This is a genomic window from Salinivibrio sp. MA607 (assembly GCF_001996245.1).
GTDB classification, from domain to species: Bacteria; Pseudomonadota; Gammaproteobacteria; order Enterobacterales; family Vibrionaceae; genus Salinivibrio; species Salinivibrio costicola.
Genome location: NZ_MUFJ01000004.1, coordinates 1 through 57671, shown reverse-complemented (window position 1 = coordinate 57671; position 57671 = coordinate 1). Strand labels below are relative to the sequence as shown.

Annotated in this window: 53 protein-coding genes, 2 tRNA genes, 1 pseudogene and 1 other annotated feature (1 of these 57 running past the window's edge); of the genes and pseudogenes, 15 read left to right on the top strand and 41 right to left on the bottom strand. The window is 50.4% G+C overall.

Annotated elements, in window-relative coordinates; translation table 11 throughout:
* From rsxB to BZG81_RS03090, 4 genes are all read right to left on the bottom strand, one after another.
* Positions 1–358, bottom strand: partial view of an electron transport complex subunit RsxB gene (gene rsxB / locus BZG81_RS03105; RefSeq protein WP_021022314.1) — the 5' portion only. It extends 218 nt beyond the left edge of the window; the window shows 358 of its 576 coding nt (coding positions 1–358); its start codon is at positions 356–358; the stop codon falls past the left edge of the window.
* Positions 355–939 (bottom strand): electron transport complex subunit RsxA, encoded by a 585-nt coding sequence (gene rsxA, locus BZG81_RS03100; RefSeq protein ID WP_021022315.1) that lies wholly within the window; start codon positions 937–939, stop codon positions 355–357. Before rsxA ends, rsxB begins: the two co-directional genes overlap by 4 nt.
* Positions 940–1258: 319 nt before the next feature.
* Positions 1259–1334 (bottom strand) — tRNA-Asn (locus BZG81_RS03095).
* 36 nt (positions 1335–1370) lie between these two features.
* Positions 1371–1446: transfer RNA gene (locus BZG81_RS03090), tRNA-Asn, on the bottom strand.
* A gap of 646 nt (positions 1447–2092) precedes the next feature.
* Here BZG81_RS03090 and uvrB point away from each other — a divergent pair.
* From uvrB to BZG81_RS03075, 3 genes are all read left to right on the top strand, one after another.
* Positions 2093–4120, top strand: a complete 2028-nt coding sequence (gene uvrB, locus BZG81_RS03085; RefSeq protein ID WP_021022317.1) for an excinuclease ABC subunit UvrB — start codon at positions 2093–2095, stop codon at positions 4118–4120.
* Between the two features lie 360 nt (positions 4121–4480).
* A complete protein-coding gene (gene luxO / locus BZG81_RS03080; protein WP_241827343.1) occupies positions 4481–5944 on the top strand; it encodes a quorum-sensing sigma-54 dependent transcriptional regulator LuxO in 1464 nt (487 codons plus the stop codon).
* 13 nt (positions 5945–5957) lie between these two features.
* Positions 5958–6317, top strand: a complete 360-nt coding sequence (locus BZG81_RS03075) for an Hpt domain-containing protein (RefSeq protein WP_021022320.1) — start codon at positions 5958–5960, stop codon at positions 6315–6317.
* Here BZG81_RS03075 and BZG81_RS03070 read toward each other — a convergent pair.
* Both BZG81_RS03070 and BZG81_RS03065 read right to left on the bottom strand, forming a co-directional pair.
* A complete protein-coding gene (locus tag BZG81_RS03070) occupies positions 6264–7256 on the bottom strand; it encodes a YvcK family protein (protein ID WP_021022321.1) in 993 nt (330 codons plus the stop codon). The two genes, BZG81_RS03075 and BZG81_RS03070, sit on opposite strands and share 54 nt — an antisense overlap.
* 212 nt (positions 7257–7468) lie before the next feature.
* The gene (locus BZG81_RS03065) at positions 7469–8041 is read right to left on the bottom strand and encodes an LON peptidase substrate-binding domain-containing protein (protein ID WP_021022322.1); all 573 of its coding nucleotides are present in this window, start codon (positions 8039–8041) and stop codon (positions 7469–7471) included.
* 794 nt (positions 8042–8835) lie between these two features.
* Between BZG81_RS03065 and BZG81_RS15570 the strand changes: the two genes are divergently transcribed.
* The 4 genes from BZG81_RS15570 (at position 8836) to oppC (ending at position 13268) form a co-directional block, all read left to right on the top strand.
* Complete coding sequence (locus tag BZG81_RS15570) at positions 8836–9000, top strand: hypothetical protein (protein ID WP_158009963.1); 165 nt, start codon at positions 8836–8838, stop codon at positions 8998–9000.
* Positions 9001–9601: 601 nt separating this feature from the next.
* A complete protein-coding gene (locus BZG81_RS03060) occupies positions 9602–11272 on the top strand; it encodes an ABC transporter substrate-binding protein (protein WP_077676713.1) in 1671 nt (556 codons plus the stop codon).
* 153 nt (positions 11273–11425) lie between these two features.
* Positions 11426–12346: an oligopeptide ABC transporter permease OppB gene (gene oppB / locus BZG81_RS03055; protein ID WP_077576315.1), complete on the top strand. Its 921-nt coding sequence runs from the start codon at positions 11426–11428 to the stop codon at positions 12344–12346.
* Positions 12347–12356: 10 nt separating this feature from the next.
* Positions 12357–13268, top strand: coding sequence for an oligopeptide ABC transporter permease OppC (gene oppC / locus BZG81_RS03050; protein WP_077460389.1), 912 nt, complete (start codon positions 12357–12359; stop codon positions 13266–13268).
* Positions 13269–13375: 107 nt separating this feature from the next.
* On the opposite strand, the gene BZG81_RS03045 is transcribed toward oppC, so the two are convergent.
* The 5 genes and pseudogenes from BZG81_RS03045 to BZG81_RS03025 all read right to left on the bottom strand — a co-directional run.
* A complete protein-coding gene (locus tag BZG81_RS03045) occupies positions 13376–14524 on the bottom strand; it encodes a ribosomal protein uL16 3-hydroxylase (protein WP_077676712.1) in 1149 nt (382 codons plus the stop codon).
* A gap of 109 nt (positions 14525–14633) precedes the next feature.
* On the bottom strand, positions 14634–16001 hold the full coding sequence (purB, locus tag BZG81_RS03040) for an adenylosuccinate lyase (protein ID WP_077460391.1): 1368 nt from the start codon (positions 15999–16001) through the stop codon (positions 14634–14636).
* A gap of 25 nt (positions 16002–16026) precedes the next feature.
* The gene (gene hflD / locus BZG81_RS03035; RefSeq protein ID WP_021022328.1) at positions 16027–16671 is read right to left on the bottom strand and encodes a high frequency lysogenization protein HflD; all 645 of its coding nucleotides are present in this window, start codon (positions 16669–16671) and stop codon (positions 16027–16029) included.
* A 13-nt stretch (positions 16672–16684) separates the two neighbouring features.
* Positions 16685–17794, bottom strand: a complete 1110-nt coding sequence (mnmA, locus tag BZG81_RS03030) for a tRNA 2-thiouridine(34) synthase MnmA (RefSeq protein WP_077460486.1) — start codon at positions 17792–17794, stop codon at positions 16685–16687.
* 423 nt (positions 17795–18217) lie between these two features.
* A pseudogene (locus BZG81_RS03025) lies at positions 18218–18850 on the bottom strand (pseudouridine synthase); the annotation flags it as partial.
* 139 nt (positions 18851–18989) lie between these two features.
* Here BZG81_RS03025 and icd point away from each other — a divergent pair.
* Positions 18990–20240: an NADP-dependent isocitrate dehydrogenase gene (gene icd, locus BZG81_RS03020; protein ID WP_077460393.1), complete on the top strand. Its 1251-nt coding sequence runs from the start codon at positions 18990–18992 to the stop codon at positions 20238–20240.
* 85 nt (positions 20241–20325) lie between these two features.
* Here the strand turns inward: icd and pseI are convergent, their stop codons facing one another.
* The 21 genes from pseI to BZG81_RS02920 form a co-directional block, all read right to left on the bottom strand.
* Positions 20326–21375, bottom strand: coding sequence for a pseudaminic acid synthase (pseI, locus tag BZG81_RS03015; RefSeq protein WP_077608604.1), 1050 nt, complete (start codon positions 21373–21375; stop codon positions 20326–20328).
* On the bottom strand, positions 21359–21937 hold the full coding sequence (pseH, locus tag BZG81_RS03010) for a UDP-4-amino-4,6-dideoxy-N-acetyl-beta-L-altrosamine N-acetyltransferase (RefSeq protein WP_077676711.1): 579 nt from the start codon (positions 21935–21937) through the stop codon (positions 21359–21361). Before pseH ends, pseI begins: the two co-directional genes overlap by 17 nt.
* The gene (pseG, locus tag BZG81_RS03005) at positions 21928–23022 is read right to left on the bottom strand and encodes a UDP-2,4-diacetamido-2,4,6-trideoxy-beta-L-altropyranose hydrolase (protein ID WP_077676710.1); all 1095 of its coding nucleotides are present in this window, start codon (positions 23020–23022) and stop codon (positions 21928–21930) included. Before pseG ends, pseH begins: the two co-directional genes overlap by 10 nt.
* Positions 23019–23723: a pseudaminic acid cytidylyltransferase gene (gene pseF, locus BZG81_RS03000; RefSeq protein ID WP_077676709.1), complete on the bottom strand. Its 705-nt coding sequence runs from the start codon at positions 23721–23723 to the stop codon at positions 23019–23021. The genes pseG and pseF overlap by 4 nt, the downstream gene beginning before the upstream one ends.
* 3 nt (positions 23724–23726) lie before the next feature.
* On the bottom strand, positions 23727–24872 hold the full coding sequence (gene pseC, locus BZG81_RS02995) for a UDP-4-amino-4,6-dideoxy-N-acetyl-beta-L-altrosamine transaminase (RefSeq protein ID WP_077676746.1): 1146 nt from the start codon (positions 24870–24872) through the stop codon (positions 23727–23729).
* A gap of 12 nt (positions 24873–24884) precedes the next feature.
* Positions 24885–25880, bottom strand: coding sequence for a UDP-N-acetylglucosamine 4,6-dehydratase (inverting) (gene pseB, locus BZG81_RS02990; protein WP_025738853.1), 996 nt, complete (start codon positions 25878–25880; stop codon positions 24885–24887).
* 158 nt (positions 25881–26038) lie between these two features.
* Positions 26039–26203 (bottom strand): hypothetical protein, encoded by a 165-nt coding sequence (locus BZG81_RS15565; protein ID WP_021022338.1) that lies wholly within the window; start codon positions 26201–26203, stop codon positions 26039–26041.
* A 62-nt stretch (positions 26204–26265) separates the two neighbouring features.
* Complete coding sequence (locus BZG81_RS02985) at positions 26266–26808, bottom strand: hypothetical protein (protein WP_021022339.1); 543 nt, start codon at positions 26806–26808, stop codon at positions 26266–26268.
* A 205-nt stretch (positions 26809–27013) separates the two neighbouring features.
* Positions 27014–27637, bottom strand: coding sequence for a bifunctional phosphoribosyl-AMP cyclohydrolase/phosphoribosyl-ATP diphosphatase HisIE (hisIE, locus tag BZG81_RS02980; RefSeq protein WP_077676708.1), 624 nt, complete (start codon positions 27635–27637; stop codon positions 27014–27016).
* Complete coding sequence (gene hisF / locus BZG81_RS02975; RefSeq protein WP_077669611.1) at positions 27634–28407, bottom strand: imidazole glycerol phosphate synthase subunit HisF; 774 nt, start codon at positions 28405–28407, stop codon at positions 27634–27636. The genes hisIE and hisF overlap by 4 nt, the downstream gene beginning before the upstream one ends.
* Positions 28389–29126, bottom strand: a complete 738-nt coding sequence (gene hisA, locus BZG81_RS02970; protein ID WP_077661572.1) for a 1-(5-phosphoribosyl)-5-[(5-phosphoribosylamino)methylideneamino]imidazole-4-carboxamide isomerase — start codon at positions 29124–29126, stop codon at positions 28389–28391. Before hisA ends, hisF begins: the two co-directional genes overlap by 19 nt.
* Positions 29127–29132: 6 nt before the next feature.
* Positions 29133–29732 (bottom strand): imidazole glycerol phosphate synthase subunit HisH, encoded by a 600-nt coding sequence (gene hisH, locus BZG81_RS02965; protein WP_077460406.1) that lies wholly within the window; start codon positions 29730–29732, stop codon positions 29133–29135.
* Entirely contained in the window at positions 29732–30799 is a 1068-nt protein-coding gene (gene hisB / locus BZG81_RS02960; RefSeq protein ID WP_077676707.1) for a bifunctional histidinol-phosphatase/imidazoleglycerol-phosphate dehydratase HisB, read from the bottom strand. Before hisB ends, hisH begins: the two co-directional genes overlap by 1 nt.
* A gap of 11 nt (positions 30800–30810) precedes the next feature.
* Positions 30811–31863, bottom strand: a complete 1053-nt coding sequence (hisC, locus tag BZG81_RS02955) for a histidinol-phosphate transaminase (RefSeq protein WP_108743464.1) — start codon at positions 31861–31863, stop codon at positions 30811–30813.
* Positions 31864–31865: 2 nt separating this feature from the next.
* On the bottom strand, positions 31866–33182 hold the full coding sequence (gene hisD, locus BZG81_RS02950) for a histidinol dehydrogenase (RefSeq protein ID WP_077460409.1): 1317 nt from the start codon (positions 33180–33182) through the stop codon (positions 31866–31868).
* 6 nt (positions 33183–33188) lie between these two features.
* Positions 33189–34085 (bottom strand): ATP phosphoribosyltransferase, encoded by an 897-nt coding sequence (gene hisG / locus BZG81_RS02945; RefSeq protein ID WP_077676705.1) that lies wholly within the window; start codon positions 34083–34085, stop codon positions 33189–33191.
* Positions 34086–34119: 34 nt separating this feature from the next.
* Positions 34120–34258: a sequence feature (His leader region), on the bottom strand.
* Between the two features lie 232 nt (positions 34259–34490).
* Positions 34491–34694, bottom strand: coding sequence for a hypothetical protein (locus BZG81_RS02940; RefSeq protein WP_021022348.1), 204 nt, complete (start codon positions 34692–34694; stop codon positions 34491–34493).
* Positions 34695–34793: 99 nt separating this feature from the next.
* Positions 34794–35270, bottom strand: coding sequence for a YchJ family metal-binding protein (locus BZG81_RS02935; protein WP_077676704.1), 477 nt, complete (start codon positions 35268–35270; stop codon positions 34794–34796).
* A gap of 29 nt (positions 35271–35299) precedes the next feature.
* The gene (lpxH, locus tag BZG81_RS02930; protein WP_077676703.1) at positions 35300–36034 is read right to left on the bottom strand and encodes a UDP-2,3-diacylglucosamine diphosphatase; all 735 of its coding nucleotides are present in this window, start codon (positions 36032–36034) and stop codon (positions 35300–35302) included.
* Positions 36035–36115: 81 nt separating this feature from the next.
* A complete protein-coding gene (locus tag BZG81_RS02925) occupies positions 36116–36613 on the bottom strand; it encodes a peptidylprolyl isomerase (RefSeq protein WP_021022351.1) in 498 nt (165 codons plus the stop codon).
* 142 nt (positions 36614–36755) lie between these two features.
* Positions 36756–37280, bottom strand: coding sequence for a MarR family transcriptional regulator (locus BZG81_RS02920; RefSeq protein WP_077676702.1), 525 nt, complete (start codon positions 37278–37280; stop codon positions 36756–36758).
* Positions 37281–37566: 286 nt separating this feature from the next.
* Between BZG81_RS02920 and cysS the strand changes: the two genes are divergently transcribed.
* A complete protein-coding gene (cysS, locus tag BZG81_RS02915) occupies positions 37567–38967 on the top strand; it encodes a cysteine--tRNA ligase (RefSeq protein ID WP_077676701.1) in 1401 nt (466 codons plus the stop codon).
* A gap of 140 nt (positions 38968–39107) precedes the next feature.
* Here the strand turns inward: cysS and BZG81_RS02910 are convergent, their stop codons facing one another.
* Positions 39108–39749, bottom strand: a complete 642-nt coding sequence (locus tag BZG81_RS02910) for a YchE family NAAT transporter (protein WP_021022354.1) — start codon at positions 39747–39749, stop codon at positions 39108–39110.
* 588 nt (positions 39750–40337) lie between these two features.
* Between BZG81_RS02910 and adhE the strand changes: the two genes are divergently transcribed.
* Positions 40338–43085: a bifunctional acetaldehyde-CoA/alcohol dehydrogenase gene (adhE, locus tag BZG81_RS02905; RefSeq protein WP_274533578.1), complete on the top strand. Its 2748-nt coding sequence runs from the start codon at positions 40338–40340 to the stop codon at positions 43083–43085.
* Between the two features lie 748 nt (positions 43086–43833).
* On the opposite strand, the gene BZG81_RS02900 is transcribed toward adhE, so the two are convergent.
* From BZG81_RS02900 to BZG81_RS02865, 8 genes are all read right to left on the bottom strand, one after another.
* Positions 43834–44481, bottom strand: a complete 648-nt coding sequence (locus BZG81_RS02900; RefSeq protein ID WP_131826423.1) for an SDR family NAD(P)-dependent oxidoreductase — start codon at positions 44479–44481, stop codon at positions 43834–43836.
* A 259-nt stretch (positions 44482–44740) separates the two neighbouring features.
* Positions 44741–45253: a VC2046/SO_2500 family protein gene (locus tag BZG81_RS02895; RefSeq protein WP_021022358.1), complete on the bottom strand. Its 513-nt coding sequence runs from the start codon at positions 45251–45253 to the stop codon at positions 44741–44743.
* 80 nt (positions 45254–45333) lie between these two features.
* A complete protein-coding gene (locus BZG81_RS02890) occupies positions 45334–46341 on the bottom strand; it encodes an alpha-L-glutamate ligase-like protein (RefSeq protein ID WP_077676698.1) in 1008 nt (335 codons plus the stop codon).
* Positions 46334–47863, bottom strand: coding sequence for an inactive transglutaminase family protein (locus BZG81_RS02885; RefSeq protein WP_077676697.1), 1530 nt, complete (start codon positions 47861–47863; stop codon positions 46334–46336). The genes BZG81_RS02890 and BZG81_RS02885 overlap by 8 nt, the downstream gene beginning before the upstream one ends.
* Before the next feature lie 56 nt (positions 47864–47919).
* Complete coding sequence (locus BZG81_RS02880) at positions 47920–48738, bottom strand: ATP-dependent zinc protease family protein (RefSeq protein ID WP_077676696.1); 819 nt, start codon at positions 48736–48738, stop codon at positions 47920–47922.
* A 326-nt stretch (positions 48739–49064) separates the two neighbouring features.
* Positions 49065–50036: a tRNA 5-methoxyuridine(34)/uridine 5-oxyacetic acid(34) synthase CmoB gene (cmoB, locus tag BZG81_RS02875; RefSeq protein WP_077661269.1), complete on the bottom strand. Its 972-nt coding sequence runs from the start codon at positions 50034–50036 to the stop codon at positions 49065–49067.
* A 120-nt stretch (positions 50037–50156) separates the two neighbouring features.
* Entirely contained in the window at positions 50157–50885 is a 729-nt protein-coding gene (gene cmoA, locus BZG81_RS02870) for a carboxy-S-adenosyl-L-methionine synthase CmoA (RefSeq protein WP_021022363.1), read from the bottom strand.
* A 134-nt stretch (positions 50886–51019) separates the two neighbouring features.
* Positions 51020–51889, bottom strand: coding sequence for a DUF72 domain-containing protein (locus BZG81_RS02865; protein ID WP_077676745.1), 870 nt, complete (start codon positions 51887–51889; stop codon positions 51020–51022).
* A 277-nt stretch (positions 51890–52166) separates the two neighbouring features.
* Here BZG81_RS02865 and aspS point away from each other — a divergent pair, with 277 nt between their 5' ends.
* The 5 genes from aspS to ruvB all read left to right on the top strand — a co-directional run bounded on the left by aspS (position 52167) and on the right by ruvB (position 57367).
* Entirely contained in the window at positions 52167–53951 is a 1785-nt protein-coding gene (gene aspS / locus BZG81_RS02860) for an aspartate--tRNA ligase (protein ID WP_077676695.1), read from the top strand.
* Between the two features lie 109 nt (positions 53952–54060).
* Positions 54061–54807 (top strand): YebC/PmpR family DNA-binding transcriptional regulator, encoded by a 747-nt coding sequence (locus BZG81_RS02855; protein ID WP_021022885.1) that lies wholly within the window; start codon positions 54061–54063, stop codon positions 54805–54807.
* Positions 54808–55329 (top strand): crossover junction endodeoxyribonuclease RuvC, encoded by a 522-nt coding sequence (gene ruvC / locus BZG81_RS02850; protein WP_021022886.1) that lies wholly within the window; start codon positions 54808–54810, stop codon positions 55327–55329. It begins immediately after the preceding gene.
* Positions 55330–55720: 391 nt separating this feature from the next.
* Positions 55721–56350: a Holliday junction branch migration protein RuvA gene (gene ruvA / locus BZG81_RS02845; protein WP_077676694.1), complete on the top strand. Its 630-nt coding sequence runs from the start codon at positions 55721–55723 to the stop codon at positions 56348–56350.
* Between the two features lie 3 nt (positions 56351–56353).
* Entirely contained in the window at positions 56354–57367 is a 1014-nt protein-coding gene (gene ruvB, locus BZG81_RS02840; RefSeq protein WP_077661274.1) for a Holliday junction branch migration DNA helicase RuvB, read from the top strand.
* Positions 57368–57671 lie beyond the last annotated feature (304 nt).

The following is a 57671-nucleotide window of genomic DNA, read 5'->3' as shown; positions in this document are numbered from 1 at the left end:
ACTTAGTGCAGCCAATGCAGTCTTCTTCGTGGATAAAGGCAACGGTTTTGATGCTTTTTTCTTCATCATGCGCCAATTCTGTCGCCTCAACGCCCATCAGGTTGGCGAGGTTCTCGATGGTTTGTTGCCCGCCAGGGGGACATTTATTGATTTCATCGCCATTAGCAATCGCTTCGGCATAGGGTCGACAACCAGGATAACCACATTGGCCACATTGCGTTTGTGGCAGGATGGCATCAATTTGATCGACAATGGGATCGGCCTCGACTTTAAAGCGGATCGAGGCAAAACCAAGAATTGCGCCGAAAATAGCGGCGAGGGCAGCGATAACAATCACTGCGATCACGATTCCACTCATGATAAGGTCACCAATCCAGTAAAGCCCATAAAGGCGAGCGACATCAGACCTGCGGTGATCATAGCAACAGACGCGCCCCGGAAGGGAGCCGGCACATCAGCCGCGGCAATACGCTCACGCATCGCGGCAAATAGAATCAACACCAGCGAGAAACCACAAGCCGCACCAAAACCATAAATGATGGATTCAATAAAGCTGTGCTGCTGTTTTACGTTGAGCAAAGCAACACCCAACACCGCACAGTTTGAGGTGATCAGTGGCAAGAAAACGCCCAATAACCGGTGTAACGTAGGGCTGGTTTTGTGTACCACCATCTCAGTGAACTGCACGACCACGGCAATGACGAGGATAAAGCTCAGTGTGCGCAAGTAGCCAAGATCTAACGGAATGAGGATATAGGTTTCAACCAGGTACGAGCTCACCGATGCCAGGGTCAGCACAAAGGTTGTGGCTAAGCCCATGCCAATCGCTGTCTCTAGTTTTTTTGATACGCCCATAAATGGACACAGGCCCAAAAACTCCACCAGAACGAAGTTATTGACCAAGACAGTGCCCACTAATAGCAACAAATACTCAACCATGCTATTTAATCATTTAGTGTTTTTGTGATCTGCCTATTATCGACTTTTGAAGCGGCTATAACAACCGCCATCAAGCAGGGTTTTTGCCTGACCCGCTGTAAGCTATCAGTGACGCTTGATTTGCGACCGGCTTAGTAAAGGGTAGTGGTAGAACAGAAGGGGCGATCAATATGAGAAGGCTGTTTCGAGGGAGAAAATAGTCAAGTCTAAGCAGACAGCTCAGTCAACGTTGGTGAAATAGCGTTTGGTTGAATAGCGACATAATCTGCGAAGCAGATCAGACAGTGACTTGGAAAGAGTAGAATTAAAATGAAGGAAGTGGCTCCCCCTGCGGGATTCGAACCTGCGACATACGGATTAACAGTCCGCCGTTCTACCAACTGAACTAAGGGGGAATCGATTTACTGATGTATTCTTTTTGATTTCAAGGTTGGCTCCCCCAACTGGACTCGAACCAGTGACATACGGATTAACAGTCCGCCGTTCTACCAACTGAACTATGGGGGAATTGCCTTGAGAACGGGGCGAATCTTAGCGAGCCCCTGAAAAAGTGTCAACTCATCAACCCTAAGAAAATCCATCTTTTCAACTGACTGCTGAAAAGCTAGCCGTTGGCGTTGATAAAAGCACCACAATGGCGATCGATTAAGCATTGATGCGAACTTGGACTTGACTTTTATTCACCCCAGTAAGGCAAGGGCTTTCAGTGGTTACCCACAGATTCTGTGGATAACCATGTGTGTGAATCTTGATAAACTCGCTACATGGTTGATTTTATGCAAAACATCGATAATCACGAAATTGTTTTGTGTTTTTATGGTTATGATTTTATTGATTTTTTATGGGTAAGTGCGCACGAGTATGACGAAGGCGGAATGTCAATATTATGCACAGATTATTTTTTCGTCAGTCATTGAGTATCGGGGATAAATACAGTGATGATCATTGAATGTTGCGATTTTTTTGCGGGAAGGAGGGGTAAGGGTTCCAAAAGAGGACCGATAGGTTACCTAGGTCCGATTTTCAGATCAAGAACTCTACGCGAAAAAGATCGCATTTTACACGCAACCAGTAAGCAGTCAGAGTCGTTGACTCCGTCAGGTGAGTCAGGACAATAAGATGACTTGGTCAGACGACCCAACAGGACAGCCTCATGAGTAAAACGTTTTCGCTGCATTCTGCTTTTCAACCATCGGGCGATCAGCCTGAAGCCATTCACCGATTATGTGAGGGGCTCGATGCGGGCCTCGCGCATCAAACATTATTGGGGGTAACGGGCTCAGGTAAAACATTCACGATGGCCAATGTGATTGCGGAACTGAATCGACCCACGATGATACTGGCGCCCAATAAAACCCTAGCGGCTCAGTTATATGGTGAAATGCGTGAGTTTTTCCCGGATAACGCGGTGGAGTATTTCGTTTCTTACTACGACTACTATCAACCAGAGGCCTATGTGCCTTCAACCGACACCTTTATCGAAAAAGACGCGTCAATCAATGATCAGGTTGAACAAATGCGGCTTTCGGCAACTAAAGCCTTAATGGAGCGGCGTGATGTCGTCATTGTGGCGTCGGTATCGGCCATTTACGGCTTGGGGGATCCCGACGCGTATCTGAAAATGATGTTACATATCCGGCGCGGTGATATTCTGGATCAGCGCACTATTTTACAGCGTCTCGCGGAACTCCAATATACCCGTAATGATCTGGCATTTGAGCGCGGCACATTCCGAGTTCGCGGTGAAGTGATTGATATTTTCCCCGCCGAATCAGACAAAGACGCGATCCGAGTTGAGCTTTTCGATGACGAAGTTGAAACCATTAGCGTTTTTGACCCATTGACCGGTCAAGTCAGCGTCAAAGATATGCCACGCTGTACCATTTACCCCAAAACGCATTATGTCACCCCGCGAGAGCGTATCTTGGAAGCGGTTGAGCAGATAAAAGTGGAACTCGCTGATCGCAAAAAAACGCTGCTTGAAAATAACAAGTTGTTGGAAGAGCAGCGGATAACTCAGCGCACGCAGTTTGATATCGAGATGATGAACGAGCTGGGGTATTGTTCCGGAATTGAAAACTACTCACGTTACCTGAGTGGCCGGACTCAAGGCGAGCCGCCGCCGACGCTATTTGATTATTTGCCGGCTGATGGCTTGCTGATTATCGACGAATCTCACGTGACTGTGTCTCAGATTGGTGCCATGTATAAAGGCGATCGATCACGTAAAGAAACACTGGTCGATTATGGGTTTCGCTTACCGTCGGCGCTGGATAACCGGCCACTTAAGTTTGATGAGTTTGAAGCACTCGCCCCACAGACAGTTTATGTCTCGGCGACACCGGGCAATTATGAGCAAGAGAAATCAGGGTCAGACATCATCGATCAAGTGGTACGACCGACGGGGCTTATTGACCCTGAAATTGAAGTGCGCCCGGTCGCCACTCAGGTCGATGATTTACTCTCAGAAGTACGTGCCCGGCGCGAACTGAATGAACGGGTGCTTGTGACCACATTAACCAAGCGTATGGCCGAAGACCTAACCGAATATATGCAAGAGCACGATGTGCGCGTGCGCTATCTGCACTCTGATATTGATACGGTTGAACGCATGGAGATCATTCGCGATTTACGGCTTGGCGAGTTTGATGTCTTGGTGGGGATCAACCTGCTACGAGAGGGGTTAGATATGCCAGAAGTCTCTTTGGTTGCCATTTTGGATGCCGATAAAGAAGGTTTCTTGCGCTCTGAACGCTCGCTGATTCAAACCATAGGCCGTGCTGCGCGTAACCTACGCGGTAAAGCCATTTTATATGGTGATCGGATCACCAAATCGATGAAGCGTGCGATTGATGAAACCGAGCGGCGTCGCGTCAAGCAAGTGGCTTACAATGAGGAACATGGCATCACACCGCAGAAATTGAACAAAAAAGTGATGGACGTGATGGAAATCGGCACCGGTAAGCGAAGCAAGGCGAATAAATCGTCCGCGAAGTCGTTACGTGCTGTTGCCGAGCCAGATGCAGATTATGCACTGAAATCCCCGCAAGCGATTGATGCGGAAATTAAAAAGCTTGAAAGCCAAATGTTAGAAGCGGCACAAAACCTTGAGTTTGAAACGGCAGCACAATTGCGCGATCAGCTCCAGGGGCTGCGCGAGCAGTTTATCGCCAACAGTTAGATAAAAAGTTAGATAAAAAAGCTAGATAAAAAAAAGCCAACCTAAGAGTCAGGTTGGCTACAGTGTTTCAGTGAGTAATAACTCACAAACAACGTCAGTTGGCTAGGTGACCCCTTRGGGTCACACAATAGAATGCATTTGGCGTGCCAAAAATTAAAAAGGCGATTACATCGACAAAACGTGTGGTTTTAAGCCATAAGCAAAGATACAATGTGGGAAATTTTGCATAATGCAACGCATTTCGCATACGCTCGTGCAATTGAGCCAATGAATATTACAGGCTCTATGAAGGCTATGGGCTCAATGAAAACTGTATGCTTTATGAAGACCCCAGGCAGCGATGTGATTCTTGGAGGATAAATGCCAGCACTGTCACCCAATAAACGAATATTGATGGTGGAAGATACAGCGTCGGTCGCGGCGTTATACAAATCGTATTTAAATCCCTTGGATGTCGATGTCACCATTGTGGGCAAAGGGCAGGATGCGCTGACTTTCTTTGAACAAGAAGGCGACCAACTTGCGTTGATCATCCTGGATCTTCGCCTGCCCGATATGTCAGGGATTGATGTGCTGGCAAAAGTCCGTGCTGTCGCGCCAGACTTGCCGGTGATCATCATGACCGCTCATGGCTCGATTGACGCGGCAGTCGACGCGATGCGCCATGGCGCCAATGATTTCTTAATTAAGCCTTGTGAAGCGGATCAATTGCGCGTCACGGTGAATAAGTCGCTCAAGCCTAAATCCAGCCATCAATCCAACACCAGCAAGCCCGAAAGCGAATATCATGGCTTCATCGGCAGTAGCTKACCGATGCAAGCGGTTTACCGCGTGATTGAATCCGCCGCCCCAAGCAAAGCGACTGTTTTTATTACAGGTGAAAGTGGCACCGGGAAAGAAGTCTGTGCCGAGGCCATTCATGCAGCCAGCACCCGCAGTAATAAGCCTATTGTTGCATTAAATTGTGCCGCTATTCCCAAAGATCTGATTGAAAGTGAGCTGTTTGGCCATGTCAAAGGCGCGTTTACCGGGGCGGCGGCTGAGCGTGAAGGGGCGGCAGAAATGGCGCATGGCGGCACTCTCTTTTTAGATGAAATTTGCGAAATGGATATGGATTTGCAATCCAAATTGCTACGTTTCATTCAAACGGGTAGCTTTCAAAAAGTCGGTTCGTCGCATGTCAAAAACGTGGATGTTCGATTTGTTTGTGCAACCAACCAAGATCCTTGGCTTCAGGTTCAGCAAGGAAAGTTTCGTGAAGACCTCTATTATCGTCTGCACGTGATTCCACTTGAACTGCCGCCTTTAAGCGCACGCGGTGACGATGTACTCGCGATTGCCAATGCCTTGCTCGCTGTATTTTCTGCAGAAGAGGGTAAAGATTTTTGTCGCTTCAGTGATGAGGTAGCCGATCTCCTGCTGCGTTATGACTGGCCGGGTAACGTTCGTCAATTGCAAAATGTGATTCGCAACATCGTTGTGTTGCATAATGGTGAAGAAGTCAGCAAAGAAATGCTTCCTTCTCCTGTGAATCGCGTTTCTGGTGCCGAAATTGCATCACCGCAGCATAACGCAGGGTCTGAAGTCACGACGAGTGCCTTTTCGCCGAATCACCTGGTGACGCGAGAGTCATCAGATTCAACGCCTTCGTCGTTGAGTAAAGCGGATATCGAGCCTTTATGGAAAATTGAAAAGCGCGCCATTGAAGCGGCGATTGATGTGTGCAATGGCAATATCCCGCAAGCGGCCGGGTTACTCGAAGTGAGTCCTTCAACCTTGTACCGAAAACTGCAAGCCTGGCAAAAAACTGCGGCGAATGAATGATAGGAACGGATGTATGGCCACCACAGTAAATACTGAAACATTGCGTCGATTGGCATTAGAAGTGGGAGAGGATACGGTGACCGTTTTACTCACTGTATTCAGTGATGAATTATCTCAGTATCACTCTCAACTGGCTGGCTCGCCATCAATTGAGCAAATCCGTGAAATCAGCCATGCGATTAAAAGCAGTGCCGCCAGTTTTGGTGCCGATGATTTAGCCGAAATGGCGCGCGAGTGCGAATCGCGTGTTAAGCAAGGCCAGCGCGAGTGGATGTCACATCACCTGGATGAGCTTACCGAAATGCTGCAAGGGACGGCGTCAACATACCGGGAGATGGCAGTCGAGCAGGACTTCATCAATAGCTTGACGTAGCTTATCCCGGTCGTGACGCCAATGATGATTTGAAGAGGCCAGCTCGGCCTCTTTTTGTTGATAGTCTGGGTCAAGCTGTGTCGCGCTTTTCTCTCCGAGTATAACATCAACCTTTTTGCCTCCCATCGCACGTTCGCACCACGCCAACATAGTATCGAGAGACATCTCGCCCGCCGGACCGATTTCTTTGCCTAAATTACGGATAAAAACAATTTTTGCCTGCGTATGCTTGAGCGCTCGTCCCAATTCGGGAACCAGTAAAGGTGGCATGACACTGGTTAAAAAACTGCCGGGGCCGAGCAGTATCATGTCTGCCTGTGCAATTGCATCCATGGCTTCACGTGTGGCCGGTACGGTTGGCGAGAGAAATAAACGTGTGGGGGGCGCAGAGAGCTCATCAATGTGTGTTTCCCCCGCGACGGTTTCGCCGTCGGCCGTTAATGCGGCTAATTCTGCTGGGTGTTCAGACATCGGCAGAAGATGCGGACGTACATCTAATAGATCGCGAATTAGCTGAATCGCTTCTAAGGGGCGAACGGATAAATTATCGAGCGCCGTCAGGATTAAATTGCCTAAATTATGCCCATTCAGTTCGCCTTTGCCTTTAAATCGGTATTCGAACAGCATAGAGCCCACTGATGGTTCGGTAATTAATTGATTCAAGCAATTACGAATATCACCCCAGGCTATTCCTCCCTGGCAGGCGCGAATACGGCCCGTTGATCCGCCGTTATCTGTCGTAGTGACAATGCCGGTCACGCGATTTCCATGCTCACTTAATGCAGATAATACTCGCCCTAAGCCATGCCCGCCGCCAAGGGCGACAATACGTGTTGAAGACGTCACGTTTGCTTGGTGAGACGATCTTTGCGCTGATCGATCTTGATCAGACACGGTTTGGTGGGAAATCGCTGGATCAGAAAGCGTTGGATGGCGCATTGCCGAGAGACCTAAACAGACATAAAAATTACGTTAATGTTACCTTAATCGTCCGAATTAAGAAGAAACGCTTGGTGCAAAAATGTGAGCAGGAGAAGAAAAGTACGATAAAAAGTGAAAAAACGGGATAACGCAGCGCATTATCCCTCACCCTAAAAAGACAGAAAAATGGGCGTAATTGGCAAGGTAGCACAGAAAGCATCGTCCTCTATCTAGTGAGGATCCTGCATCATACTCAGTAGGTAATCGCGTGTAGCGACACAAGAGTTATTGGCCATTAATGCTTGTTTTTCATCGGTTGGCAGCGGTAACAGCTCTAACCAGCGTTGACATAACCAAGTTAAATTGGAGAACTCTGCCTCACGATGCATGCTTTGTAGCTCTGGGTGGCGCTCAAACATGGATTGTAAGCGCTCAACCAGTGGTTCGCTTTGCTTATCGACGTGGCAGTCAGGCCAGCGCGGGAGTGGACTCACGGTCGCGAATAACATCTCATCATGCTGGTGGTTGAAGGCTCGAATCGCAAAACGCGCAATGCCGCGGGCAGTGACAACCAAACACCCATCCTCTTGACTGCGGGTGTAATCTTCAATCTCGATAAAGGTACCAATATTGACATGCTGACGCTGAGCCTGGCTTTCTGCCATACATACTCCCAAAGGCAGACCGTGTTTTAAGGCAAAGACCAGTGTTTGCAACGCTTCCCCGGTTGGGATCCGGAGTGGAATGCGTCCACCCGGTAATATATGGCGATCGTTGAACAGAATGGGTGTTGATTGTCCCATGGTACACCTCCTGGTGAGCAATGGTTTGGTCTAATAATCTAGATACTGCAAAAGGGGTGCCTACTTTTTAAAACTCAACTGTATCGGGGGGGTGGCACGTTTCTAGCGGCTTAAGCCATAACCGACGGTTGAATAAATCGCAATTTGCAATGCAAATCCGCTTCATGGCCTGCATTGTGCAATCGCGTATTGTGCAATTAAAAAAATAGCCTCCAACATGGGAGGCTATTAGATTGACGCATCGTCACTTCAACACCGCGTTAGCGATTAACCTGAGGTTTTTTTCCTTTGTATGGATTGTAACCATGGCGAACGCGTGCGCACAGGGGGCGCGAGGTTGAACTTTGTGGTCTCATAGTCTTGCTTGTCACTCTTTTGTCGGAAGAAAAATAAGGTGGTGATAGGGAACGTCTCACCACTTGTATAAGGATGGGGGAGATAGCAATGAATAACAAGATAGTCTGGTTAAAAAGTGGTCGATATTGGTATTTCTTCTAAAAAGCGAATTATTATCAGTTAATCTTCTTAAATTTGGTTGATAAAACGCCGATAACCGCGTGGCTGTTGAGATGACCATCATCAGGCTCGTGTCGATGCAATCGCTAACATGATCATCTTTTGCTTTTTTGGAGACAGGGGTGTAGCTTAAAAATTGCACAAGCGGTTTGTACCAAAGTAATAAAAACGCAATCGAGGTTGTGATTGCCTAGTTTGTGATTACCTAGTTTGTGATTACCTAGTTTATGATTACTTTGTGTGACTGTGCCAAACACTGATCCGTTCAGGAGGACACAATGAAACACAAGCGCTATAGCAATAAGAAAATGAAAGAGATGTTGAACAATGTGATGCCGGAGATGGAGAAGGCCCGCGAGGAACACCATGCCCTCAACGATCAGGCGCATGATCACTCGCCTGATGAAAGTCCGACATTTACCCCGGATGAGGCCAAAAAGTAACAGGCATCACTTATAGCCAGCGTTTTCACGCTGGCTATACAGAGAGAATGACACCGCAAATACCCTCCCGCAGCGGTCACCTGAAATACCATCGATTTTGTGACCTTGATACCTGTCTGACATCACACGTGCGCTTTTATGTTGAGTTTTTTTGACAAATAGCGTTTATTATCGTCGTTACAATTGATTAACATTGATGTGGTTTGCCAGTTAAAGTCACTGAGGTGAAAGTGTTCGGTAGAGGCTTGTGTGCTTTCTAAACGGTAAGCCAGTGAAGTCTTAGCCTCAAAGTCCTCATATTCAGTATAAACAGCAGTTTGTACCGTTTTTTGTTACTGGTGATGAATAAAGCGCTAAATTTGCCTTGTCTTACCAGCTGAACGTTTTTTTATGTGACTTAAGTGTAGTGAAAGATAAGTTTTTAATCTCATTTTATGGCAAAATACTTCAGGTTTATGGCAAAACACAGTATTGATTGGTAATGTTTTGCCTTTAGTCGCGCAGCACGGCGTAGTACAACTTCTAGAGTTGTGCAAATGGATGCTCCCGCTGGCTGCGACGATTGTCATGGATGCAATAGCGATTGTTATGGAGTTACACGATGAAGCTAAACACGATTACCCGAACCCTTTTTATGGGCGCTGGCCTTTCTCTGGCTCTCGCAGGATGCAGTGAGCCCGAGCAAAAACAAACCTCCCAAACAGCCCCTGAGCAAAAAACTGAAACCGCCGCCGGCGAACCCCAACTTGCTGATGTACAAGAGCTCGTTCGTGGTAATGGGGCGGAAGTGGCTTCTCTCGATCCACATAAAACCCAAGGCGTGCCAGAGTCACATGTTATTCGTGACTTACTCGAAGGTCTGGTTAACCAAGACGCCGACGGTAATGTGATTCCTGGTGTGGCTGAGCGCTGGGAAAACAAAGATAACAAAGTCTTTACCTTCTACCTGCGCGATGAAGCCAAGTGGTCAAACGGCGATCCCGTCACTGCACAAGACTTTGAATACAGCTTTAAACGTGTCGCTGACCCAATGACGGCGTCGCCTTACTCATGGTATCTGGGTTATACCCACATGGAGAATGCCAAAGCCATCATCAAAGGTGAAAAAGATAAAGACACCTTAGGGGTTAAAGCACTCGACGATCACACGTTACAGATCACGCTTGACTCAGCGGTTCCGTACTTGGTGAAAATGATGGGTCACACCACCATGAAGCCAGTCCATAAAGAGACCGTAGAAAAGCATGGTGATCAGTGGACCAAACCAGAAAACTTCGTTGGTAATGGCGCGTTTGTGGTCGATAACTGGGTAATCAACGAGCGTATCGAATTAACGCGTAATGAGCAGTACTGGGATAACGACAATACCACACTCGACAAAGTCACTTTCTTGCCGATTGAAAACCAAGTCGCAGAAATGAACCGCTACTTGGCCGGTGAAATTGATATGACTTACGAGATCCCCAATGAGCATTTCCGTCGTTTGAAAAGCGAGCATCCAGACGACCTCTCTATCGTGGGTAACCTGTGTAGCTATTACTACATCTTTAACACCAAGCGTGAACCTTTTGATGACGTCCGCATCCGTAAAGCATTGTCTTATGCCATTGATCGCAATGTAATCACTGACGCTTTACTGGGTCAGGGCCAAAAACCGGCTTATTTCTTAACACCAGAGATCACCGCCGGATTTGAGCCTGAATTGCCAGAATACGCCAAAATGACCCAAGAAGAGCGTGATGCAGAAGCTAAGCGTTTGCTTAAAGAGGCAGGATTTGGTGAAAATAATCCGCTTGATTTCTCACTGCTGTATAACACCAGTGAAAACCACAAAAAACTGGCCGTTGCGATTGGTCAAATGTGGAAAGACAAGCTCGGCGTGTCTGTCGATCTGAACAACCAAGAGTGGAAAACCTACCTAAGCACCAAAGACGAGGGTAACTTTGACGTGGCCCGTGCCGGCTGGTGTGGTGATTACAACGAGGCGTCGACCTTCCTCAGCTTAATGCGAAGCACCAATACCTCAGGCGGTGTGCACTACGATAGCCAAGCTTATGACGCTATCATGCAAAAAGCGATGACCACTACAGACGAGGCGGAACGTAGCAAACTATACCTTGATGCAGAGGCACAAATGGCGAAAGACATGCCGATTGCGCCAATCTATCAGTATGTAAAAGCGCGTCTGCTTAGCCCCCAAGTCGGTGGCTTCCCAGCCAATAACGCGGAAGAGAAGATCTTCTCCAAAGATCTTTACATCAAAGCGGAGTAATCCCTGATTCACGGCTAAGTGAGGGAGTCGTTTATTACGACTCCCTTGATGGTTTCGCTGTTTGTGGAAATGCCCAAGGCAGCGCTTGCTGTGATGCTTAACTAACATGGAACAGCTCGTATTTATGCAAGAGCTAATGTTGACGGTAGAGCTATGTTGAAATTTATCGCGAAGCGAATATTGGAAGCGATCCCAACGCTGTTGGTCTTAATCACTGTTTCCTTCTTCTTGATGCGGTTTGCGCCTGGCAACCCTTTTTCAAGTGAACGTCCATTGCCCCCGGCGGTAATGGAAAATATTAATGCCAAATACGGCTTAGATAAGCCCGTGTTTGAGCAATACACCACCTATTTAGGCAATATCTTACAAGGGGATTTTGGTCCCTCGTTTAAATATATTGACTATAGCGTTAATGAATTGATTGCTGACTCTCTCCCTGTTTCGGCGCAAATCGGCGCGATAGCATTTGTGTTCACCCTGCTGTTTGGGGTCACGATCGGTACCATTGCCGCGCTGAAACAAAATACCTGGATTGACTACACCATTATGTCGACCGCGATGCTCGGGGTGGTCATGCCATCGTTCGTGCTCGCGCCTGTGCTTATTTATATTTTCGCCATTAATTTGGGCTGGTTACCGGCCGGTGGCTGGCAAGGGGGAGGTTGGCACTTTATGGTGCTCCCCGTGATTGGCATGTCGTTACTCTACGTTGCCACGTTTGCGCGTGTGACCCGTGGCAGCATGATTGAAACCCTGAACAGTAATTTTATTCGTACTGCACGCGCCAAAGGGTTGAGCTACCCGACCATTATTGTCAAGCATGCGCTTAAGCCAGCGATGTTGCCGGTGGTGTCTTATATGGGGCCAGCCTTTGTTGGGATTATTACCGGCTCGGTGGTGATCGAGACCATCTTTGGGCTACCTGGCATCGGTAAGCTATTTGTTAACGCTGCGTTTAACCGTGACTATTCACTGGTACTGGGTTGTACGATTTTAATCGGGACGCTGACCATTCTTTTCAACGCCATTGTCGATATCCTACTTGCGTATATCGATCCTAAGATCCGTTACTAGGGGTGACATGATGCTGACGAAAAAAGAAAACATTGACGCCCTAGAAAACTTCGCAGAAGAAGTGGATGTAAAAGGGCGAAGCCTTTGGCAGGACGCAGCGATACGCTTTAAACGTAACCGAGCCGCGATGGCCAGCTTGGTGATCCTTGTCATTATTGGTTTGAGTGTTCTATTGGGTCCGTCCCTGAGTGCTTATGCTTATGATGCGACCGACTGGTACGCCATCCATGCGGCCCCGACATTGGGTCTTGATGGCCACTGGTTTGGCACTGACGCCCTTGGGCGAGATCTGTTTACGCGTACCATGATGGGCGGGCGTATATCGATCATGGTTGGTGTCATGGGGGCCTTTGTCGCCGTCCTGATTGGTACACTATATGGTGCAACTTCTGGCTTTATTGGCGGCCGTACCGATGCGGTGATGATGCGCTTGGTTGAGATCTTACAATCGATTCCATTCATGTTCTTCGTGATTGTGTTGGTGACCTTCTTTGGTCGGAATATCGTACTGATCTTTGTGGCGATTGGTTGTATTGCCTGGCTGGATATGGCCCGTATCGTTCGTGGTCAAACGCTCAGCTTACGCAGTAAAGAATTTGTTGAGGCGGCGCATGTTTCAGGGGTGAGCACACGTCATATTATTACCCGCCACATCGTGCCGAACGTATTAGGGATTGTCGCTGTGTATTCGACCTTGTTGGTGCCGAACATGATTTTGTTCGAATCCTTCCTCAGTTTCTTGGGTCTGGGCGTGCAAGAGCCAATGACCAGCTGGGGTGCCTTGCTACAAGAAGGGGCACAAACGATGGAAATAGCAATCTGGCAGCTGCTGTTCCCAGCGACCTTTATGGTGCTGACGCTATTCTGTTTTAACTATGTCGGTGATGGTTTGCGTGATGCGCTGGATCCAAAAGATAGATAATCGACAGCTTTTGGCGTCGTAAAAAACGTAATATGAAAAAAAGCGCAGGTTTGTTTCCTGCGCTTTTTTATCAACCATCGAGCGCGATCTTTTGCAAAAAATCGCGGTTATTCTGGTGCCTCGTCTAAAGGATACCAGTAGCCGCGGTTTACCCACAGCGTGAGCATCGGCCAAAATAGGCTATTTTCAGCGGCTTCACCGAGCATTTCCCAATCGATAAAACGCTGATTGCACAGCTTAGGCGTCAGTGACTCACAGCCTTCCGGTAAGTCAAAGCTTTCACCGAGCATAAAAATTATTTCTGACTGATCAGCGTGATAAAAAGCACGTAAGCCACTGAGTTTTTCTAAACACAGACCATCTTGCATGGCGGCTTTGAGGCTATCAGGCTGCCACTGCGGATCGGGGCTGAGCAAATCGAGCTCGTGTCGAGCCTGAGAGAGAAACTCGCCAACCCAGCGCTTTTTACGGGTTTCGTCCTGCATTAATGCCATCATCATCTCATCCATTTGGGCGAGATGTTGTGGGTCGAGTGCCGCTGGCGCATCGGGTTGCGCTGGCATCGCGGGCCAATGGAAGTGGTTATCGCCCGCTTCATCAACAATCACTTGATCCGCGTAGCTACTGAGTAGCTCGCGCGCTTTTGGCGATCGATAACCAATCGAGTAACTGAGCGAAGGTTCTAGGGTATCACCCTCGTGCGGGAAACCSGGTGGAATATAAAGAATATCGCCAGGGGCTAGTTCGACATCGATAATGGCATCAAAGCCAGTAATTTGCTTGAGACCGGTCTCGAGATTGGCATCTTGATAATCGCCTTTCGGCCCAACGCGCCAGCGACGACGCCCTTGCCCTTGAACAATAAAGACATCGTATTGATCGATATGGGGTCCCACGCCACCTTGCGGCTGGGAATAGCACACCATAAGATCGTCGAATAACCACTGAGGCAGTGTCGAAAAGGCACTGGCTAACTCGCGGGCGCCTGGGTGCCAGTGGTTGGCTGCCTGAACAATCAGTTGCGCGTGAGTATCAGGAAAGTTGCTAAAATCCTCAAACGGTCCGTGGGCAACCTGCCATTGACCATTCGCGTGTGTCACCATGCGAGAATCAATATCGGCTTCCATCGCCAAGCCTGCGACTTCCTCTGGGTCGATGGGATCCTCGAAGTCTATAAAGCCTTGACGGATAACGGTAGGCGCTTGGTGCCAATAGGTGGACATAAAGTCGGCAATGGAAAATTGAAACTGATACATAGCATCACAGGTTAAGGAATTTGCGGCAGTATAACGCGCTGAGCGGGGCGGTGCGAGGGGGATAAAAAACGGCCCCCAATGGAGGCCGTGAGGTATGAGAACGTTTTGCTTAAAGTTTGTCAGTGAGCTTGACCGCATCACCAATGTAGTTAGCTGGTGTCATTTGCTTCAAGCGCGCTTTTTCATGCTCAGGTAAGTCGAGGCCATCAACAAAAGCACGCATGCCTTCGCCATCCACCCGTTTACCGCGTGTCAGCTCTTTCAACTTCTCGTACGGCTTTTCAATGCCGTAGCGACGCATTACGGTTTGAATCGGTTCGGCAAGCACTTCCCAGTTCTTATCCAGCTCGGCTTCTAGCGCGGCTTGGTTGACTTCTAGCTTGCTGATCCCTTTAAGGGTCGAGGCATAAGCAATTAGGGTGTAACCCACGCCGACACCCAGGTTACGTAATACTGTCGAATCGGTCAGATCACGCTGCCAGCGAGAAATCGGCAACTTTTGCCCCAGGTGAGAGAAAATTGCATTCGCTAGGCCGAGGTTACCTTCCGAGTTTTCGAAATCAATCGGATTGACTTTATGTGGCATGGTCGACGAGCCAATTTCACCTTCAACCGTTTTTTGCTTGAAGTGACCCAGCGCGATATAGCCCCAGATATCACGATCAAAATCGATCAAAATGGTGTTAAAACGCGCCACGGCATCAAAGAGCTCAGCAATGTAGTCATGCGGCTCAATTTGAGTGGTGTACGGGTTCCAGTCGATACCGAGCGAAGTGACAAAAGCTTCACTGTAGGCGTGCCAATCAATCTCTGGGTAGGCCGACAAATGGGCGTTGTAGTTACCCACTGCACCATTGATTTTGCCGAGGATTTCAGTGCTTTCGACTTGCTTAATCTGACGCGCCATACGGTAGGCAACGTTCGCCATTTCTTTACCCATGGTCGACGGCGACGCCGGTTGGCCGTGGGTGCGAGAGAGCATCGGCACATCGCGGAACTGTTGTGACAAGTCTTTAACTGCATCGGCAAGCTGTTGCATTTCCGGTAAGATCACCGTATCACGCGCTTCTTTAAGCATCAGTGCGTGAGATAGGTTATTGATATCTTCCGAGGTACAGGCAAAGTGAATAAACTCGCTAACCGCATGAATCTCTGAGTGTTGAGCAATTTTTTCTTTTAAAAAGTACTCAACCGCTTTGACGTCGTGATTAGTGGTGCGCTCAATCTCTTTGATTCGGGCGGCGTCTTGCTCATCAAATTCAGCGGCAATCCGATCGAGGAGGGCGTTGGCGTCATCGCTAAATGCAGGCACTTCTTTGATGCTGTCAGTGGCTGCCAAGCTTTGCAGCCAGCGGATTTCAACGATGGTGCGATACTTTAGCAATCCAAATTCACTGAAAATCGATCGTAACGCAATCGTTTTCGTTCCATATCGGCCATCGACCGGGGAAACAGCAGTCAGCGCTGACAGTTCCATTTTATGTCTCCTGAGTTCAATCTGATTAGCTACGGGCTAGAATAGTTTTGGCCTGCTCAACCATTTGTTTACGACCAAAAATGAGATGTCGGCGTTTACCGCCTACTTGGCGCCATAGTACGGTACTACGGATACCAGATAACAAGAGGGCACGCACACGATGTTGCACGCCGGTTTGTTGTAGGTGTTGCGGGTCGCCAGAAACCTGAATACGCGGGCCCAGTGGGCTGATGACGTCGAGATAAATACTGGCAAGATTACTGATCATTTGCTCATCAAGCAGATCAAAGTGGCTCGATTGGCGCTCGATGGTTTCGATCCGATCGCCCAATTGCGCCATGGCATCACGACGGCTGGCAAGCTTGCGCTCTAAGGCGAGCAAATTGATCAGATAACGCATTAGCTCGCTACCGTTGCTGCTATTATCCAGCTGGCTGATCAGCGCTTCCAAGCCTAAATGGAGCCCTGACTCACCGCCGCCAGTGACATTACCGACCTCACCGCGAAACACATCGAGCGTCGAGGACGGGTTCGTCATCACGATGCTGCTTAAGCTGGTACTGAGCGCGTCTTGGTCACAATAGCCCTGACGGGACACATCTTGCACCAGTTTCGCTGCCTGACAAATGCTCGCAAAAGCGAGGGTGCGATCATAAATCGTCTCTGCCACTGATCACGGCTCCTTAAATACGTTGCTCGATAATACCACCACCTAAACACACGTCGCCGTCATAAAAAACAGCGGATTGGCCAGGGGTGACCGCAATTTGCGGCTCGTCGAATGTCACTTTTATGGTGTCATTATCAACAGGCGTGATAGTACATGATATATCGTGTTGACGATATCGGGTTTTGACTGTGCAACGGCGTGTCTCGGTCACATTCTCGCGATCGACCCAGTGTAATTGGGCTGCTATTAAGCCTGCAGAGAATAAGCGTGGATGATCATGGCCTTGACCTACAATCAGTACATTGCGCTCAACGTCTTTATCGACCACATACCAGGGCGCTTCGCTACCGTTACCGCCTTTTAATCCGCCAATCCCTAAACCTTTACGTTGGCCCAGGGTATGATACATCAGGCCTTGGTGGTCACCGATGTTCTCGCCATCGGTCGTTTCGATGGGCCCCGGTTGCGCGGGTAAGTACTGCGATAAAAAGTCAGTAAATTTGCGCTCACCAATAAAGCAGATCCCAGTGGAGTCTTTTTTCTTTGCGGTCACCAAGCCTTGTTCTTCGGCAATTTGGCGCACTTGTGGCTTTTCGAGATCGCCGACTGGGAATAAGCTACGTGCAATCTGATCGTGGCTGAGTGTATATAAGAAGTAGCTTTGGTCTTTATTGCTATCAAGGCCACGCAGCATCTGTGCTTTTTCACCATTGTCGGGGAAAGATCGACGCACATAATGGCCCATAGCAATATAATCGGCGTCTAGCACTTCGTCGGCAAACTCGAGAAATGCCTTAAATTTGATTTCTTTATTGCACAGAATATCTGGATTCGGCGTACGGCCTGCTTTGTACTCGGTCAAAAAATGCTCGAACACATTGTCCCAATACTCAGCGGCAAAATTAATGGTATGTAGCTCAATGCCCAACTTATCGCAGACATCTTGCGCATCGGCCAAGTCTTCTGCAGCAGAGCAGTATTCTTCGTTGTCATCTTCTTCCCAGTTTTTCATAAACAGGCCTTCGACCTGATAACCCTGTTGTTTCAACAAGTAGGCAGAAACGGACGAATCAACACCGCCGGACATTCCGACAATCACTTTTTTGCTGCTGTTATCTGACATGGTGATCACAAATGCTGCTATCAATAAACGGACGCTGAGTTTAACAGAATCAAATCGCCGGATACAGATGTGATAAGGCTCACACGTTAACCGTTATCTAAAGTAGATAGATGGTTGCGTTGACGGCGACCGATGCAGCTTATGTTGATGCGATTAAATATCAATGGCGGACATAGTCTGTGATTGGGTGCCGCGCAAAGACCCTCCGCGCCATGGATGGCGCGGCGGAGCCTCCAGGGATGGATTCACGGCGTGTTTATGCGTGGTATCCAATCTCAGAGCGATGACGACAGTTGCTGTGGAAGCTTGGCTTTATCGAGCCTTCTTCAACGGTGCGCGCTTGGACGAGCGAGTGCGCCCACACGGTGCTTTCCCTTTTGGCCCTTTGGGTTTAGGGATGAACTGCTCGAAGCCTTTCAGGGGCGCGACCTCACGCCATTGGCCCGGTTGCAAATCATCCAGCTGCCAGGCGCCGAGTTGGGCGCGAATCAAGCGCAGCGTCGGGTGGCCAATATGGGCAGTCATCCGGCGTACTTGTCGATTTCGCCCCTCGTTCAGCACCACCTTTAGCCAGGTAGTGGGAATGTTGGCGCGATAGCGTACCGGAGGATGGCGTTCCCACACGGCGGGTGACGCCATTTTTGATACCTCAGCGGGTAGCGTTAGACCATCTTTTAGCTCCACACCGTCGCAAAGCGCTTGAATCGCCTCATCGCTGGGATCACCTTCCACTTGGACCCAATAGGTTTTGGGAGATTTAGATGAAGGCTGGGTTAATCTGGCTTGTAAGGCACCGTTATTGGTGAGCACCAGCAAGCCTTCGCTGTCCTTGTCGAGTCGACCGGCCGGGTACACGTCTTTTACGGAGACGATGTCGGCTAATGTGCTGTCACCGGGCTCACCGCTAAACTGGGTCAACATGTTATAAGGTTTGTTAACAAGTATCACTTTAGTGGTCATCGCCGCCGCGCGTGAATCCTGTGCGTGTTGAGATGATTTGGCAGTGGTGTTTGAAACAGCCTTTGACGCTGGCTGAGAGCGGGATTTATATGGCATACGGGCTGTCAAATAGATTAAACGGCAAATGAGACTTTGGTATTATACACGTAATAATCTGTTTGGCGTGTTGTATGAATTCGAGTATCCTCGTTGCGCATCTTACACAAAGATAACAAATGGACGCTAGGAGATTAAAATGGAAAGTAAAGTAGTTGTACCGGCGGAAGGTGAAAAAATTACACTCGACGGCACAAAACTGGTAGTCCCTAACCACCCTGTGATCCCTTACATTGAAGGGGATGGCATCGGGATGGATGTTAGCCCTGCAATGATCAAAGTTGTTGATGCCGCAGTTGCTAAAGCCTACGACGGTGAGCGTAAGATTTCATGGATGGAAATCTACACCGGTGAAAAATCCACCAAGGTATACGGTGATGATCAATGGCTACCGGCTGAAACACTCGACTTTATTCGTGAATACAAAGTGGCGATTAAAGGCCCACTGACAACGCCTGTTGGCGGTGGTATTCGTTCTCTGAATGTGGCCCTTCGCCAAGAGCTCGATCTCTACATTTGTGCGCGTCCGGTACGTTACTTCACTGGCGTTCCTAGCCCTCTGAAAAAGCCAGAAGATACCGATATGGTGATCTTCCGTGAAAACTCAGAAGACATCTACGCGGGTGTCGAGTTTAAAGCGGGCACCGCAGAAGCCGATAAAGTGATTAAATTCCTGCGCGAAGAAATGGGTGCCAACAAAATCCGTTTCCCAGAGCAGTGTGGTATCGGTATCAAGCCGATTTCTGAAGAAGGTACCAAGCGTCTGGTTCGTGCGGCTATCGAGTACACCATCGATAACGATCGCGACTCACTGACCATCGTCCACAAAGGTAACATCATGAAGTTTACCGAAGGGGCGTTTAAAGATTGGGCATACGAAGTAGCCAATAAAGAGTTTGGTGCCGAGTTGCTTGATGGCGGTCCGTGGATGACGATGAAAAATCCAAAAACCGGTAAAGAAATCATTATTAAAGATTCCATCGCAGATGCTTTCTTGCAGCAAATCCTGTTGCGCCCTGCAGAGTATGATGTGATTGCCACCATGAACTTGAATGGTGATTACGTATCTGATGCTTTGGCAGCCCAGGTTGGTGGTATTGGTATCGCCCCAGGTGCCAACATTGGTGACGGTGTGGCACTGTTTGAAGCCACCCACGGCACGGCGCCAAAATACGCGGGCCAAGACAAGGTAAACCCAGGTTCGCTTATCCTGTCAGCAGAAATGATGCTGCGTCATATGGGCTGGTTTGAAGCCGCTGATTTGGTGATCAAATCAATGGAAAAAACCATCGCCAACAAAACTGTGACCTATGACTTCGAGCGTCAAATGGAAGGTGCGAGCCTACGTAAGTGCTCTGAGTTTGCAGACGACATGATTGCGCAAATGTAATAATAGTATTATCGCACGATGATAAAACCCGGCTCATTCGCCGGGTTTTTTGGTTTGTGGTCTCGGGAATGACCCACTTAGACAATCAGTTTATATCCTCCCACGACAACGCGGTGCCTTTGGTTAACGCGCGTGTCGCGCGTTTTCCGAGCACCGCATCATAGTGTTTCGGCGCCAACCCAAAGCCAGGACGAATACTGCGCACATTATCGGGCGTGAGTGGCTCACCGGGCGCGATATCCTCACAGACATACAAAGAGCGCCTAAATTGACGGTTGCTCGACTCGGCCTCTCGGGTGGTGAGGGCGCTTTCTCCTAACGCTTGCCACGCCGCGTGGGTTTGCTCACAAAGCGCACTCAGTGCAGGTGGCGTAAGCGAGAAAGCAGCATCCGGGCCTCCCGAATTTTCAGAGAGCATCACATGTTTTTCAATCACGCACGCGCCGAGTGCCACGGCTGCGATCGCGGCGGTATTGGTCAGCGAATGATCGGATAAACCCGCCAATGTTTGATAGCGGCTGGCTAAGGTTGGAATGGTTCGCAGATGGCTTTGTTCCATCGGCGCGGGGTAGGCGCTGATACAATGAAGCAACACCAGCTCACGACAGCCGTTATCACGGGCGGTCGCTACCGCCTCGGCGATCTCTGTCTCGTCAGCCATGCCGGTTGAGATGATCATCGGTTTACCGGTTTGCGCGGCATAGCGAATCAAAGGCAAATCAATCGCCTCGAACGAGGCAATTTTATAGGCGGGGGCGTTAAGATCCTCGAGCAAGTCAATCGCTGAGCAATCAAAAGGAGAAGAGAATAGGGTGATACCCTCCTTTCGTGCGTGATCAAATAACGGCTTGTGCCACTCAAACGGGGTTTGTGCCCAGCGATATAGTTGGTGGAGACTATAACCATCCCACAGTCCGCCTTTGATCTGAAATTCATCGTGGTCGCAATCAAGGGTAATGGTATCGGCGGTATAGCTTTGCATTTTGACAGCATCGGCACCGCAGGCTTTGGCCATGGAGATGGTTTGCTTGGCAAGCTCAAGGCTACCATTATGGTTGGCCGACATTTCGGCAATGATATAGGGAGGATGCTGGGGACCGATCAAACGGCCTGCAATTTTAATGTCGTTGTTCATAAACCGCATCGATATTCAGTTTGGTTTGAAGGGCGCTGGCGTCTTGCTGCCACTCATCAGCGGACAAAGACAGGCACACAATCTCGACTGTTTTTCCCTCAGGCAGGGAAAAGGTGCGTTGCCGACTTTGCGGCGTTTCACGAAAGCCAAAGCGTTGATGTAGCCGAACCACTCCCTGGTTATGACTGAGCACTTCACAGTTCAACTGGGTCACACCCRAGGTCTCAAATGCTAAACTTAATGCGCCAAATTCCATGAGTGCGCCGCTGCCACGCGGTGCATCTGGGGCCGCATAAAAAGCCCAGGTCGCACTTGTCCTATTCTCGCTATCGAGGTCAAGGTTGACCACGCCAAGCGGGGTGTTTGGTTGGCTGTCTACGCGCTTGTAGACGATATAGAAATAACGGTGCGTGTTGGCAAGCATATGGCTGAACCATGCCTTGTGCTCATCATGGCTAATTTCATGCTGAGTGTACATAAACTGGCGAACAGCGGGACGATTGCGCCAATGCCATAAGGTATCACTGTCCGCGTGACTCACCGCTTTAAAAATTAGTTGCATAAGTCATGCTCCAAGGCCGCGACCACGCGCTCTGCGCCTTTTCCATCGGTGATCGCTGGCAGAGTAGGAAGCTGATACCAATTTGCCGCAAGGTGCTGCAGTGCAGACGCGTAATCTTGCCAGCGGGTGTGCTCACCGCGTCCTAAGTATTGATAGCCCGGTTGTCCGGCGAGATACTCGGCCATGGCGTGTTGGTTTTCCGCCACACACACCAAGGTGCTCGGGACCCCCAAGCAGCTGCGCTCAATGGCGGTCACACCGGCCGCCCCAAATGCATAGCGTGCCCGTGCCATGTGGGCATCAAAGTCCGACAGTGCTTCCACTACGCTAACCCCATCGGGGACAGGCTCTTTACACAATGCATCGCGGTCTGGGTTACGCCGGCCGGTGACAATTAATAGCGAGAAAGGCAGCCTATCGAGCTTTTGCTCTTCTTCTAGGTGTTGAACGGCTTCTAGGTGCTTCACCGCGTCCACGAGCTTGCGGCTTTCACCGGTCGGGTCCGTGCCGGAGAAAAAGGCGATTACCTTATCTTCCCGCGGCGGCGGAGACTGATGTAAGGCGGCAAATGCTGGACGCAATAGTGCATAGTCTGGCCCCAATAAGCATCGGGTTTGTGGATTTACAAGCCGTGATGCGTAGCGCGTGGTGAGATCAGGCCAAGGATTTTGATCGAGCAAAAACGCGCAATCGTGGGGCCGATTGGCTAAATCATCGACTACCATCACCGGACAGTACAATTGGATGTGAATTGACTGCTCCCAGCGGGCATCGAGGGCGTAATGATCCACCACCATCAAATCCACCGGCTGGTTAGCGACGTATGCGGTTGTCTCTTCGGCATCTTGCCGCTGGCTCACACCAAGCCAATCGGTGTTGCTAAGCGAGTTTTTGGGAGCAGGCAACACCGCCACCGTTAAGCCTTGTTCATGGCTGACTGCTATCAAATTGCCGGGCAAGTCGCGACACACTAAGGTCACCTGATGGCCAGACCCTTGTAGCATGCTAGCCAACACATGCATGCGGCTGATGTGGCCGGTACCTATCGCTTGGGAGGCATCGACTCGAATGGCAATATGGCTCATAGCAAGGCTTGTTGCTCCAACAGTTGATACATTAGCTCAGCGCGTAGCCAGTCATCCGGCTCATCAATGTCTTGCACGCGGTAATGAGGGATCAACACGGCTTTCGAGTGAGGGGAAAAAACCGGTTCGCGCGCTAAAAAAGCACTTGGCGTGCCCCAGTAAAACATTCCCGCATCGTGGTAGGCCGGCTGTAAGTCTTGTGAACGGGTGGTGAAGTGCTCGGGCCACAACATGCTGACACTGCCATCGGCATCGACATGAATACTGCGCTGAATCGGAAAGGCGTAGCGGGTGGCGGCAAAACTGTATTTGACGGTGTCGCCGTCCAGTAACGCTAAGCCTTGGCGCAAGTCATCCGTGGTGACAAAGGGAGTGGTAGCATACAGGCAGCATATCGCTTGCAAAGGCGTTTGCTGTGGCGACGGGTTAAGCCACTGGATCGCATGCTCAAGCACATCCAAGGTCGTAGCGTGATCGCCGGCAATCTCGGCGGGACGTACAAAAGGCACCTCTGCCCCTGCATCGCGCGCCACACTGGCAATGTCGTCGCAATCGGTGGAAACCAAGACGCGATCGAATAGCCCACTTTGACGCGCTGTCGCAATAGCATAAGTGATAATGGGCGCACCGTTAAACAGTTTGAGGTTCTTGCCCGGAATGCGTTTGCTGCCACCTCGGGCGGGAATAATACATACATTCATCGGTCACGCGTCCTCAATGGCTTTTTGTAGCGCAGCAATCACTGTGTCTTGCTGTTGCTCGGTTAAATCGGGGTAAAGCGGCAAAGTGAGTGCGCCCGCGTAATACTGTTCGGCGAGCGGGAAGTCTCCGAGTTGGAAGCCCAGTGCCTGATAGTAAGGTTGCGTATGCACAGGAATATAGTGCACGTTCACGCCAATGCCTTGCGCTCGCATTGCATCAAAGACGGCGCGGCGTGTATCGGCGTGCTCAAGCTCAATCAAATACAAATGCCATGCCGACTCAGGGTCTAAAATGGGTCGCTTGACGGGCAAATCCGCCAGCGCTTGGTGGTAGCGTTCAGCGAGTGCAAACCGTTTGGCGATAAAGGAACGAAGCTGGGTTAATTGTGAACGGCCAAGTGCGGCATGAATATCCGAGAGGCGATAGTTCATCCCCAATGCATGCTGCTCATAACCCCAAGGCGGCAAGGCTGCGTGGCAGTCTTCTGCGTCACGGGTGATCCCGTGGCTACGTAACTGACGCAGCGCTTTCGCCAATGTGGCATTTTGGGTAGTGACAACCCCTGCCTCTCCCGCGGTGACCACTTTGACTGGATGAAAACTAAACACGCTAATATCGCTGTACTGGCATCCACCCACCGCCGCTTCTTGATAGTAGGCGCCCATCGCATGTGACGCATCCTCAATAATGGCTACCTGATAACGCTTGGCGAGCGCGGCAATCTCGGCCATTGGCGCACTGACACCGGCCATATGCACCACCACCAGCACTCTGGGTAAGCTGTGAGTAGCGGCCGCTTGTGCCAGCTTTTTCGCGAGCTGCTGGGGGCATAGATTACGTGTGTTCGGGTCGATATCGACAAAGTCCACCTCAGCACCACAGTATCGGCCACAATTGGCTGACGCGACAAAGGTGATGGGGGAGGTCCATAAACGATCGCCTGGGCCCAGTCCTAACGCCAGACAAGCCAGATGCAGGGCAGATGTCGCGCTATTAACGGCGACCGCATGCGCAGCCCCGGTGAGTTCGGCGACGGCGGCTTCAAAAGCCGGAACTTGCGGGCCTTGCGTCAGATAATCACTTTTTAGCACCTCAAGCACAGCGGCACAGTCTTGCTCGCTAAGATGCTGCTTTCCGTATGGGATCAACGCCATACTCCTTTACTGCTCGGTGTCGAGTTGCAAAATAGCCTCGACGGTTAACACATCTGGGTTAGTGCCTGATTGATACTCAAACCCTTCTGGCACGGGCTGTCCTTTCTCACCCAACGCATTTTCTCGATAGTCATCATCGGCATCGTAGAACTTAATGGTGGGGCAAATCACGTAATGATCGGCAAATTCGAGCGTCAGATGCGCATCGTCAGCCGGACACATCACTTCATGCATTTTTTCGCCGGGGCGAATGCCTATCACCTTGACGGGTGTGTTCGGGGCATAGGCGCTGGCGAGATCCGTCAGGCGAACCGATGGGATCTTAGGAACAAATATTTCTCCGCCATACATGCGCGAAAAGTTTTTCAGCACAAAATCCACCCCTTGCTGCAAGGTAATCCAAAAACGGGTCATTTCAGGATGCGTAATGGGCAAGTGATCCGCGCCTTCCGCTGCCTTTTTCTTAAACAAAGGCACCACAGAGCCGCGCGAGCCGACCACATTGCCATAGCGCACTACCGAAAAACGTGTCTTTTGGCCCCCGGTCATATTGTTAGCGGCGACAAACAATTTATCTGAACACAGTTTGGTGGCGCCATAGAGATTATTGGGGCTGGCGGCTTTATCGGTCGAGAGCGCAATCACTTTTTCGACCCCGTTGGCAATCGCGGCTCGAATCACATTCTCTGCACCGTGAATGTTGGTTTTGATACACTCCATCGGGTTGTATTCGGCGGCAGGTACCTGCTTGAGTGCAGCAGCATGAATCACATAGTCAATGCCTTGCATCGCTTGCATTAAACGATCGCCATCACGCACATCGCCGATAAAATAGCGCATGCAAGGGGCGTTAAAGGTTTGCTGCATTTCATATTGCTTGAGCTCATCGCGAGAGAGCACCACGAGGCGACGTGGTTGATAGCGTTCAAGCAGGGTGCGGACGTACTTTTTACCAAAAGAGCCAGTACCGCCGGTGATCAGAATGGATTTGCCGTTAAACATAGGACGCCTTGTCACTAACTGTCGGGAATACAGGCAGTTTAACTGATCTGAGCAGGATTTGGCGATCTGCTACGGTGTTCTGGTGATAATGGGTGGTCAGCGATTAAAATTTATAATACGTGGTGTTAAGTGAGCGCGTAGGCAGAAAGCGATAACAATTATGCTTTCGCTGGACCAGCAAGGCGGCCAGCCAGTGTCTTTGGTGATTTGACTTTCAGTGCTTTATCGAATGATAAGCGAGTTTTATCCGCATGATATTGCATACGTTTAAGCGCTTTTTCCAAATCGAAGTCATCTGTTTTTTTTGTCGCTAATTGTGTCATACGTACCTCCATATTGATGTAATTATAACCGAATGAAATGGGGTTGCAAAGCTGCTGAGTGCTCAGCTGATACGCTTGAACAATGCATTGTTTCTTGGATCGAATGGATCGCGTTGATTGAAACCTAATAGGTGATAGTAATGGAGTAAGTCTTCATTCTCTATTGGATCTTGGATTCCAATCCATCCGGCATTGATAGCAGCAGCGAACAGTTCGGCACATCGCGAGGCGATGGGAAGAATATAACCTTTCAAGGGGTTTACTGCGTCTCCTCCTTGAATATAGTTGATTTTTACAACTAGTCTGCCCTCACTCGCTTTCCCGATCATTAGGCCACTAAGATCCTGGTGGTGCCATATCGCCAGCTCTAATCTAGCCATATGATCTCTGCGGTACTGTTGCAGTATTTGTCGCCAATCCCAGCCAATCTGACGAACCGGTGAGGGATGCCACTGGTTTTGAGCAACAAGCGCTAATTCATTGATTTCAGTTAACGAGATACAGTCAATTAAATCAGGTTGAAGCTGCTCAAACTCGCTTTGCGTTTGTTTCAGTACAGCCAGCCTTAGTGAGCGGTATTTCTCTGTAATAAGCTGTTTTCTCATGGAGGCATTGATGTTTTAAGGCTTCTCGAATTGTGCCTTTATATTGAATACTTAAGGAGCGATAGTATCAGAGTGGCGTTTTGTTTTTATGGGTTAAAAGCGATAGACGGCGGATGCTAGTACTTTATTGATATGTCAGTCGCAAAAAGCGCCGCATGTGGACGGCGCTTTGGAGGGAGCATGTATAGGTTAACGCGCTTCGCTGTTAGCCTTGATGGCGAGAGGCGAGGACTTCGGTCACTTGATGGAGGCTAAGCTCTTGGTCTTGCAGTAATACCAATAGGTGATAAAGCAAGTCGGCACTTTCGTTTAATAGCTCGGCCTTATCGCCTGCCGTGGCAGCGAGGGCGACTTCGACGCCTTCTTCCCCCACTTTTTGCGCGATACGCTTGGTGCCTTTGGCAAATAAGCTCGCGGTGTAAGAGTCATCAGGCGCGGCGTCTTTGCGGCTGGCAAGCACTTGCTCTAGGCTCGACAAAAAGCCGGGACCCGTGTGTGGCGGTTTGTTGTCACTGTCAAAGCAGGTGGTCGTGCCGAGGTGACAGGTGGGCCCGTGTGGCGTCGCCGTGACCAATAAGGTATCTTGATCGCAATCGAGTGCAATGTGTTCCAGGCTCAACACATGACCGGAGCTTTCGCCTTTTACCCAAAGACGCGACTTGCTGCGCGACCAAAAGGTGACGCGACCGGTTTCGAGCGTCGTGTTCAGTGCATCGGCATTCATGTAGCCCAGCATTAACACTTGGCCGCTATCGCTGTGTTGGATAATCGCAGGCACCAAGCCGGCGTTTTTCTCCCAATCGATACGTTCTACCCACGCTGCCGTCATACTCTTACCTCGATCCCTTGTTGTTTTAATGTTTGTTTTAATTCGCTTATCGCGATGATTTGCTTGTGAAACACCGAAGCGGCCAGCGCGCCATCGACATTTGCTTGTAAAAAGGCGTCGGCGAAATGCGCGATTTCACCGGCACCGCCGGAGGCAATCAGGGGCACCTGACAGCGCTCTCTCACCATTTTTAGTTGGGTTAAGTCATAGCCTTGGCGCACGCCATCGCGGTTCATCATATTAAGTACGATTTCGCCTGCGCCCCGCTGTTGGACTTCCTCAACCCACGCGGCGGTTTGCCAAGGTGTGGCCTGAGTACGGCTTTCATCGCCGGTAAATTGATAGACCTGATAGTGCCCGGTCGCTTCATCGAAGAAGGAATCAATTCCGACCACCACGCACTGCACGCCAAACTTATTGGCCAGTCGCGTGATTAAGCTCGGATCGGCCAATGCCGGTGAGTTAATCGATATCTTATCCGCGCCAAATTCCAGGATTTGCTGGGCATCGGCTTCGGATTTAATCCCACCGGCGACGCAAAAGGGGATATCAATTACTTCCGCGACGCGACTAACCCAGCTTTTATCGACCACCCGGCTGTCACTGGAGGCGGTGATGTCATAAAACACCAGCTCATCAGCGCCTTCTTCGGCGTAGCGTTTGGCGAGCGGGACGATATCGCCGATGATTTCGTGATTACGAAATTGCACGCCTTTGACCACTTGTCCGTCGCGGACGTCCAAACAAGGAATTATCCGTTTTGCCAGCATGCGATCGCCTCCTCTGCGCTAAAGTTGCCTTCCAGTAGGGCGCGGCCGACGATCACGCCTGCGACGCCGGTATTGCGCAAGGCGCGAATGTCTTCGAGACTGCCAATGCCGCCTGATGATTGAAACGCAATGCTCGGATAGCGCTGACACAAGTCGCGGTAAAGCGCCACATTGCTGCCTTGCAAGGTGCCATCGCGGGAGATATCGGTGCACAGCACATGCTCTAGCCCGACGGACAAATAATCGTCGAGTAGCGCTTCAATGGTGACGCCGGAGTCTTGTTGCCAGCCGGACACCGCCACGCGTCGCGTCCCGTCACTGTCAATGTGAATGTCGAGTGCCAATACAATCCGGTCAGGGCCGTAGGTTTGCATCCAGCCTTTGACCAAATCGGGGGATTTGACCGCGGTGGAGCCGATCACTACGCGCTGCGCGCCGGTGTTTAGCAGCTCAATCACGTCCATTTCGGTGCGCACGCCGCCGCCGATTTGGATATTGGCGGGCGTTGATTGCAAAATCTCGGTGATCAAATCGACCTGACGCGCGGTCGGATCTTTGGCACCGGTTAAATCCACGAGGTGCAACCAATCCGCGCCTGCTTGATGGTAACGTGCAAACTGCTCACGCGGGTCAAAACCGTAGTCGGTTTTTTGCTGATAATCCCCTTGATAAAGGCGCACCACTTGGCCATCTATCAAATCGAGTGCTGGTATAATCATCCTTGCTTACATCTCCAAAAAATTCTGAATCAAACGCGCGCCTACTTTGCCCGAGCGCTCAGGGTGAAACTGAACCCCGAAGTAGTTACCTTGATTGATTGCTGCGCTGAACGCATGACCATAATGACATTGTGCCAAGGTGTAATCACCGACCGGCATCGCGTAACTGTGGACAAAATAGAAGTAGCTGCCAGCGGGAATGCCGTCGAATAAGGGATGGTCATTGACGGTGGCGACCCGATTCCAACCCATATGAGGTAAAGGCTGGCCATCGGTATCCATTAGCTTGGTCGGCGCGGGGATGTGGCCAAGGCACTCAACCGGGCTATCGCCTTCATCGGAGCGCGTGCCTAGCATTTGCATGCCAAGACAAATACCCAGTAGCGGTTGCTCAACCTGTTTAACTAAATCCACTAAGCCGCGCTCGGTGAGGTTTTTCATCGCTTCGCTGGCTGTGCCGACGCCGGGCAAAAAAAGCTTGTCTGCCCCCAGCACTACGTCGGGATCGCGGCTCAATGTGGCTTGATAGCCCAGGCGTTCGACAGCAAAGCGTACCGAGGAGACATTGGCGCAGCCGGTATCGATAATGACGGTGTGTTTGCGCATTATAAGACTCCTTTACTGCTTGGCAGCGCATCGCCCTCGACCTTGATCGCTTGACGCAAGGTGCGGCCAAAGGCTTTAAATAAGCTTTCTACCAAGTGATGGGTGTTTTCGCCATCGACGGTCAGGTGAAGGGTACAGGCCAAAGTATCGGTCAATGAGCGGAAAAAATGCCCGACCATTTCGGTCGACATATCGCCCACTTGTGGCTGCGGGAAGCTGGCCTCAAATTTAAGAAACGGACGTCCGGATAAATCCAACGCACATTGCGCCAAGCATTCATCCATCGGCAGGCTAAACCCAAAACGGTCAATACCGCGTTTATCACCCAGCGCCCGTTTAAGCGCGTCGCCCAAGGCGAGGGCGGTGTCTTCAATGGTATGGTGGTCGTCGATGTGCAAATCACCTTTGACGCCAACGTTGAGCTGAAAACCGCCGTGGGTGGCGATTTGATCCAACATGTGGTCAAAAAAGCCCAGTCCGGTTTCAATGCGGCTGCCACCACTTTTATCCAGGTTAACATCCACTTGAATGTCGGTTTCTTTGGTGGTGCGAGTCACCGATGCGATGCGCGGCTGCAAGGTCAGACGCTCGACAATCTGTGGCCAGCCCATCACGTCGCGTTGGTACTWGATCCCTTGTAGCGCCATATTGTTGGCTAAGGTGATATCGGTGTCGCGATCGCCAATCACCGCCGATTGGGCAAAATCAATTCGGCCTTGCTGCAGATAATCTTTTACCAAGCCTAATTTAGGCTTGCGGCAGCTACAGTCGTCACTATCAAAGTGCGGACAAATCAGCACGTCTTCAAAATGGATCCCTTGTGAGCGAAATAGCGCCATCATCATGTTGTGTGGTGCATCAAAGTCCGCTTGCGGGAAGCTATCGGTCCCTAAACCATCTTGATTGCTCACCATCACCAAGGTGTAGCCCGCCGCTTGCAGGCTAAGTAGTGCGGGGATCACGTCCGGCTCAAAGGCCAATTTATCCAGACGATCCACTTGGTAGTCTTCAGGCGGCTCCACAATCAAGGTGCCATCACGGTCAATAAATAAAATCTTGTCTTTCACAGTGGTTGTCCTTATTCACTGAGCTGCTGGCGGATAAAAGCCAACACTTTTTCACATTCGTCACGGTTGCCAATACTGATGCGTAAGCTGTTCTCGATCGCGGTACGGCGCACAATAATCCCCGCATTACCCAAGTGCTTGAACACCGCATCGGTGTCGTCCAGGCTTATCAGCAGGTAGTTACCAAAGCCTGGATGCACCTTGATGCCGGGCAGCATACTGAGGCCGGCTTGCAAATAGGCACGGTTGGCGGTTAAGTCCAAAACCTGATACTTCATCCGCGCCAAGCCCGCTTCGGAGAGCGCTTGCTCGGCAATATCTGCCACGGGCACCGGCACCGGATACGGCGGGATCACCTTGAGCATCAAGTTAATAATAGCGGGATTGGCGAGGGTAAAGCCGCAACGCAGTCCTGCCAGAGCGAACGCTTTTGATAGCGTGCGCAAAATGGCCAGATTCTCAAAGCGCGCGAGTAAATCGGTGCAGGTCGCTTCTGGACTAAATTCGATATAGGCTTCATCCAACACCACAATCGCGCGATCTTGAGTGCGGGTGAGTAGCGCTTCTATGTCGTCGCGGTTAATTAAATTACCGGTCGGATTATTAGGACTACATACGAAGATAAGCTTGATGTTGGCATCTGCCTCCAAAGCGGAATCAATTCCTGCCATGTCCAGCTGCCAGTCGGCGGTGAGCGGCACTTGGGTGGTCGCGATCCCTTGGTTTTCGGCACTGACCGCATACATGCCATAGGTGGGTGGGCAAATCAGTACGCTATCTTGGTTTGGCTCGCAAAACGCGCGCAGCAATAAATCAATCCCTTCATCGGCGCCACGAGTGGTAATCACTTGGCCCTTGTCTACCCCCGCATAGTTGGCATAGGCATTAATCAATGATGCCGGCTGACAGCTGGAGTAGCGATTGAGTCCTTGGCCGCTCAGGGTATAAGCATTGTCAAAGGGGGATTCATTGGCATTGAGCCACACATCCCCGCTGCCACCGATACGGCGGGCTGACTGATAGGGCGTGAGCGCTTGTACTTGCTCACGGGCGAGTTTATCGATGCTCATACTAACGGGTCCTCTGAGGCTTGGGCTTGTTGTAGCTTATTTAGACGAATATCGACCGCTTGGCGATGCGCATCCAAGCCCTCGGCTTCTGCGATTCGCATCACGGTCGGGCCCAGTGCTTGTAAGCCGCTTTCGCTGACCTGTTGCACTGTCATCCGCTTATTGAAGTCGGCCAATCCTAAACTGCTGTAGGTACGGGTATAACCGTAAGTCGGCAACACATGGTTGGTGCCTGAGGCGTAATCACCCACGGATTCGGGCGAATAGGCGCCCAAGAAAATCGAGCCAGCGTTATCCAACAGCGGCAACAAATCTCGAGGCTGCTGAGTCTGCACAATCAAGTGCTCTGGTCCGTAGCGGTTAGAAATCGACACGCATTGGGTGAGAGTATCGGCAATAATAATCACACTGCTGCCCAGCGCTTGCTTGGCAATTTCTGCACGACTGAGCGTGGTTAATTGCTGCTGCACCGCATCGGCGACTTTTTCTGCCATCTCTGGGGCTGGGGTCACTAGCACTACTTGCGAATCGGGGCCGTGCTCCGCTTGGCTGAGTAAATCCGCGGCAACAAAGTCGGGATCCGCGCCGGCATCAGCAATCACCAAGACTTCAGAGGGGCCGGCAGGCATGTCCATCGCTGCGCCATTGGCAGCAAGGCTCACCTGACGTTTGGCTTCGGTGACATAGGCATTGCCCGGACCAAAAATCTTATCCACCTTGGTCACACTTTGGGTGCCAAAGGCCATCGCCGCCACCGCTTGTGCGCCACCCAGGGTATAAATTTCATCAATCTCACACAGTTTGGCACAGTATAAGATTTCATCGGCCACTGGCGGTGGGGTACACAGCACCACTTTGCGGCAGCCAGCAATTTGCGCCGGCACGCCCAGCATCAACACTGTAGACGGCAAGGGCGCGCTACCGCCAGGAATATACAGCCCGACGCGGTTAATTGGGCGAGTGATGGATTCACATACCACCCCTGGCATGGTTTCGACTTTCAACGGCTGGGCTTTTTGTGCGCGGTGAAAGGTGCTGATGTTGTCGTAGGCTTGACGTAGGGCAAGTTTGATATCTTCCCCCAATCGCGCTTCGGCATCGGCCAAGATTGCTTTGTCGAGTTTGATGCTATCGAGGTCGACACCATCAAATTTTTTTGTCAGCGCCTTTAAACTTTCATCTCCGCGCTCTCGGACATCGGCGATAATCTCCGCGACGCTCGCTTGGGTTTGGGCACCGGTTGTGATCGCAGGGCGGCGCATCAAGCCCTCTTTTTGTGACTCTCCGAGTGATTTCCAGACTACTGTTCGCATGGTGACTTACTCCATCATCTTTTCAATCGGCAGGACCAAGATTGAGCTTGCGCCCAATTGTTTGAGCTTTTCCATGGTTTCCCAGAACAGATTTTCGGTACTGACAAGGTGCACCGCCACACGGCTTTTTTCGTGTGCGAGCGGCAAAATGGTCGGGTCTTCGGCACCGGGAAGTAGCTCAACAATTTTTTCTAGCGCCTCGCTCGGCGCGTGAAGCATGATGTATTTCGACTCTTTGGCTTGAATCACGCCTTGCATGCGAGTGAGCAAGCGTTCAATTAATGCGGTTTTCTCTTCGCTGCAGCTGCCTTCACGCTGAATTAACACTGCCTTGGAGCGAAAAATGACTTCGGCTTCTTTCAAGCCGTTGGTCTCTAAGGTGGCGCCCGTTGAGACCAAATCACAAATCGCATCGGCGAGCCCCGCACGTGGCGCCACTTCCACGGAGCCATTGAGCATACAGGTGCTGAAATTCACACCTTGTTTATCCATGTAGGCTTTAAGAATATTGGGATAGGTGGTCGCAATCCGTTGCTCAGCGAGATCTTGTGGGCCGTTGTAATTTTGGTCTTTATCCAGCGCAATGGAAAGACGACAGCCACCAAAGTCGAGGCGACGAAGCAGCTGATACTGGCTCGGCTCACCCAACTTGATGCGCTCAAGGCGAACCTCTTCTAATTCGTTCTCACCAATCACACCTAAGTCAACCACGCCGTCCATGATAAGGCCAGGGATATCATCATCACGAACCAGTAGCAGATCGATGGGCATGTTTTCGGCGTGGACCACTAAACGTTCACCGGTGTAATTGATTTTTACCCCGCAGCGTTTAAGCAGCTCTTGGCATTCTTTGGCGAGGCGGCCCTTTTTTTGGATGGCGATACGTAAGCGTTGTGTTTGCATGTGTGCTTCCTTGTCTAAAAATGAAAAGCTAAAAAAGAAAAAACCCTCGGAAGACGATGCTCCCGAGGGTCTGAATCTGTTAGCTTGCTAATGACCGACGGAAGCGCTTTTTACTCGTCTTCCAGTCGAAACCATTCCTCCCGAAAGACTAGTCAGGATGATGGTGGTGATGCATGGTCATTAGTGCTGAAATCATTGTTGGTCGTCCATTATCTAACGAAAGTACGCTCTGTGATAAAAATAAGCTCTATACCAAAAAGCTTAACTGTTTATGACCATATCAAAATCCGTTTGGATTGCAACCAGTCAAAGCGCGTTTTTTTCACGTGTCTTCATGCTAAGTAAGCGTCGCTATCGCCGTAAGCGTCGCCATCGCCATGAACAGCGAGAGCGTCGACACCGAGGCTAGACATAAATATCGAGTTCACCGTCTTTTTTAGGTGTTTTTTCCTCGTGCTCTTGGTGCGGTTGCTGAGCGTGATCATTGAGATCGTCTAGCCGCCGCTCTTTACGCGCATCAATGTGTTCCGATTTGCGGATCGCCCATACTTTCGTGGGCGGTGCATGCGGCGTGCGATACACAGGACTCAAATTGCCAAGCCAGTTCATGATGGGTCCTCCTTTGGTCTTACTATTAGTATCGACCACGAAGCACCAAACTTGATGATTTTTTAACCATAAGTTATTTAGAATGGCGAGGCTAGGGGGCTAGCTGCAACACTTTTTAAACTTACGCCCGCTGCCACACGGGCAAGGGTCATTACGGCCGGCTTTGATATGGCCGGGGAAAACACCATCGATATATCGCCATTGAGGCTGTCCATTGATTGTTTCTTGGACAAACCGAGACCGCTCATGCAAACACTGAGGCTCACCGTCGGCAATAAAGTGGGCTTTGAAGGTCACAAATCCAAGCTCACCGTGGTTTAATACCTCGCTATCGAGCACCTCAAGTGATTGCCACTGATGGTCGGTCATCATGGCAATATCATCCCGAAATGCCTCGGCGCCGCATTCGCGGTGATAGGTCGCGACAATAAAGTCCACCAAGCCTTTCGGATGTGCGCTGTAGCGAGCACGCATCAATTGCTCAGGGTGGGCAGCGTTGGCCGGATGTTGATGAACGGGCGCGCAGCATTCGGCGTAGGGTTTGTTACTACAACAAGGGCATAAATCAGTCTGCATAAAGATCTCTTAACGATAGGCTGAAAGGCTTAGTGATGGATAAAGTCGCGAGTTTGTAAGTCACAGCCTTGCGGGCCACACACTAATACCGACCCGTGTTGGTACCAATCGCCTAACACGATGCGCTGGTAATCGTGTCCTTGATCACACCATTGATGGACATGGGGGCGATGGGTATGGCCGTGAATCATGTTAATCACTCCTGCGTTATCTAACTGGCGCTGCACTTCTTGTGGCGTCACATCCATGATGGTGGATGACTTTTGCTGATTGGCACTGGCACTGCCCGCGCGCATTTTGGCCGCAATACGACGACGCAACGCTAAGGGTAAACATAAAAACACGTGTTGTAGCCAGCGCTGGTGGACTTTGCGACGAAATGCTTGGTAGTCGGCATCCGCCAAACATAGGGTATCGCCATGGAGAATCAAGGTCGGCGTACCATATAAATCAATGCATGTGTGCTCATCCAACAAGGTGATGCCTGTTTCACGGGCGAAACGCTTTCCGATTAAAAAATCACGATTGCCATGAATAAAGTACACAGGTACGCCTTGCTGTGTCAGGGTCGCAAAGGCGGTTTTGATTTGCTGATGAAAGGGGCTGTGATCATCATCGCCAATCCAAGCCTCAAACAAATCTCCCAGCACATAGAGTGCATCAGCGTGGACCGCTTCCTCGGCCATAAATCGCAAAAAGCAATCAGTGATATCTTGCCGAGTAGGGCTGAGGTGTAAATCAGCAATAAAGAGGGTATGTGGCATGTATTGGCTTTTTATTGGCAAAACGAGCGGCTCACTCAAAAAGAAAGGGTAGCTTTAGCTACCCTTGTTGACGAGTGCGGCTTAGTCTTCGATAGTCACGCTATTGATTAATACTTCTTCAACAGGGACGTCTTGGTGTACATAACCCCAATTGCCGGTCGCAACGCCTTTGATCTTATTGACCACGTCCATGCCGTCGACGACTTCGGCAAACACACAGTAGCCCCAACCGTCTGGCGTCTTGGCTTTGTGATCCAGGAATAAGTTGTCATTCACGTTAATAAAGAATTGTGAACTGGCTGAATGCGGCTCCATGGTACGCGCCATGGATAAACGACCGGTAAGGTTACTTAAACCGTTATCCGCTTCGTTTTTGATCGGTGCACGCGTCGACTTTTCTTCCATGCCAGAGGCCATGCCACCGCCTTGGACCATAAAGCCGTCGATAACACGGTGGAACAGGGTTCCGTTATAAAAGCCGTCACGGCAATATTGTAAAAAGTTCTCGACCGTGGCCGGTGCTTCGTCTGCATACATGCGGAGTTTGATATCACCGAACGTGGTATGAAGAGTTACCATGATGTAATCCTGTCATTGGCTTGGCTAAAAAGGATCACAGATTTTAGCCTAACGAGCCGGGTGATCAAGCATGATCGCCCTGGATGTGGAATTAATCATCATTCCTGTCCCCTTCACTGACCTCTAAATGACGCCGAAGTGATTACGACGCAGGCTCTACATGCGCGAGCAGTTTTTTAAGCAACACCGCGAGCTCAGCTTGCTCGTCGGCGGTAAGACCTGCCAAGAGCTGGTGTAAATTGTTGGTATGCTCGGTCACTGCATCATCAATTAAATCCATGCCCGCCTCTGTCAGTGACACATAAACGCCGCGGCGGTCGTTAGGATCCGGGCTCCGAGATACCAAGCCTTTTTGTTCGAGACGATCAATACGGTTAGTCATTGCGCCCGAAGTAAGCATTAGGGCATCGAGCAGCTGGTTGGGGGTTAACGTATAGGGCGAGCCTGCACGTCGCAGGGAGGCCAACACATCGAACTCGCCAGGGTTGAGGTTATATTGGCCAAATACCTGCTGCAGTTTGGGATTGATATTGCCCAAAACTCGCGCGAGACGGCCGGTGATCGCCATCGGGCTGGGATCGATATCCGGGCGCTCGTCGTGCCATTGACGCAAAATGAGGTCAACTTTGTCTTCTTGAGGAGAGGAAGGGGTTGCGTTATCAGTCATGATTCTGCCACATCGGTTAGTCTCAATAAGATCGGTCAGTGCCAATCAGTCAGAGGGCCAGTTTGCCCAATAAATACTTATCGATAAAGATTCTTTATTGAAAAATAAATCAAGTTTATCGACAAGCTCAAGCGATAAGGGCGGTTTCAATAATAAGTTGTGAACCCAGTCTGGATATATAGCTGAGCATCGCGGGCGTGAGAGGCTTGCGTCAAGCCAGTAGAAAAGGTGTAATAGCCGCTTCACCTTACTCATTGTCACTATTGTAACGAGTCATCAAATAATTATGTCGACGCAAACCCCCCCGTTAAAGATCTACAACTCACTGACACGAGATAAAGCTGTCTTTCAACCCATCACGCCGGGAAAAATCGGCATGTATGTGTGTGGGGTGACAATTTACGATCTCTGTCATATTGGTCACGGGCGTACCTTTGTTTCGTTTGACATGATTTCTCGTTACCTGCGTTATCTGGGCTTTGATTTAACCTTTGTCCGCAACATCACGGATATCGATGACAAGATCATCAAGCGTGCAGCGGAAAATGGCGAGAGCTGTGATGCCTTAACAGAACGTTTGATTGGTGAAATGTATCAAGATTTTGACGCCTTAAACATGGCGCGTCCGGATATCGAGCCACGCGCGACCGACTACATCGACGAAATCATCGCTCTGGTAGAAAAGTTGATTGAGCGTGGCTTCGCCTATGTCGCGGATAATGGCGATGTGATGTTTGAAGTCGCTAAGTTTGATGAATACGGTAAGTTGTCTAAACAAGACTTGGATCAGCTCCAAGCTGGTGCCCGTGTGGATATTGAAACTGCGAAACGCAGCCCGCTGGATTTTGTGGTGTGGAAAATGTCGAAACCCGGCGAGCCGACGTGGGAATCCCCTTGGGGCCCGGGCCGTCCAGGTTGGCACATTGAGTGCTCGGCAATGAACTCTGCGATCTTGGGCGAACATTTTGATATTCATGGTGGTGGCTCTGATTTGCAGTTCCCGCACCACGAGAACGAAATTGCCCAATCTTGCTGCGCCCATGACACCCCATATGTTAACACCTGGATGCATAGCGGCATGGTGATGGTCGATCGTGAGAAGATGTCTAAGTCACTTGGAAACTTCTTTACCATCCGTGACGTGCTGGTGCACTACGATGCAGAGACCGTGCGTTATTTCTTGCTTTCAGGTCATTATCGCAGCCAGTTGAACTACAGCGATGAGAACCTCAATCAAGCCCGTTCAGCACTTGAGCGTCTGTACACCTCGCTTCGCGGTTTAGATACTCAGGCCGTACCTGCTGGTGGCGATGAATACGTGGCACGCTTTGAAGCGGTGATGAACGATGACTTCAACACCCCAGAAGCCTATTCGGTGCTATTCGATATGGCCCGTGAGATTAACCGTTTACGTGGCGATGATTTGGCAGCGGCATCCGCACTGGGTGCGCAAATGCGCAAGTTAGCCTCGATTCTTGGTTTGCTCGAGCAAGATGCCGATAGCTTCTTGCAAGGTGATGTAGGGGCTGGTAATGAAGTGGCTGAAATCGAGGCGCTCATTCAAAAACGGAACGATGCCCGCAAAGCCAAAGACTTTGCCACCGCTGATGCCGCGCGTGATGCGCTTACCGCGATGGGCATTGTGCTGGAAGACGGCCCGCAAGGCACCACCTGGCGTCGTAAGTAAGCAGATAAAGCGCCATCCGGCCGAGGATAATAGCAATTTAATGAAAACGGAGCCAAATAAGGCTCCGTTTTTGTGGGAGTTGTTGGTCGATATCCGCTGGTTGATCTCGTTAAAAACAGAATCAAGTCAGCGATGAGTCCTTAAGTGGCTAAACCTGGAAACAAAGCCCGCATGCCAGAGGCAATAAACTCGATCCCGAGAGAGCCGAGAATCAGACCCATGATTCGAGTGATCACGTTAATACCGGTTTGTCCCAAGAATTTTACCACCGCAGGTCCCACTTTAAATAACCCCCAAATGCCAGCGGCGAAGATCACCAGGGTTGAAATAAGCGTGACCGTACTCCATGTATCAGGGTATTGGGAGCCGTAAACAATGGTCGAACTGATCGCGCCGGGGCCCGCAAGCAACGGCATGGCAAGCGGCACCACGCCCACTTGCTCACGACTGATGGTTTCTGACTGCTCCTGCTTGTTTTGTTTACCTTCTCCTAACTTACCGTTCATCATCGTAAAAGCGATACTGAGCAGTAGCATGCCACCGGCGACACGGAAAGAGTCTAAAGAAATACTGAACAAGTCGAGCAACATCTGACCGGCAAGCAAGGACACAATCAAGATAATCGCCACCGCGATGGCTGCGGTATACGCAGTGCGGTTTCGCTCTTGCTTATCAAGATGCACGGTAAGGGTCACAAAAACGGGCATGATACCGATAGGGTTCACGGCGGCAAAAAGCCCGACAAAAAACTGTACAAAAATCATGGTGTCAAAAACGGCCATGGCGAATCTCGTGATGCTGTGAGGAAGTCCAGTTTCTCTCGGGTTAAAAGGTGGGGCCAGTATAGCGACCTCAGCTTAAAAACCAACCGCTCAGCCATGTATTTTCTGCATGCAATGGTTGCACGTTTTGAACCAACTGAAGATGGCCAATGCAAACAAGTTGTCGCCATGCAAGTTTCGCACGGCAAACTATACTGAGGGTCGGTGTCGTGGACATAAACAACCGTCTTCGGGCGTTTTGTTGAAATTTACATACAGTATCGACGTGTAGACGTGTCTTATTGTGTAAACCATATGTTACTATGATGAAAATTTTAGACACATATATTCTGTGCTACAAAAATATTAAACCCAGTAACTGTGGGGGTTAAGCGTAAAGTTTATTGCGGTTGATTTGATAACAAATGATCGAGATCAAGTTGCTATCGCTGTGAAAACTTATACTCAGTTTTGAAAGTTATTTACTAAATGCGATGCCGTTAGGGTGAAGAAATCTCGGTTAGAGGGGTCAAACGCCAGGCAGCCATCAAAAACCCAACCAAGCGGGTACGCTGGTGGTCGCAAGCAGTTACTAAATGATTTTCAAATATGAACCAGGAGACAACTATGCCTGTTACTAATATTGCCGAACTCAACGCGATGGTTGAGCGTGTCAAAAAGGCACAACAAGAATTTGCTACCTATTCACAGGAGCAAGTAGACAAGATCTTCCGTGCTGCATCACTGGCGGCAAACAACGCGCGTATCCCGCTGGCTAAACAAGCCGTCGAAGAGTCAGGCATGGGTATCCTCGAAGACAAGGTTATCAAAAACCACTTCGCGTCTGAGTTCATCTACAACAAATACAAAGACGATAAAACCTGCGGCATTCTTGAAGAGAATGACGAATTCGGCACCATGACCATTGCCGAACCAGTGGGTCTTATCTGCGGTATCGTTCCAACCACGAACCCAACGTCGACAGCGATCTTCAAATCTCTGATCTCACTGAAAACCCGTAACGGCATCATCTTCTCGCCACACCCACGTGCGAAAAACTCCACCAATGATGCCGCAAAACTGGTTCTCGACGCCGCGGTTGCCGCCGGTGCGCCTAAAGACATTATTGGCTGGATTGATCAACCGTCTGTTGAGCTTTCTAACGCACTGATGAAGCACGATGACATCAACCTGATTCTGGCCACGGGTGGCCCAGGCATGGTGAAAGCGGCATACTCATCTGGTAAACCAGCTATCGGCGTGGGTGCGGGTAACGTACCTGTCGTGATTGACGAGACTGCAGACATTAAGCGTGCTGTAGCTTCTGTACTCATGTCTAAAACCTTCGATAACGGCGTGGTATGTGCGTCAGAGCAAGCGGTTATCGTGATGGACGAAGTGTATGACGAAGTCAAAGAACGTTTCGCCTCTCACAAAGGCCATGTATTGAGTAAAACCGACGCCGACAAAGTGCGTAAAGTGTTGCTCATTAACGGCAACCTGAACGCAGATATCGTCGGTCAATCAGCAACAAAAATTGCCGATATGGCAGGCGTAAGCGTCCCATCAGACACAAAAATTCTGATTGGTGAAGGCCTGGAAATCAGCATTGAAGAAGAATTTGCACACGAGAAACTCTCACCAACCCTGGGTATGTTCCGTGCCAAAAACTTCGAGCACGCCGTCGACATGGCTTGCAAAATGGTAGAAATGGGCGGTATCGGTCATACATCAGGCCTGTATACCAACCAAGACGTCAACCAAGACCGCATTAAGTATTTCGGTGACCGCCTGAAAACAGCACGTATTCTGGTGAACATTCCAACGACGCACGGTGGTATCGGTGATTTGTACAACTTTAACGTTGCACCGTCACTCACACTGGGTTGTGGCTCATGGGGTGGTAACTCAATTTCTGAGAACGTTGGGCCTAAACACCTGATGAACAAGAAAACTGTTGCGAAGCGAGCTGAGAATATGCTGTGGCACAAACTACCAAAATCTATCTACTTCCGTCGCGGCAGCTTGCCAATCGCACTGGGTGATTTGGAAGACAAGAAACGTGCGATGATCGTGACTGACCGCTTCCTGTTTAACAACGGTTATTCAGAGCAAATTGAGTCACTGCTTAAAGCGCAAGGCATGGATGTAAATACTTTCTTCGAAGTGGAAGCGGATCCAACGCTAAGCGTGGTACGCAAAGGTGCTGAAGCGATGCAAAGCTTCCAGCCTGACGTGATTATCGCTCTTGGTGGTGGTTCACCGATGGACGCAGCGAAAATTATGTGGGTGATGTACGAGCATCCAGAAACCGCGTTCGAAGAACTCGCAATGCGCTTTATGGATATCCGTAAACGTATCTACAAATTCCCGAAAATGGGTAAAAAAGCCGAATTGGTTTGTGTCACAACCACTTCAGGTACTGGTTCAGAAGTCACGCCGTTTGCGGTTGTGACTGACGACGAAACCGGTGCGAAATACCCATTGGCTGACTACGAGCTGACACCACAAATGGCGATTGTTGATGCCAACCTGGTGATGAACATGCCGAAGTCGCTGACAGCCTTTGGTGGTTACGATGCGATTACTCACGCGATGGAAGCTTACGTGTCTATCCTGTCAAATGAGTATTCGGAAGGGCAAGCGTTGCAAGCACTGAAACTGCTGAAAGACTATCTGCCAGCAAGCTATACGCACGGTGCTAACGACCCAATCGCACGTGAGAAAGTGCACAATGGTGCCACCATTGCCGGTGTCGCGTTTGCCAACGCCTTCTTGGGTGTGTGTCACTCCATGGCGCATAAACTCGGTGCTGAGTTCCACCTGCCGCATGGCCTGGCGAACGCATTATTGATTTCAAACGTGGTACGTTTTAACGCCAATGACAACCCAACCAAGCAAACGGCATTCTCGCAGTACGACCGCCCACAAGCACGTCGTCGCTATGCAGAAATCGCTGACCACTTGGGTCTGGCTCAAACCGGTGACCGTACCGCACAGAAAATTGAGCGTTTGTTAACCTGGCTTGAAGACATGAAGCTGAAACTAGACATCCCAACCTCTATCCAAGCGGCGGGTGTACCAGAAGCAGACTTCATGGCTAAATTAGACGAGCTGGCGGAAGAAGCGTTTGATGACCAATGTACCGGTGCAAACCCACGCTACCCACTCATCAAAGAGCTGAAAGAAGTGTTGGTTGCGTCTTACTATGGCAAGCCTTACGTTGAAGGTGAAACCTTTGAAGGCACCACGGTTATCAAAAAAAGAGATGACCAACCCGCTGCAGCGCCGACCAAAGCGGCTAAAGCTGACGCAAAAGCGAAAGCTGAGCAAAAGGACCAAAAAGCAGACGCCTAATGTAACCTAGGCAACCGCTTAACGAAAAAGACCCGCCACCGGCGGGTCTTTTTGATTTTACCCGCGTGATTGCTTAATCTTACGATTGAACACAAGTCCCGGCGCTTATGCCGACCTACGCGATATTCGGGAATTGGAATACAGAGCGCTTCGCTTACGGAATACGGAAAGAGACGAGACGCTTCGCTTCTTGCTCGTTCCCACGCTCCTGCGTGGGAATGCATACAATGACAAAATTTATACATCGATGGTGCCATTGGCGACGATGACACAAGCCCCGGTAAGATGTTGGATAAGTGCACATTGTCAACGGGCGCCTGTCACGATCGAGGTTAATCGTTGGCCCCGGTGTCGGATGGCGCGCGGCCCATATCGTGATAATGATTGGCATTGTGCTGGCGCTTATGCCGACCTACGCCTGGTTTATATATCGGTGGTGCCATTGGCGTAGGTGACACAAGCCCCGGTAATATGTCAACAATGATGCGCTATGCTTCCTGGGCGCCTGTCACGATCGGGGTTAATCTTTGGCTTTGATGTCCGATGGCGCCGTGCAACGGGCGCGCGGCGGAAATCACACCAAGCTTGCGCGATCGAGAAGGCGCTTATACCGACCTACGCGATATTCAGGATTTTTGAATACAGAGCGCTTCGCTTACGGAATACGGAAAGAGACGAGACGCTTCGCTTCTAGAGACTAGAAACGAGAAAGGACTGCCTCTTACTCGCATCGGGGCTTTTGCTCTTTCTAACCACTTGCTTCTAACAACCGGCCATTAAAAGAATCATTCGAGACAATATACTCCGCGTTTCGAATTAATTCGTCATCCATCTCAAAGGTTGCGCGATGTCGGTGGCGTGGCACAATGCCTCCCACGCGGATCTTTAGCCCGGAAAGCTCTTTGGCCCAGCGCTGGGTTAAGCCGCCAATCATGGCATTGGCAACGGTGTCAGGGGTAAGATGAGCGCCAGCGACATTAATGATCACACCGGGGCGACCACGTTGTTGCATACACTCTGCCGCGTGCTGAACCACCAGATAACACGGCGAGGTTGTATTGGTCAGCGTTCTCGACATATCACACCAAGCACCATTGTTAAATAAACTGGGCAATATATCGCCTTGCCATTGATTGATGAGCACATCAATGCCGCCAAAAAGTTGCGTCACTTGTGCGAACGCATCATGGATAGAAGCCGGTTGATCATTGGCCAAACAAATCGKCTGGACGCGCCCAGCATAGGGACGGCATTGATCGGCACTTAAGCGCAGTGCTGGCCATTCAGTATCGAGCAATGCGACGTCAGCACCAAGCGAGCAAAAATGCTCTGCCATTGCGCGTCCCGATGATGAGCCGCCGGCGGTAATAACGACCACTGCGTTATCGATCTTCATGGTCAATTCCTCAATATTATCAACAAGATAGAGCGTCACGCCTTACCTTTCATACTCAAGCTAATCACGTGAAAATGACAGCTTACTCACACCTTATTCAAGCGTGGGAAGGTAATACTGGACCATAATTACGCCGACTGCGAAAAAAAGGCTCAAAACGTCTGGTCGTCTGGCAGAAATATTGTTGGGAATTGAGAGACGATCACAATTTCGATAAGGATCATGAAACCCTCTCAGGATCAACTTGCGAACTTCGTTGTTATGCGCTTACACGCATTTTATCGAAGCAATGCGATGTGGTGAGTTTTTCATACAAGGTGGCAGGGTTAAAAGCGGGGCGGCTTGGGGTTGCATCAGCTAAATGACGACGCTCATGACCGGAAAGATTATGGTAGACCGCTTCATCAAAGCCGTGCGTCCCCTGGGGCGGATAATGCATAGCGGCCGGAGCAAGTTGAAAGCGCAAATTAGCGCTGGCTAAACCGCCACGGTGAAAGGCATCGGCTTGGGCACTGGCGCGCTGATAATCTTCTTCATTGCTGGCCGCCAAGGGTTGCGGCTCTGCCAGCTGGAACTGCTGGCGCAATACCGCATCATTACTGATAGGGTTATCGGTGAGGGTGAGTGGCGTTGACTCATTTGCATCCCCGGAAAGCAGCGCCATCATCAACGCAAAGTCGGAACGACGCCCTTGCACCACCGCCTGATTGAGGTTGCCCCCAAACTGGACGTCGCTAATAAGCTGCGCTTTGTCGATGGTATGGATAGTCACTGCGGTTACCCTAATTCATATCGTGATTGTGCGGATGTGTAATAGGGTATCGGCCGCGTACGGTAAACTTTAGTGCTTTTTTATTCGGTTTGTGCCAGTTGGGGCGACAATGGCTGCGTACTTTGTCCAGCAAAATGCTGCATCGAAAACGCCACGCGATCGTCTGGCATCAGCGGGTAGCGCCGAGGTGGAAGTGACTCAATCAGCCGTAACCTTGGCAGCAATCCGCAACCATTGGCAATTTGGATCGCAAGACCAGGCCGTGCATTAAGCTCGAGTACCATCGGGCCCTTCTCTTTATCTAATACCATATCTGTCCCCATGTAACCTAAGTCGGTCATCTCCCAGGCGTTGGCTGCCAGCGTGAGCAGTTGCTGCCAATGAGGCACTTTCAGAGTATAAAGGTCATGTTCCGTATCCGGGTGATGGGTGATGGGGCGGTTAAATTGCACCGCCTTTAGCGCCTTACCGGTGGCCATATCTAGCCCGACGCCTACTGCCCCTTGGTGCAAATTGGCCTTGCCATCAGATGCTGAGGTCGACAGCCGCATCATCGCCATCACCGGATACCCTTGAAACACAATCACGCGAATATCAGGGACCCCTTCATAGCTAAAACCGCTGAAGCTATCGTCGAACGCGATCAAGTTCTCGACCACGGCGACATCCGCTTTGCCACCGAGCGAGAACAGGCCCGCGAGCGTATTGGTGATATGACGTTCAACATCGTTGTGGCTCACGGTCTTGCCAGAGGCCTTGGTATAGACCCCTTGATGATTTTTCGTCACCACCAAAATGCCCTTACCGCCTGAGCCTTGCGCTGGTTTAATCACAAAACCGGGCCAATTTTCCACCATGTGATGAATACGTTTGACGTGCGCTTGGCTATCAATCACGCCGATCAACTCAGGGACGGTAGCGCCGGCTTGTTGGGCGATCAACTTGGTTTTAAGTTTGTCATCTACTAATGGATAAAGACGCCTGTCGTTGTAACGACCAATGTAACGGATATTACGCTGGTTCATCCCCATAATGCCGGCGTGATTCAGGCGAAAGGGGGAGGCGAACCGTGAAAAGAATTTAATCATCACGACCGCTCCCATCCTGATGTGCTAACGGGCGAAACCGCTTCAACTCCGACAAGCGGTAGCCGGTGTAATTACCCAGCATTAATATCAATGCCAAGATCACCAGCTGCAAACCAATAAAGTTAAAGGTCAGATGCCGGACCAACTCATTGGTCATCGCCAAATACACCAACACCGCAGTGACGAGTGAGCCACCGCCTTGAATGACTACTTCTTTTGCGCCTTCCTCTTCCCATAAAATCGACATCCGCTCGATGGTCCATGACAGAATAATCATTGGGAAGAAGGTGATGGTTAGCCCTTCCATTAAGCCGATACGGAACGCGATCACGCTAAATACTGAAATAATTAAAATGACCGTGATAATCACCGCGGAAATTCGCGCCACCAGCAGTAAATTAAGCCGGGAGAGATAGCTTCTTATCACCAGCCCAGTGCCGACGATCAACACAAAGCCAACAATCCCAGTGAGTAATTGGGTTTGCACAAAGGCGACCGCAATCAGCACTGGCATAAAGGTCCCTGAAGTCTTTAACCCCACGATCACACGCAAGAACACCACAATCAGCGCGCCAATCGGGATCAGCATAATGGTTTTAAACATCGCCTGCTCTTCAATGGGCAAGCTATGAATAGAAAAGTTAAGTAGGTTATCGGCGGAAACCTTCGCCGAAGTGGCCTGTTGTGGGCTGATATCTTGGGAGATAATTGAAAAATGTACCTGGCTATGTTCACCGCCCATCACTTCTAACAATGGTCCGCCGTGCTGGTTCCAGAGCAGGACATTATTGTGATGGCCATTTTGCCCAGTGATTAAATCAAACAAGTGCCAGCGTGTGTCTTGCCACACTTGTAGCATGGGAGAAATGGTTTGGCGACGTCGCCCATCTTCAAGCTCCAAGCCACCGACCACGCGCGCATGCACACCTTCCAGTGCTAAGGTTTTTCGTAGGGCGTCGGGTTTGTCGAGGGTATTGAGTAACAAAGCCGCGTTTTGACTATCTGGGCTATTAAATTGTTTGATGAGCTCACGGGTCAACGTAATGTTGTCCGCCGAGCGCGCCCGTGCACGATCCAACAGTGCTAAGGCCGCATTTTTGGCAGCATTATCCATCACCGGAAGCGTCACCTGCTCTTCATCAGGTGGGGCCATGGTATAGCGCGCACTGTCGTCGACTAACATTTGGTTTTTAAAATAAAGGGTTTGCTCACCGTTGGCTTGGCGCGTCGACCACTGTGCTTGGCGGCCATGTTCAGTGTTAAGCAATGAAAAGCCATAGCCTGCCGAGGAGGTGCTCTCATCGATAAGCGTAAGCCCAGGTTGGCTATCTGGTGCAGCAAGGCTAACTTTTACTGGGCCATCGCCGGCATCAAAGTTAATTCTGGCCTCAATTTGCCAGACTTGGCGGGTGTCATCCGCTTGCCAAGGCACCCCATAGCCTAGGTGACGATAGGCACTGAGTGCGATACCGGCCAAAATTAAAAAGCCGATCAAAAAGTAAAAAGGAACCCGTGAAACCATGTCGATTACCTATTTTCGTAGAGCCTATTTTCGAAGAGCCTAGCTTTTCGTAAAGCCTATTCTTGTAGAGCCGATTCTTTAGACGCTGATGGCGGCTGACGATCATCATCACTAGGCTCCGGGGGAGTGTCCGGCTGATATTGCGGATGAATGTGTACTTGGCTGACATCTACCACGGCTAAATCTTTAAAAAACGAGCGGCCCAACAATACGGGGTATTCCATATTGGTGCGATCCGCGAGGGTAAATTCGGTTTTTTCGTGAATGTTACCCACCCGGATCCACGCTTCAACCACGGGGCGGCGGTCAGTTTTATCGGTCGATGATTGCCGTATGAGAACCCAGCGCTTTACGGGCATTTCCATAAATACTGGCTGGTCATTGTTTTCACTATGATTGACATTAAACTTGACCCAGGTGTCACCATCGCGCTCAAATTCTTGAATATCTACCGCATTGAGTGAAGAGGTTGCCGCGCCGGTATCTACGCGCGACTGGAAGGTGCTTTTGACTTCATCAAACCAAACCCACTCACGTCCGCCGAGGACCACTTTGTCGTTATTCACGGGCACCCGGACCACTTTTTCTTGGATTTTAACTTCCGGTTTTGGGTTGGCAAAATTGGCATATAGTTTGGCTTGAGTACGCTGAATAATAGTCAGTTGGCTCTCGAGCGCCGTGACTTTATCTGTCAGCTGAGTCAATGACGCATCGTGTTGGGTAAAAGCATCAGTCAGGCTTTGCCGCTGTTGCTGGCTCTGGGTGGCAACGGTATTGAGTTTATCCAGTGTTTCTTGGTGTTGCTGCTGAGAGGTGAGCATGCAACCGGACATCGTTAATAACAACACACTGATTAGTGAGCAACGAAAAAGCATCTAAGTCTCCACTGCATAGAAGGATGGCTACTGGCCGTATCGCCTCAAACAATGGATCAAAAGTGAGGCTGAGCGCAGATTCTAAAGGATGCGACCAAGATGGATAGAGGGATTCTGTCAAATGTTAGTCAGAATTGACTAAACGTTGATTATATCAACGCTATCGGTGAAAAATTGCCCGAAAACAGGCAGTCGCGCCCTTGTGCATAAAGTGAACAACAATAAAAGGGCGCAGATCGCGACATCAGCGTCAGCATTGCGTGTGCTCTAGGTCAAATTAACTACACTCGATCAAATTAACCACAGCACACGCCGCCTGGCGCGATTTAATCAGGATTGCGCGCCACTAAAATTGCGCGTTTAGGCGCCGGATACCCTTCGATGGTTTGCGTCGGGTCATCTGGGTTTAGGTACTCTGGCAACGAGTTATGGGTCATCCACGCTGTGCTGCGCTGCTCATCGGTGGTGGTGACACATTCATCGACAATACGGACATCGACAAATCCGACTTTTTCCAACCACACTTTGAGCGCACGCGCCGAAGGGAAAAAGTAGACATTGCGCATTTGTGCATAGCGGCCTGATGGCACCAATACAGCGTTTTCATCGCCATCAATCACCAAGGTTTCCAGTATCAGCTCACCGTCTTTCCCCAACTGATCTTTGAGTTGCATTAGATGATCGAGCGGCGAGCGACGGTGGTAAAGCACGCCCATGCTAAACACGGTATCAAATGCACGCAGAGCAGGGAGTTTTTCGATTCCTAAGGGCAGCAGATGCGCGCGTTGGTCATTGCCCATTAAGCGACGAATGGCGTCGAACTGCATTAAGAAGAGCTCAGAGGGGTCAATACCCACGGTCAGAGCCGCCCCTTCACCCAACATCCGCCACATGTGGTAGCCATTCCCACAGCCGACATCGAGCACATAGCGCCCTTTGAGCGGAGAGATATGCGGAAGCACCCGATCCCACTTCCAATCCGAACGCCACTCGGTGTCGATGTCCATACCGTGAACCTGATAAGGCCCTTTGCGCCATGGGTGAAAGCTACGGAGCAGATTTTCTAACTTTTTACGCTCACCGGCAGGCAAGCTGGTGGCATCGCCAATCTGGACCCTATCTTTTAGCTCCACCTGCTCGGGCGCATCGGTCGGGATTTTATTCAGCACTTTTATCCACTTTGGCATATCGCCATGGGGCTGGGTTTGCCACTCCGCCAATTGCGCCGGCAGAACTTCTAACCAATGAGAGAGACGGTTTTTGGCGATCAGTTGATAAAAATCGGAAAAATCAAACATCAGATTACTCGTACTTAATGGCGTGTTTCGCTGAATCAAAGGGTTGACTGGATCAATGATCTAAATAGATCAATAGCGTACCGGGATGACGGGACGCATCGCTTTATGTCATCGCTTATCTTATTTAATCGCGAACATCGACCCAAAGTTAAAACATTGAAACCACATGGCGACACTGCTAAAACCAATCTCGCTCAATCGCGTTTTATGGGTATCAATGCTATCTGGGCGCATCACGTTTTCTAGCGCACTGCGTTTTTGACTGATCTCAAGCTCGCTGTAGCCATTGGCGCGTTTAAAGTCATGGTGCAAGTCAATCAGCAGTTCATTGGCGGTTTCGTCTTCAAAGCAATACTTCTCCGACAAAATCAGGATCCCGCCCGGTTTTAATCCCTGATAGATGCGGGTGAGTAGCGCTTGGCGATCGTCCGGGCTTAAAAATTGTAGGGTAAAATTAAGCACCACCATGGAGGCATTAGTGATCGTCACATCGCGAATATCAGCCTCACGCACCTCAACATCGGCAGCGCCGCGATAGGCATTCACATGCAAACGGCAACGCTCCACCATCGCTTGTGAATTATCAACCGCGATGATGGTACAGCTATCATGAGGAATATGGCGGCGCATCGATAGGGTGGCGGCGCCCAACGAGCAACCGAGATCGTAAATATGGCTATCTGGCGTGGCAAAGCGTTTCGCCAGCATACCAATCGCCGAGATAATGTTGCTGTACCCAGGCACCGAGCGCTGGATCATATCCGGGAACACTTCGGCGACATTCTCATCGAAGGTAAAGTCGCCCATCTTCTCAATCGGCGCCGCGAAAATTTTATCCTGATTAGCCATATAAGCCCCTACAAATCAGCCCAGCTGGCCAGTGTGAGCACCTGACGCCAGCAAACCCTATCGCAAAAGCGGCGTATTGTAGTGAATTTTTCAGCGCCTGTCTGCACGGTGAGCGCGCACCTTGCGTGGATACCCTAAAACAGTGCCCCTTGCTGACTTTGCGCGGCGCGGGTGACTGAAGCCAGTGGCGTTGATAAATCAATATGTTGATACAAGTGTGCCGCGAGCRCCGGGGCTTGGTCATTATCCGAAGTATGAATCATTAAATAGGGCGTTTTGCCTGCGGCTATCCATTGAGATAAACGTGGGATCCATGGTTCAAAAAATGCGCTATTGTCTGCCAGCTCAGGATGACCAATAAACCGCACCATAGGCGCATCGCTGGTGGCAATCGCATGCACGGGGACACGCGGCTTTTTCTTTTGTGCATCAATCACCGCTGGCGTGTCCGGTTTCGCCGCGAACACAGGACGACTGTCCATGATCACTCGGTTGGCATGATGGGCGATCAAGAGTCGATTCAACGCTTTCTCTGCCTCTCCTTTGGCAAAAAAAGCCGGGTGCCGTACTTCCACGCCGATAAAGATATCCGCCGGTAAGCTTTGCAAAAAGGCGGCCAGATCCGGCAAGCCTTCAGGACCAAAGCGGGCCGGCAGCTGAATCGTCCACTGGCCAATTTTATCATGGAGAGGCGCCATCAAATGAATAAAATCCCGCGTTAAATCTTGCGCATGGCGCAACTGGCATTGATGGGTAATGGTTTTGGGAAACTTAAAAGTAAATTGGAAAGTGTCTGACGTCGCGGCCGCCCAATTCGCCACCGTCTGTAGCGACGGCGACGCGTAAAAGGTGGTATTGCCCTCAACCGTATTGAATACCTCTGCGTAGCGGGCTAAACGTTCACCCGAACGGGTACCTGGAGGATAAAAATGGTGCTGCCAACTGGGATGAGACCACTGGGTCAAACCAAGGCGCAACGGCGGATCGGACAGTTGATGTAGCATCAGAGACATGGCGTCGTTATGATTGGTCAATACACGTTGCGGTAGCCTAATCGCAACCGGGGAAAAAAACCATATGAAGGATAAACAGAATAAAAACACGCGATCGCTTTACCAAGAGCGGGGCTTTTCCTTTATAATGGCAGGTCTTTGACAGTAACGGCAGTCGCAGGGGCGTATCGTCAGGTACGACAAAGGCTGTTGTCGAATTTCCCTCAGAATTGACAGGCTTGTGCCCAAGGGGGCAAGCAGAATTATCAGAACAGATCAGGAATAGTCTATGCGCACCCAATATTGTGGTCACCTGAATAAAGCCCATGTCGGGCAAGAAGTAAGTCTTTGTGGTTGGGTTAATCGTCGTCGTGATTTGGGCGGCTTGATTTTTATCGACATGCGCGACCGTGAAGGTCTGGTGCAAGTTGTGATTGATCCTGATATGGGTGATGTTTACGAACATGCCAATAAACTGCGTAACGAATTCTGTGTTGCCATTCGTGGTGAAGTCCGTGCACGTCCAGACAGCCAAATCAACCGTGATATGGCCACCGGCGAAGTCGAAGTGGTGGCGAAAGGGTTGGAGATTATTAACCGCAGTGCACCGATGCCGATTGACTTTAACCAGTTTATCTCTGAAGAGCAGCGTCTTAAGTACCGCTACCTCGACTTGCGTCGTCCAGAGATGAGCGATCGCATTAAACTGCGTGCCAAGGCCACCAGCTTTGTCCGTCGTTTCCTGGATGAGAACGACTTTTTAGATATCGAAACCCCGGTACTGACCAAAGCAACCCCGGAAGGTGCGCGCGATTACTTGGTGCCAAGCCGTGTTCACAAAGGCAGCTTTTATGCCTTGCCACAATCGCCACAGCTGTTTAAACAGCTACTGATGATGTCCGGCTTCGATCGCTATTACCAAATCGTGAAGTGCTTCCGAGATGAAGACTTGCGCGCGGATCGCCAACCAGAATTTACCCAAATCGATATCGAAACCTCGTTCATGAGCGCTGAACAAGTACGTGACGTGACCGAGCAAATGATCCGCGAAATGTGGCAGTCGCTACTCAACGTTGATTTGGGTACCTTCCCCATCATGAAATATGAAGAAGCGATGCGTCGGTTTGGCTCTGATAAGCCAGACTTGCGTAACCCGCTTGAAATCGTCGATGTGGCCGACATTGTCAAAGACGTTGAATTTAAAGTCTTCTCTGGTCCAGCGAACGATGAAAAAGGCCGCGTGGCAGTCATCCGCGTGCCAGGTGGCGCCAGCTTATCTCGCAAACAAATTGATGAGTACACCCTTTTTGTTAGCATTTACGGCGCCAAAGGCTTGGCATGGATGAAGGTCAACGATCGCGACGCCGGCTTTGACGGTATTCAATCGCCCGTCGCCAAGTTCCTTAACGCGGATGTCGTGGAGAGCATTCTGTCACGCACTGACGCGCAAAGCGGGGACATTATCTTATTCGGCGCCGACAAAAAATCGGTAGTCACCGAAGCGCTGGGCGCATTGCGTGTAAAATTAGGCTTGGATCTTGAATTGACCGACACCCAAGCTTGGACCCCGCTGTGGGTAGTGGACTTCCCGATGTTTGAGGAAGACGACGAAGGCAACCTGCACGCCATGCACCACCCATTTACAGCGCCAACTGACGTCACGCCAGAGCAGCTAAAAGCCAATCCGGCCGCGGCGAATTCCAATGCCTACGACATGGTGATTAATGGCTATGAAGTCGGCGGTGGCTCGGTGCGTATTCATAACCCAGAAATGCAAGCAGCCGTCTTTGAGACCCTGGGCATTGACGAACAAGAGCAGCGCAAGAAGTTCGGTTTCTTGCTCGACGCGCTAAAATACGGCACCCCACCACACGCAGGTTTGGCATTTGGTATGGACCGTTTGGTGATGCTGCTGTCTGGCACTGAGAACATTCGTGACGTCATTGCGTTCCCGAAAACCACCGCCGCAGCGTGCTTGATGACGGATGCGCCAAGTATTGCCAATGACGCCGCGCTTGAAGAGCTAGCGCTCAGCATTACCGTGGCAGCCGAGCAAAACGAACAAAGCGAATAACGTTACCTTAACGTCATTTCATCAACGCGCCTCAGACTGAAAAGCCAAGGCGCGTTTTTTCTGATTACTCCTTTCACGTGAGGGGAGCGCAAAAAAACGGAGAATCGATATGGCAGGTCACAGTAAGTGGTCGAATATTAAACACCGTAAAGCCGCTCAAGACGCGAAGCGCGGTAAGATTTTCACCAAACTGATTCGAGAATTAGTGGTTGCCACCAAAGAAGGTGGTCCCGAAGCAGAAACCAATCCACGCTTGCGTGCGGCGGTCGATAAAGCGCTATCTAACAATATGACGCGCGACACCATCAACCGTGCGATCACACGCGGAGCGGGCGGTGATGGCGACGACAACATGGAAACCGTGATTTACGAAGGGTATGGCCCAGCGGGCACCGCGGTGATGGTGGAATGCATGACCGACAACCGCAATCGTACCGTGTCAGGTGTCCGTCACGCATTTTCCAAATCTGGTGGTAACCTAGGCACTGACGGCTCGGTTAGCTTCCTATTTGATAAAAAAGGCGTCGTCACTTACGCTGCAGGCCTTGAAGAAGACGATGTGATGGAAGCGGCACTCGAAGGCGGGGCAGAAGACGTGGTCACCTATGACGACGGCTCAATCGATGTCTACACCACCCCCAATGATTTTGGTACCGTCAAAGATGCCCTCGACAAAGCCGGGTTTGAAGCGGAACGCGCCGAAGTGACCCAGGTGCCATCGACCAAAGCCGAGTTAGATGCAGATACCGCACCGAAGTTACTGCGTCTTATCGATACGTTAGAAGACCTTGACGATGTGCAAGAGGTCTATCATAACGGGGATATCTCGGATGAAGTGGCAGCGAGTTTAAGCTAAATGACCATTATACTGGGGATTGACCCAGGTTCGCGGATCACCGGTTATGGGGTGATCCGCCAACAGGGGCGGCATCTTGAATACCTCGGTAGCGGGTGTATTCGGACAGAAACCGACGACTTACCCGGTCGCTTGAAGCATATCTACGCAGGGGTGAGTGAAGTGATCACCCAATTTCAGCCGGACAACTTTGCCATCGAACAAGTCTTTATGGCCCGCAATGCCGATTCGGCGCTTAAATTGGGCCAAGCACGGGGCAGTGCCATCGTTGCGGCGGTGAATGCCGATCTACCGGTATCTGAATACGCAGCAAGGCTTATCAAGCAAGCAGTCGTCGGCAAAGGTAGCGCGGATAAAAAGCAAGTGCAGCATATGGTCACCCACATGTTGAAACTCAGCGCCACCCCCCAAGCCGATGCCGCCGATGCCCTGGCCGTGGCGATTTGCCATGCCCACACCAACCACACCCTGATCGCCATGGCCGGCAAAGCCAACGCCGCCCGCCGCGGCCGATATCGGTAAAAGCGCTTTTTACTCTTGAATACAGAGCGCTTCGCTTACGGAGTACGGAAAGAGACGAGACGCTTCGCTTCTAGAGGCTAGAGACTAGATAAAGCAGATCATGCTCGCGCTGAGGCTATTGCTTTTTCTGTACTCTGTATTCCGTCATCGGTATTCGGGATCTTGAATACAGAGCGCTTCGCTTACGGAGTACAGAAGAGAGCAGAAAGCAGTTCCTAGGACCTAGGAACTTTATCTACCAGAGCTGGCACGATATGCTCTTTCCGTATTCCGTATTCCGTATTCCGTATTCCGTATTCCGTATTCCGTATTCCGTATTCCGTCAATTCGACTGGATATACATCCAGTTATTCTTTATCCTGGAGGCAAAGTAACAAACAGAGAATCGATTGTGATAGGCCGATTACACGGAACCCTGATAGAAAAGCAACCGCCGGAGATTTTAATTGACGTAAACGGCGTCGGTTACGAAGTGAGCATGCCCATGAACTGTCTATATCAACTGCCGGACGTGGGTGAGACGGCCACTGTGTATACCCACTTTGTGGTCCGTGAAGACGCGCAATTACTCTATGGCTTTAGTGGCAAACGCGAGCGGGCGCTGTTTCGGGAAGTGATCAAAGCCAATGGCGTGGGGCCTAAGCTCGGATTAGCGATTTTGTCGGGAATGACGGCCAATCATTTTGTCGACAGTGTTGAGCATAACGATGTATCGACCTTGGTGAAAATTCCCGGGGTAGGGAAGAAAACCGCGGAACGCTTGGTGATTGAAATGCGCGACCGGCTTAAAAACTGGGAAGCATTCGATCTCTTTACCCCGCGTACGGATGCGGCTACTGGCGAGGGGGCGGCCACTCGTCCAGCTCCGACCACGGTCTCAACCGCGGCATACGAAGCGGTGAGTGCCCTGGTCGCCTTGGGCTATAAAGCGGCACAAGCAGAGAAAGTGGTAAAACAAATTGCAACCGATGACATGAGCAGTGAAGACGTCATTCGTCACGCGCTGCGCTCGATGGTGTAACCCATGATAGAAGCTGATCGTTTAATTTCGGCGCAAACCACGCCCGATCGCGAAGATGAAGTGATTGACCGCGCGATACGTCCCAAGTTACTAGATGACTACCAAGGCCAAGATCACGTGCGTGGGCAAATGGAAATTTTTATCCATGCCGCACGCAAACGCCAAGAAGCCCTGGATCACCTGCTGATTTTTGGCCCGCCCGGCCTCGGTAAAACCACTTTGGCCAATATTGTTGCCAACGAAATGGACGTGAGTATTCGCACCACCTCAGGCCCCGTGCTAGAAAAAGCTGGTGATCTTGCCGCCTTGCTCACCAATCTAGAGCCTCATGATGTGCTGTTTATCGATGAGATTCATCGCCTAAGCCCAGTGGTGGAAGAAGTCTTGTATCCCGCCATGGAAGATTACCAACTGGATATTATGATTGGTGAAGGGCCAGCCGCCCGCTCGATTAAAATCGATTTGCCACCGTTTACCCTGATTGGCGCCACCACCCGTGCGGGTTCACTGACATCCCCCCTGCGTGACCGTTTTGGTATTACCCAGCGTTTGGAATACTACAACGTGCGTGATTTAACCGGGATTGTAAAACGCAGTGCGCATTGCTTGGCGTTGTCGATGGAAGACGAAGGGGCCGAGGAAGTGGCGCGTCGTTCACGTGGTACACCACGGATTGCCAACCGTTTACTCCGCCGTGTGCGCGACTTTGCCGAAGTAAAAGGCAGTGGCCACATCTGTCCCGATATCGCCCAGCGCGCCTTGGATATGCTGGACGTTGACAGCCAAGGGTTTGACTACATGGACCGCAAACTGCTCAACGCCATTATTGAAAAATTCGATGGGGGGCCGGTCGGCTTAGATAACCTGGCCGCGGCGATTGGTGAAGAAAAAGACACCATTGAAGATGTGATTGAGCCTTATCTGATCCAGCAAGGCTATTTACAACGCACCCCGCGTGGCCGAATTGCCAGCCAGCGCGCCTATCTGCATTTTGGCTTTGATGTGCCTAAGGTGTGACAAAAACCGGCCGAAAGCTTAACTGAGATCAAGACATTTTTTACCAAAACCGCCCCATTGACCGCCAATCAATGGGGTTTTTTGATCTAGATTAAGGTTATGTAGCACGTGACCCCTTATCGTTACTCCCATCTGCTGACAGTTACAGCCAACCAGAGTGAGATGTGGCTTTGAATTACAGCCAATAATCACCTGGTTTCTTTGTGGTTAATCACAATTTTACACCTCGATGTCGATGCTTTGTTGTTTTTGCAACTGACTCGACAAACCTGGGAAAAGGCGATTAACGCACATAAGTTACGTC

Coding starts and splice junctions, on each gene's coding strand:
- hisIE (WP_077676708.1), bottom strand. CDS start 27,637: ATGACGGCAGCGTGGGTAGAACGTATCGATTGGGAGAAAAACGCCGGC.
- BZG81_RS02985 (WP_021022339.1), bottom strand. CDS start 26,808: ATGAGAAAACAGCTTATTACAGAGAAATACCGCTCACTAAGGCTGGCT.
- BZG81_RS02940 (WP_021022348.1), bottom strand. CDS start 34,694: ATGAACTGGCTTGGCAATTTGAGTCCTGTGTATCGCACGCCGCATGCA.
- aspS (WP_077676695.1), top strand. CDS start 52,167: ATGCGCACCCAATATTGTGGTCACCTGAATAAAGCCCATGTCGGGCAA.
- pseG (WP_077676710.1), bottom strand. CDS start 23,022: ATGAGCCATATTGCCATTCGAGTCGATGCCTCCCAAGCGATAGGTACC.
- BZG81_RS02855 (WP_021022885.1), top strand. CDS start 54,061: ATGGCAGGTCACAGTAAGTGGTCGAATATTAAACACCGTAAAGCCGCT.
- BZG81_RS03070 (WP_021022321.1), bottom strand. CDS start 7,256: ATGCGCCATCCAACGCTTTCTGATCCAGCGATTTCCCACCAAACCGTG.
- BZG81_RS03075 (WP_021022320.1), top strand. CDS start 5,958: ATGGCCACCACAGTAAATACTGAAACATTGCGTCGATTGGCATTAGAA.
- BZG81_RS02880 (WP_077676696.1), bottom strand. CDS start 48,738: ATGCTTTTTCGTTGCTCACTAATCAGTGTGTTGTTATTAACGATGTCC.
- hisA (WP_077661572.1), bottom strand. CDS start 29,126: ATGATTATACCAGCACTCGATTTGATAGATGGCCAAGTGGTGCGCCTT.
- BZG81_RS03060 (WP_077676713.1), top strand. CDS start 9,602: ATGAAGCTAAACACGATTACCCGAACCCTTTTTATGGGCGCTGGCCTT.
- hisF (WP_077669611.1), bottom strand. CDS start 28,407: ATGCTGGCAAAACGGATAATTCCTTGTTTGGACGTCCGCGACGGACAA.
- BZG81_RS02925 (WP_021022351.1), bottom strand. CDS start 36,613: ATGGTAACTCTTCATACCACGTTCGGTGATATCAAACTCCGCATGTAT.
- cmoA (WP_021022363.1), bottom strand. CDS start 50,885: ATGGCTAATCAGGATAAAATTTTCGCGGCGCCGATTGAGAAGATGGGC.
- adhE (WP_274533578.1), top strand. CDS start 40,338: ATGAACCAGGAGACAACTATGCCTGTTACTAATATTGCCGAACTCAAC.
- BZG81_RS02890 (WP_077676698.1), bottom strand. CDS start 46,341: ATGATTAAATTCTTTTCACGGTTCGCCTCCCCCTTTCGCCTGAATCAC.
- BZG81_RS15565 (WP_021022338.1), bottom strand. CDS start 26,203: ATGACACAATTAGCGACAAAAAAAACAGATGACTTCGATTTGGAAAAA.
- pseF (WP_077676709.1), bottom strand. CDS start 23,723: ATGAATGTATGTATTATTCCCGCCCGAGGTGGCAGCAAACGCATTCCG.
- purB (WP_077460391.1), bottom strand. CDS start 16,001: ATGGAACTGTCAGCGCTGACTGCTGTTTCCCCGGTCGATGGCCGATAT.
- BZG81_RS02885 (WP_077676697.1), bottom strand. CDS start 47,863: ATGGTTTCACGGGTTCCTTTTTACTTTTTGATCGGCTTTTTAATTTTG.
- oppC (WP_077460389.1), top strand. CDS start 12,357: ATGCTGACGAAAAAAGAAAACATTGACGCCCTAGAAAACTTCGCAGAA.
- hisH (WP_077460406.1), bottom strand. CDS start 29,732: ATGCGCAAACACACCGTCATTATCGATACCGGCTGCGCCAATGTCTCC.
- cysS (WP_077676701.1), top strand. CDS start 37,567: ATGTCGACGCAAACCCCCCCGTTAAAGATCTACAACTCACTGACACGA.
- BZG81_RS02910 (WP_021022354.1), bottom strand. CDS start 39,749: ATGGCCGTTTTTGACACCATGATTTTTGTACAGTTTTTTGTCGGGCTT.
- pseB (WP_025738853.1), bottom strand. CDS start 25,880: ATGTTTAACGGCAAATCCATTCTGATCACCGGCGGTACTGGCTCTTTT.
- uvrB (WP_021022317.1), top strand. CDS start 2,093: ATGAGTAAAACGTTTTCGCTGCATTCTGCTTTTCAACCATCGGGCGAT.
- mnmA (WP_077460486.1), bottom strand. CDS start 17,794: ATGTCAGATAACAGCAGCAAAAAAGTGATTGTCGGAATGTCCGGCGGT.
- icd (WP_077460393.1), top strand. CDS start 18,990: ATGGAAAGTAAAGTAGTTGTACCGGCGGAAGGTGAAAAAATTACACTC.
- BZG81_RS03065 (WP_021022322.1), bottom strand. CDS start 8,041: ATGGGACAATCAACACCCATTCTGTTCAACGATCGCCATATATTACCG.
- BZG81_RS02920 (WP_077676702.1), bottom strand. CDS start 37,280: ATGACTGATAACGCAACCCCTTCCTCTCCTCAAGAAGACAAAGTTGAC.
- BZG81_RS02935 (WP_077676704.1), bottom strand. CDS start 35,270: ATGCAGACTGATTTATGCCCTTGTTGTAGTAACAAACCCTACGCCGAA.
- pseI (WP_077608604.1), bottom strand. CDS start 21,375: ATGAACAACGACATTAAAATTGCAGGCCGTTTGATCGGTCCCCAGCAT.
- BZG81_RS15570 (WP_158009963.1), top strand. CDS start 8,836: ATGAAACACAAGCGCTATAGCAATAAGAAAATGAAAGAGATGTTGAAC.
- oppB (WP_077576315.1), top strand. CDS start 11,426: ATGTTGAAATTTATCGCGAAGCGAATATTGGAAGCGATCCCAACGCTG.
- hisD (WP_077460409.1), bottom strand. CDS start 33,182: ATGCGAACAGTAGTCTGGAAATCACTCGGAGAGTCACAAAAAGAGGGC.
- cmoB (WP_077661269.1), bottom strand. CDS start 50,036: ATGTTTGATTTTTCCGATTTTTATCAACTGATCGCCAAAAACCGTCTC.
- lpxH (WP_077676703.1), bottom strand. CDS start 36,034: ATGCCACATACCCTCTTTATTGCTGATTTACACCTCAGCCCTACTCGG.
- ruvB (WP_077661274.1), top strand. CDS start 56,354: ATGATAGAAGCTGATCGTTTAATTTCGGCGCAAACCACGCCCGATCGC.
- ruvC (WP_021022886.1), top strand. CDS start 54,808: ATGACCATTATACTGGGGATTGACCCAGGTTCGCGGATCACCGGTTAT.
- rsxA (WP_021022315.1), bottom strand. CDS start 939: ATGGTTGAGTATTTGTTGCTATTAGTGGGCACTGTCTTGGTCAATAAC.
- hisG (WP_077676705.1), bottom strand. CDS start 34,085: ATGCAAACACAACGCTTACGTATCGCCATCCAAAAAAAGGGCCGCCTC.